The following is a 57,671-nucleotide window of genomic DNA, read 5'->3' on the forward strand; positions in this document are numbered from 1 at the left end:
GTGGCTGACGTGCAAATGCGGGATAAAATCAAAATGAATCGTTAAATATTCATTTTGCTTCACATCTAAGCTACGCAAAATATCCTGTAATAACGCAATAGGGGGATTTTCAGCCTCACTAATGATCACCAACCGTACCCGCTCATCAATAGGAATATTAACTACACCTTGCAAGCTTTCAGGGCGAACCAGTTGCCATTGGGAAAGCCCCATTTCTTGTAACAGAAGTTGATGCCGTTTCATTATGTTACCGTTCATTAAGAAAATTGCTGTATTGTAAACATTTAGAAAGGCTTCATCAAATAAAGCTAAACGATTTCAGCATAAAAAAAATGCGGTGGAAAACCACGCTCTTAAAAGCAATACATTTTGCAATAATTTATATCGGATGAAAATTGACAATGAAGCTTCTAAGCGATTTTTAAGTAAGTTAATGGCTGTTTACATTCGCGGCAAAAATACACCGCACTTTGCTTTTGCACTTTGTTATGACGACGTACGCTGAGATTGTGAGTGCGGCAACCGCAGCGATAAGCAAAGGTTTTACCTTGCACGTTTTTAATATCTAAATGATGATAAATTTCAGCAGGTTGCTGAAAAACCGTTTCCATCACAGCTTTCCATTCTTTACCGTGTGGTGCTACTCGCCCAAAAACGTGATAAACAATTAAATGTGCCAATTCGTGAGGGACAATTTGCTGCAAAAAATATTCGGGATTTTCCAGTAGTAACGTGCGGTTAAAACGGATTTCGTTTTTCTGCAAATATGCCACGCCTGCTTTCACACCTCGTAGCTGATAGTTTATTTCAGGCATTGGGAAAGCACGTTGAAAATACCTTTCTGCAAGTAATAGATAATGGCGTAATTGACGCAATATTTGCATATTAAGTATGCGTAATGAAGGATCTGTCTCTGACATAAATCAAAAATCTAATTCTATACTTATTCAGAAGATTAAACTGACATATTTTTTATATTAGGTAATTCATCCATATGCCTAGTAATGACTAGGCAAGCTTATTTTATGAATACTAATTTAAACTACTTTTCTATTAGTTATTCCAAATCACCTGAAACTTTTAGCTGTGCTTATTACAATCATTTAATTTTTAAATGAGATCTTCATTATAATTCAATTATCTAAAGATATTTCTTGTTTGCTCTAAACGTTTAAATTGACTGATTAATAACACCGCTAGTAATAAACTATAAAATGCAAAAATTACGATAATCCATTGCGCCATTGAAAAACCTAAAAATGACCATGTAATATCTGCACAAGATCCGGTTGGGTTAAATATATAAGGCAACCAGCGATCCAAAGGCAATGTCTGTGGAAACTCCGCCATATAAGAACATTGATTCCAAGGCGCAGGATGAAGTTGATAATCAACGTGTTTGATTGCCAGTAATAAGCCTTTTACCGCACTCCCCAAGCCCACTAATAATGCCAATACGCGCAAAATGAGTGAGCGAGGGTAAAGCAAGCCAATTAATGCTGAAAATGTAATGCCAAGCAATGCAACACGCTCATAAATACACATCACGCAAGGGGCTAATCCCATTCCGTGTTGAAAATAAAGTGCGGTGCTTTCTAAGGCGATTGTTGAGATCAATAAAAGCAACCAACCGCCACGATTTAGTGATAACTGTTTGAAATATTTCAGCATTTTAAATCCTTCTTATACTGGAGTAACTAATCCTAGTTGAGTTAAAAACTGTGTTAATGTAGGCAATAAAAATTCTACTGCAGCTAATCCAACTAAAGATAGCACAATTGTATAAGGTAGCGCCATATAAACCATTCTTCCGTAAGATAAACGAATTAACGGCGCAAGCGAGGAAGTGAGCAAGAATAAAAATGCGGCTTGTCCGTTTGGTGTTGCGACAGATGGCAAGTTTGTCCCCGTGTTAATCGCCACAGCAAGTAATTCAAATTGTTGTGGTGAAATAATATGTTGTTCCAACGCAGCTTTTGCTTCATTAATATAGACCGTTGCGACAAAGACATTATCTGAAATCGCAGACAATACCCCATTAAAAATATAGAACAGCATTAACTGAACATTTTCGGAGGCAGACAGTACAAAATGAATAATCGGTGCGAAAAGGTGTTGATCAACAATAACAGCCACCACCGAGAAAAATACCACAAGCAAGGCTGTAAAAGGTAACGATTCTTGGAATGCCTTACCCAATGCGTGTTCACTCGTAATACCACAAGCGGAAGTACATAAAATGATGACACTTAAGCCTATTAATCCTACTGCAGCAAGATGGAAAGCCAGCCCAACGACAAGCCAAATTCCCACAAGAGCCTGAATAATAAGTTTAATACGTTCTTGATTATTCATTTTACGTTGGCGATTACGATCAAATTTTGCCAACACGCCCCAAACTTTGCGTGGAAGTTTTGCACCGTAACCAAATAAGTGAAATTTTTCGACAGCAATACAAGTTAATACACCACAAATTAAGATTGGGATCGTAACTGGCGTCATTCTGAAGAAGAATTCACCAAAGCCCCATTTCGCTTGTTCGGCAATAATTAAATTTTGTGGTTCTCCCACCATTGTCATTACACCGCCTAACGCCGTTCCCACCGCAGCGTGCATCATTAAGCTACGTAAAAAGGCACGAAATTCTTCCAACGTGTCTTTACGATTACCAATATGTTTATCATCATTAATATCATCAGAATCATCAAAGTGTTTCCCTGAAGCCACTTTATGATAAACACCATAAAACCCCATTCCCACACTAATAATCACTGCCACCACTGTTAAGGCATCCAAAAATGCAGAAAGAAATGCCGCACTTAAGCTAAATGAAAGAGACAAAACCAATTTAGAGCGAATATTGAGTAGCAACTTAGTAAAAATAAAAAGTAGCAGTTGCTTCATAAAATAAATGCCAGCCACCATAAACATTAAGAGCAAAATCACTTCAAAATTTGCCATAATTTCTGCCTTAACGTGTTCAGGGCGAGTCATTCCAATCATTACCGCTTCAATGGCTAATAGCCCGCCGGGTTGTAACGGATAACATTTTAACGCCATTGCAAGGGTTAAAATAAATTCAGCCACTAACACCCAGCCTGCAATAAATGGGCTAACACAAAAAAACAAAATTGGATTTAAAACTAAAAATCCAACGATGGCTAATTTGTACCAGTCAGGACTTGAACCAAGAAAATTTTTTAGAAATGCTTGATAATAGTTCATATTACGACCTTTACCTTAAAATGAAAAAATACAACTGTGCCAATTGTAATATATCCACCTTTCAAGGATAATAACAAATCTCTATTTTGTTATCTATGTCACAAATTTTTCAAAAAATAATTGCGCAAAAGTATGAATAATCATCAGTCGCTTCTTAAAGCCCAAAGCCCAGCGGGATTAGCTGAGGAATATATTGTAAAAAGCATTTGGAATAACCATTTTCCGCCGGGTTCTGATCTACCCGCAGAACGGGAATTAGCAGAAAAAATCGGGGTAACCAGAACGACATTGCGAGAAGTGTTGCAACGCCTTGCCCGTGATGGTTGGCTAAGTATTCAGCACGGCAAACCAACCCGCGTGAATAACGTATGGGAAACCGCCGGACCAAATATCATCAGCACACTCATTCAACTGGATAAATCCACTATTCCTGTGATTATTACCAATGTTGTTTCATTACGTACAAAAATGGGCGAACAGTATATCCCTGAAGCCATTCAAACCGATCCCGTCGCGTCATTAAAATTATTTGAAAATCTACCGCACTTGGCAGACACGCCACAGGCGTACGCTGAATTTGACTATCATTTATACCGCGCGTTTACCTTTGTCGCAAACAAACCCGTCTATGGTTTAATTTTAAATAGCTTTAAAGATCTCTACCACCAAGTGGCCTCTTTATTCTTTTCTGAAGCAAAATCGCGTCAATTCACGATGCAATTTTACCAAGCACTGCGCAAAAGTTGTGAGCAAGGCAATGTTGAACTGACTATTCAATGCCTCGCTGAAAACCGCGAACGTAGTAGCAGCATTTGGAAAGCAATGCTACATCACTTACCCGAGGATTTTGGCGAATAAAACAATTTAAGGGGAAAACGCCAGCCGCGAACTGGCGTTTAAATTGATAGATTACTGACGATAATTAGCTAGAAAACGTCCTAATCGCCCAAGCGCATCTTCAATTTGATTTACATAAGGCAAGGTAACAATGCGGAAGTGATCGGGGGAATGCCAGTTAAAACCGCGGCCGTGTACTAATAGCACTTTCTCTTGACGCAACAAATCCAGCACCATTTTTTCATCATCGTAAATATTGAATTTTTTCACATCAATTTTGGGGAACATATAAAGCGCGCCCATTGGTTTCACGCAACTCACTCCCGGAATTTGATTAATCAGTTCATAAGCTTTATTGCGTTGTTCTAATAAGCGCCCACCGGGCAGAATAAATTCATTAATGCTTTGATAGCCCCCTAATGCGGTTTGAATGGCGTGTTGCATTGGGTGATTTGCACATAAACGCATTGAAGCGAGCATATCTAGCCCTTCAATATAACCTTTTGCGTGCTGTTTCGGGCCATTTAAAATCATCCAGCCTTGACGGAAACCTGCAACTCGATAAGATTTAGACAACCCATTAAAGGTAATGGTTAATAAATCCGGCGCAAGTGCCGCAATATGATGATGAACCGCATCGTCATACAAAATTTTGTCATAAATTTCATCGGCAAAAATAATCAATTTATGTTCACGGGCAATATCCACAATACCTTGCAATAAGTCTTTGCTATACACTGCCCCCGTTGGATTATTTGGGTTGATAATCACAATAGCCTTAGTTCGAGAGGTAATTTTGCTTTTAATATCAGCTAAATCAGGAAACCAATCTGCCTGTTCATCACATAAATAATGCACCGCTTTTCCGCCCGCTAACGTAGCAGCAGCTGTCCATAATGGGTAATCAGGCATTGGGATCAACACTTCATCATCATTATTCAATAAGGCTTGCATTGACATCATAATCAGCTCAGACACGCCATTACCGATATAAACATCATTCACATTTGCGCCCTGAATGCCTTTTGATTGGTAATATTGCACAATGGCTTTACGTGCAGAATATAACCCTTTGGAATCACAATAACCTTGTGCTGAGGTCAGATTACGCAAAATATCCACCAAAATTTCATCTGGGGCTTCAAAACCAAAAGGCGCAGGATTGCCGATATTTAATTTTAAGATTTTATGTCCATCTTCTTCTAAACGTAGCGCCTCTTTATGCACTGGCCCACGAATATCGTAACAAACGTGTTCTAACTTGCTTGATTTAGGAAAGGTTGTCATTGTTATTATCCTTTTGGTTGCAATATCAATAATGTTGCGTGCGGTTATCATTTGGGGTAAAAAATTGCCGATAAAAATCGGCTTATTTCTTACCGCACTTTACGCTTATTTTACAAAGATGAAAAGATTTTATAAAAAATTTTCATAAAGTGCGGTAGAATTAGCCCTTATTTTTAACTGATTTTTTTGCCAAAAACAACGCTTTTTAAATGGATAATTTACGCACAATAAAACAACAGCTTTTGGCGCAACTCCGCCCTTCTCTGCTTGAACATAAGAAGATCGCTTGTGTGCAGGCAGAAATGGTTACGAACCTCAATTTATTAAGCTGGCTAAAAGCGCAAAAAACCTATCCGCAGTTTTACCTTAATTTCCGTGATAGTAAGCAAGTTGTCGCCGCTATCGGACAAGTGCGGTGTTTTTTGGAATTAAATCTGGCACAAGCTTTTATGCAAGAAAACCATTATCCCTTAGTGGGCGGTGTGCAATTTTATGGTGAAAGCCAATTTTTCTTACCACGTTTGTATTTGCAACAGCAAGAAAATAAGCTAAAAATTCAACTATTCATCGATCAAACAAAAGATTTTGCACAAGAATACCAAGCCTGCTTAAACGCATTAGAAACTTTTGAAAAAAGCACCGCACTTTGTCCAATTCAACAATCCATTCATTTTGGGCAAAAACGGGCAGCACAAGCACAATGGTGTGAATGGGTAGAACAAGGTTTACAGCAGATTAAGCAAGGCTTACTAAATAAAATTGTATTGGCGAATGAAACACTTTTCCACTCAGAAGGAAAACTGAACGCCTATGATTTTTTGGCTGAAAGTGAACGCTATAATTTCGGTTGCTATCATTTTCTATTTGCTGAAACGGAAGAATGTATTTTTATTGGCTCAAGCCCTGAACGCCTGTATCAACGGCAAGGCACACAACTGCAAACCGAAGCATTGGCAGGGACAGCCTTAGTGGGTGAAAATGCACAAGAAACCGCACAACAAGCCCAATGGCTTCTGCAAGATAAAAAAAATATTTATGAAAATCAACTCGTTGTTGATGACATTAAGCAACACCTTGCACCTTATAGCCAACATATTGAGGTTTCGCCCTTAGGTCTGAAGACCTTGCGCCAAGTGCAGCATTTAAGACGTAAAATTTCTGCACAGATTTCCCCCGAATATGGTGATAACCTTTTCTTAAATGCCATTCACCCCACCGCGGCAGTAGCAGGCTTGGGACGAAACGAAGCCATCGCATTTTTACGTCAAACGGAAACCTTTGACCGCCGTTGGTATGCAGGAACATTAGGCGTAATGCAAAAAGAATGGGCAGAATTCTGTGTGGCGATTCGCTCAGCGTTCATTGAGCAAGAACAAATTCGCGTTTTTGCCGGTGCGGGGATTGTTGAAGGCTCTATTCCCTTGTTAGAATGGCAAGAAATTGAGCGTAAAGCCTTAGGATTAATTTCTTTATTACAAGAATAAACATAGAAAGAACGAACAAAATCAATGGAGAACCCTATGTCAGTGAGTGTATTTAATCGTTGTTGGTCAAAAGTGATCTTGGAAACCCTGATTCGTCAAGGGGTTAGCCATTTTTGCATTGCGCCCGGTTCTCGTTCTACCCCACTCACGTTAGAAGCCGCTCGCCTTGAACAAGGTGGCAAAGCCAAATGCCATACCCATTTTGATGAACGTGGTTTGGGTTTTCTCGCCCTTGGTTTAGCTAAAGCAAATAAAAAGCCTGTGGCGATTATTGTAACTTCTGGCACGGCAGTGGCAAATCTTTATCCCGCGGTGATTGAAGCGCGCCAAAGTGGGGTAAATCTCATTGTATTGAGTGCCGATCGCCCGCCTGAATTATTGGAGTGTGGTGCAAATCAAGCCATTTTACAGCACAACATTTTTGCTGATTATCCTGTCGCAACAATAAATTTACCTCGTCCTAGCCAAGATTATTCACCTAACTGGCTGATTTCGCTTGTGGAACAGGCTTGTTATCGACAAAGCCAGCACGCTGGTGTCGTGCATATTAATATGCCATTTGCTGAGCCGTTATATGAAGCCAATGCAGAACAAATTGATCAACATCCTTGGCTTATGCCAATTCAGCGTTGGTTAAGCCAAAACAAACCGTGGCATAACCATCAAGCCCCACAAAAAGAAGTGGTAATGCACGAACATTGGGATCATTGGCGTACAAAACGTGGGATTATTTTGGTTGGAAAACTCCCCACAGAGCAAGCTATGGGCATTCGCACTTGGGCTGAAACGCAAGGCTGGATTATGCTCACAGATATTCAATCTGGCGTTGAGCCAACCCTACCTTATGCGGATATTTGGCTGGCAAATCAAACCGTTAAGAAAAAATTGCTTGAAGCAGATATTGTGTTGCAATTTGGCTCGCACTTTATTAGCAAACGTATAAATCAATTTATGGCGGCCTTTAAAGGGGAATATTGGATCGTTGAACCTTCAGATAATTCGGTTGATCCAAACCATCACGCACACACCCGTTTTAATGGAAAAATTCATCATTGGCTACGCGCCCATCCCCCTTTACGCCAGAAACCTTGGTTATTAGAGCCAATCGCACTGGCTAAGTTCTGTGCCAGCTTTGTGGAACAGCAAGTGGGCGGTAATTTGAATGAGGCCTCTTTAGCTCACCATTTAGAGCGTTTATTACCCAATAATGGACTGCTCTTTTTGGGCAACAGCCTCTTTGTACGCTTGGTTGATGCCCTAACTAAATTGCCAGAAGGCTACCCGGTGTACACCAACCGTGGTGCAAGTGGCATTGACGGTTTACTTGCCACCGCAACAGGCTTAAGTTTAGGCTCAAACCAGCCTGTGGTAGCAATGCTTGGAGATACTTCCGCCCTATACGATCTCAATTCCTTAGCATTGCTTAAAAAAGTAAACCAGCCAACCATTATTTTTGTGATCAATAATAATGGCGGTGCAATTTTCGATATGCTGCCTGTGGATGCGGAAATGAAAAATAAATTCTATCGTATGCCGCATAATTTAGAATTTTCTCACGCGGCATCAATGTTTGATCTCAAATATGCACGTCCTTACACTTGGGCGGATCTCAGCTCCGTGCTTAAACAGGCTTATTTCCGCCGCGAAGCCACTTTAATCGAAATTAAGGTGAACAATAGCGACGGCAGTAATATTTATAAACGTCTGATTGAACAAATTAGCCACGCAGTCATTGGCGCTTAGATAAGAAGCTTAAGTAATGGCAAAGCCCCATTTAGTTTTTCTGCACGGTTTACTTGGTACAAAGGCGGATTGGCAAAAAATCATCGAAAAACTACCGCACTTTTCCTGTCTCGCTCTTGATCTCCCCTTACACGGGGAGAATAAACATATTAACGTGACAGATTTTGACAACGCAGCAGAAATACTCACTCAACAAATTCAAAGTGCGGTGCAAAATCAGCCCTATTTTTTAATTGGTTATTCACTAGGTGGACGGCTTGCTCTTTACTATGCCTTACAAGCCGAAGTAGAAAAAGGTGATTTACAAGGGTTGATTTTAGAGGGGGCAAATTTAGGGCTAACCTCCGAGCAAGAACGCCAACAACGCTGGCAAAATGATTGTGATTGGGCTGAACGTTTTGCCACTCAGCCAGCTCATCAGGTGTTAGAAGATTGGTATCAACAACCCGTGTTTAGCCACTTAACCGCTGAACAACGGCAGGTCTTGATTAAACTTCGCCAAGCTAATTGTGGTGAAAATATTGCTCAAATGCTCAAAGCCACTTCTCTTGCCACACAACCTGATTTTCGCTCACAAGTGCGGTCAAATTCCTTGCCAATTTTTTATCTTTGCGGTGAAAAAGATGTCAAATTCCGTCAAATGGCGGTGGAAAACCAACTCAACTTACATTTCATTCCCAATGCAGGACATAATGCTCATCAAGAAAATCCACAGGCTTTTTCGCAATGTTTGGCACACATTCTCGCTAAAATTCATTCTATTTAAGTGAAAAAACGCAGTTTTTATAAGATGTTAAGTAAGCACTAGGTTGGAAAAATGCTGACTAATACGAAAATCTAATGACAAATTTGTATAGATAAATCCGCCAGTTTTTCCCATACATCATCACTAAATTCAAGTTTTACCAAACGTTCTAATTCGGCGAGCTGTTGAATAATTTCATACAGTTTACGATAGTTTAAGCGTTGAATCGCTTGTAAGAAAAGTGGGCGACGTGTTTGCCAAATTTTAAGTTGATCAAATTTTTCACGCAATTTCGCCGTAGAAAGCCCTTGATCAATATTGCTCATCCCTTGTTGTGGTTGAGTGAGTGTCAAAAGGGTTATTAACTCACGTTGCAAGGTACGCAATAAAATTACAGGCTGAATTTCCTCACCACGCAACCCTGCTAAAATTCGTCTGGCACGTTGGCTTTTTCCCTCAAGTAAGGCATCAACCCATTGAAATACGGTAAACACGGAGGATTGTTCCACCACATTTTGCACGCGAGATAAGGTGATTTTATCCTTTGGATAAAGCAATGCTAGTAGCTGCAAGGTCTGTTTTAAGGCAAGAAGATTATTTTCATAGCTATAACACAAAAGCTGGATTGCCTCTGGCTCAATAAAGATTTCTAAGGTTTTACTACGCCCAACAATCCAACGAGGTAATTGTTCAATACTTGGTGTTTGACAATTTACGAGAGAAAATTGCGGATCAAACTGACTGGCTTGCACAAACCAATCTTGTTTTTCCATTGGTTTGGTGAGTTTTGCCATTTGCAAAATGAGTAGCACATCTTGATTTAACAAACTTATTAATTCAGCGATACGCTTTTGTAAAAGTGCGGTGAGATTTTCAGGAAAATTTAACACTAAAATTTGACGACTGAAAAATAATCCCATTGATTGCACTTGTTCGTTTAAGGCGATCCAATCGGTGCTATTATCAATAGTCATTTCATTTTTTTCATCAAAGTCTTGCTGTTTTGCCGTTGTGCAAATGAGATCCTTGCTTTCTTGTAAAAGCAAAGGATCTTGCCCCACTAAACAATAAATTGATGCTAACTTTTTATCTAGCGAGGCACTGAGCTGATCGGCAAACAGACGTTGCATTATTGGCTTTTCACCTGCTGTTTTAACGCCACCATTTTGCTGATAAGTTGGCGCGCTGCTTGCTCACGCATATCATTCCAAATTACCTCTTTTTCGGCAGATTTGGCTAATGCTGCACGTGAGTTATCAAAGAAAGTGCGAGTTACTTGCGTATTAATTGGATAACGTTGCTTGTTTTTCAGCTGAATGTTCGCCTCCACTTGTAACACTAATACTTTTTCAGCCTCACGTCCTTGCTTGAAAATAGATGCCACTTCACTGTTCTCACGCACATTATTTAAGCGGAACACCACCACATCGCCTTGCTCAACAAGTTGGATATTATTGGCTCTTAACTGCTTACGCATTGCAATCGTCATCGCATCATAAGGATCACGGCTTTCTAGACGCAATGTTCTTAGTTCTTGCGGAATTAATTCGCCATTTTGGAAATGAAAACCACAAGCCGTGAGTAATGCAACAACACTGACGAGAGATAATTTTTTAAGTAAGTTCAACATTTGATTTTCTCTTAATAATTCGCCCCACCTAATGCGTGGGGCATAGGATCATTTCGCTACAAAGCTAAATAACTTACCGGGTACATAGATGGTTTTCACAATGTTTAGACCATCTAAGAATTTTTGTACATTCGGATCAGCAAGCGCAATGTCTTTAATCGCCTCTTCTGCCATATCCGCAGGCACAGTAATTTTAGCGCGCACTTTACCATTGACTTGCACCACTACCAGTTTTTCGTCATCGATCATTGCTTGCTCATCGGCTTTCACCCAAGGGGCAAAGTCAATCGCCCCTTGATTTCCAAGCTCTTTCCATAATTGGAAACAAATGTGCGGAGTGATCGGATAAAGCATTTTAACGACCGCATTTAACGCTTCAGCCATTACCGTGCGATCTTGTTCATCTTCTAATGGGGCTTTGGTTAATTTGTTCATTAGCTCCATCACCGCAGCAATCGCCGTGTTAAAAGTTTGACGACGACCGATATCATCGCTCACTTTCGCAATAGTTTTATGCACATCACGGCGTAAGGCTTTTTGAGCGTTAGAAAGTGCGGTTGGATTTAGCGCTGTTTTTGCAGGATTTTTACTGTACTCAAAGACTAAATTCCATAAACGGCGTAAGAAACGGTTTGCCCCTTCCACGCCAGATTCTTGCCATTCTAAGGTCATTTCAGCAGGGGAAGCAAACATCATAAATAAGCGTACGGTATCTGCACCGTATTTTTCCACCATTTCTTGTGGGTCAATACCATTGTTTTTCGATTTTGACATCTTCGTCATTCCGCTATGGACTAACTCGCGTCCTTCATCATCAATAGCACGGATAATACGTCCTTTTTCATCACGCTCAAGCGTAACTTTGGTTGGCGAGACCCAAATGCGTTCGTTGGTGTCGCTGGTGTAATAAAACGCATCAGCTAAGACCATTCCTTGACATAATAATTTATTTGCTGGCTCATCTGTGTTTACTAAACCAGCATCACGCAATAATTTATGGAAGAAACGGAAATAAAGTAAATGCATTGTGGCGTGTTCAATACCACCGATATATTGATCCACTGGCAGCCAGTAATTTGCCTCTTCAGGGTTCAACATTGCTTGGTGGAAATCTGGACAAGTGTAACGCGCGTAATACCACGAAGATTCCATAAAGGTGTCGAAGGTATCGGTTTCTTTCAATGCAGGTTGCCCATTGTAAGTGGTTTTTGCCCAATTTGGATCAGCTTTGATTGGGCTACGAACGCCGTCCATCACCACATCTTCAGGTAATACAATTGGCAAATCTGCAAGTGGTGCCGGCACAACTTCACCATTTTCAAGGGTAAGCATAGGGATTGGTGCGCCCCAATAACGTTGGCGTGATACCCCCCAATCGCGTAAGCGATAATTCACTTGACGTTTGCCCACACCCATTTGTTCTAATTTATCCGCAATCCCTTTGAATGCAGCATCAAAACCTAAGCCATCAAATTCTGCTGAATTAATCAAAATACCGTGTTCAGTATAAGCCTGCTGTGATAAATCTAACGAGCTACCGTCTTCTGGCGTGATAACAGGGTAAAGCGGTAAATCATATTTTTTAGCAAATTCATAATCACGCTCATCGTGTGCTGGCACCGCCATTACCGCTCCTGTGCCATAATGCATTAACACAAAGTTAGCGACCCAAACAGGCACTAATTTCCCTGTAATCGGGTGAATGGCGTGAATGCCCGTTGCCATTCCTTTTTTCTCCATTGTGGCAAGCTCTGCTTCCGCCACTTTAGTATTTTTTGCTTCTTGAATAAATTGGGCAAGTGCGGGGTTATTTTGTGCTGCTTTTTCCGCTAATGGGTGTGCTGCGGCAACAGCCAGATACGACACGCCATAGAACGTATCTGGACGTGTCGTATAAACCGTTACGGTTTCATCAGAATTTTCAATATTAAAGGTAATTTCTACCCCTTCTGAACGACCGATCCAGTTACACTGCATCGTTTTCACCATATCAGGCCATTCAGGCAGTTGATCTAAACCGCCCAATAATTGTTCAGCATAGTCAGTAATCTTAATAAACCATTGTGGGATCTCTTTTTGTTCCACAGGGGTATCACAACGCCAGCAACGCCCTTCGTGAACTTGCTCATTAGCAAGCACAGTTTCATCATTCGGACACCAGTTTACGCTAGAGGTTTTTTTATACACTAAGCCTTTGCGGTAAAGCTCCGTGAAGAACCATTGCTCCCATTTATAATATTCAGGTTTACAAGTGGCAATTTCACGATCCCAGTCAAAACCGAAGCCCAAAATTTTGAGCTGATTTTTCATATATTCAATATTTTCGTAGGTCCATTTGGCAGGCGCGGTTTTATTTTTCACCGCTGCTCCTTCCGCAGGTAAACCAAATGCATCCCACCCCATTGGCTGTAACACATTTTTACCGTTCATTCGCTGGTAACGAGAAATGACATCACCAATGGTATAATTACGAACGTGTCCCATATGCAAGCGACCAGATGGATAAGGGAACATTGAAAGGCAATAATATTTCTCTTTACTCGGATCTTGCACCGCTTTAAACGTCTTATTTTCAGCCCAATATTTCTGCACTTCACTCTCAATCAAATCAGGGCGATATTGTTCTTGCATAATGTTACCTTTAAAAAATTATCAAAAAATTGACCGCACTTTCCCCCCTTTACCAGAGGCGATTTTAGCGGTATAGATGAATAAGAAAATGTGGTATAGGATAGCGTAAAATGGGGAAAATTGATAGTACCTTACACTAATTCTACACTAAATATATGGGGCTAACTCCAGCTTTAAACATTCCCTAAAAATCAATGTTACCTCCGACCACATCACTCAAATTTCTAAAAAATATGACATCATCATTTTGTGAAGGACATCACACTTTTTAAATAAGATTTAATCTATAATGCTCGGAAATATTCAAGTCTAAGAAACTGAAATAGAGAAAAATAATGAAAATGTCTTTGACTTTATTGCGTATAATTTTCCTGCCCACATTATTTTACTTGTTTTGTTCTCTTGCCTTTGGGCAAAATACACTTTCTTTGCAAAAACAAGATAATAAACTTATACTTAACTTCCAATTAGATAATGCGAAAAAGATAGTCATAGATCCTATTTTTAATGAGGTTTTTATTCCAGAAAAAAGTATAATGAATTCTAATGATGGAAAATTTAAAGTAACACTACATATCAAACCGATTACGTCTGAAGATTTTTACGACCCATTACGGTTATACAGCAATGGTGAGTTTCTCTTATATTCTGAATATCTTTTCCCATACAAGATTATTTATAAAAACAATACAACGACAAATAAAAATCACACGGAACATAATAAATACCCATTGATAAAAATAAAACAAGATCCTAAAAACTATGTACTTGGAAAAAGATATATATTTTTCGGAAAGCCTGAAAAAATAAAAATTATCGGCTTGCCAGAAAATGCTCCCCTACAAAATAAACTTCACTCATTAGCTAAAGACATCTTTTCTTACTATGCAAAAAAATTTGGTCATTTATCCAAAAAAGAACCAATTATGATCATAGACTTTACTCACAATAATCAAAACAGAGGGAATTTTTATTATAAAGGAGATGCAATAGAAAATTTTCTTTCTTACAACGTAAATAATGTATTAACACTCTCTCAACAATCCTATTTCCAACTTTATCAATTTATTGCGCACGAAATATTTCACCTCTGGAATGCTTACGAACACGAACATAAACAAACTCATTGGTTACATGAGGGAAGTGCAGATTATTTTGCTTTTCAACTTTTATCCGATTTAGGTTATATCAAAAAAGACAAATTAGAAAAAATAAAATCTGCTTATTTAACTCGCTGTCGCCGTTTTTACTTAGATAAACAGCATAAAAATGAGATTATGAATAACAGTAACAATGATTCTTCTATTTATTTTTGCGGCACCGCTTTACATATTATATTAGAAAAGCTAGCAAGCCCTCAAGCAGTAGAAAATATATGGAAAGCAATTTTCAAAAAACCTAGTTACCATAACAATGATTTCTGGAAGCTGATAAAAAATAGCCCAAATATTTCCCCTAGAACCAAACAGATAATTTATGCATTTATTTATAAAAAAGGGGGAGTAATTCGTACAATTAACACATTAAAGAAATAGCTCAATAAATATAATGAACTATGAATGACATTTTTCATACAACGGCAGTAACTCTTGAATAGTTTGTACGATAAATTCCACCGCATCAATGTGATCTAATTCAGCTTTTTCAATATTTTTTCCTATACAGAAAAAATCTTCATCATTGTTGAGTAAAAAATCCTGTGCAGAAAGCGACCGCACTTTGCGGAAATCAGCGTATTCGCTTTCATCACCACGCCAAAAATCAAAATCGGCATACTGTACTTGATCCAACTGTTCAACCCATTGGTTGTATTGTTGCACATTGATTTGCGAGCGATCAGCTCGGTAGCAATGCCAATCAAGGCTCACTTGTAAACGGCGACGATTTAAGATAACCGATAGAATCGCTGCGGAATTTTTGTTAAATTCATATTTAAAATAAGCAAAAAAATGCGCCCGCACTTGCCAACCGTTACACCATTTTTCAATATGAGGTTCAGCAAAAGGTGCGCCAAGCTGTTGTGCCACTTGTAAGATGGCGGTCTTCCATAAATTCCAGTCCCGTTTGTAATCCGCTTTAATTTGTGGGATTTGTTCAGGGCAAAATTTTTTCATTTGTGCGAACTGAAAAAAAGGCAGATTAAACAGATCGCAACTAGCAGAGGTAATCGGTTTTGCCTTCATTTTTTAGGTATATTGTTTCATTGCTGGTTGAGTAAAATAACGCTTATCTTCCCAGCGTAGCATTGTCATTCGATTGCCCCACACACAGCCGGTATCAAGGGCATAAATATTAGCTGGCGTAGGCGTATCCACTAAACTTGCCCAATGGCCAAAGACGATATTTTGTGTTTTAAACAAGGGATTATTAAGCCTAAACCAAGGTGTCAGTTCAACGGGGGCTTCATCAACAGGGGCTTTGCAATCAAAGTCAAGGCGGTGATCATAATAGCAAAAACGCATACGGGTAAACACATTAATAATGTAACGTAAACGGTCGATACCGTGCAAATCAGGCGACCAGCGATCTGGCTGGTTATCATACATTTGCGCGATCATTGCATAATAATCACCGTGGCGTAGCACTTGTTCCACTTCGCTAGCACAAGCTTTCGCGGTGTCAAGATCCCAATCAGGTGAAATGCCGGCGTGAGTGAGCAAGAAATTGGCTTGCTCATTATGAATAAGTAAAGGCTGCTGGCTAAGCCAGTCAATCAACTCGTGAAAATCAGGGGCGTTGAAAATGGCATCCACACGATCTTTGGGCTTCACTTGCTTAATTCCAAGTGCGGTAGAAATTAAATGCAAATCGTGATTGCCTAGCACAGTGTGAGCCGACTCGCCAAGCGATTTGACTAAACGCAAACATTCAAGCGATTTATCCCCTCGCGCCACCAAATCACCAACCAAATAAAGGACATCTTGGCTTGGATCAAACTTTACCTTTTCCAGCAAAGCGTGCAGTTCATCATAACAGCCTTGCAGATCACCGACTAAATAAGTTGCCATTGTTTATTCCACTTCACTCTGTTCATTTTCCAGCACAGGATTATCACACAGCCAGTTTGCCAATCTTGCATAATCGGCAATGGAGAGATTTTCCGCTCGTGCGTTCAAATCAATACCAAGTGCGGTGAGATTTTCTGCAGAAAATAACGTAGAAAGTGCATTACGCAAGGTTTTACGACGTTGATTAAAGGCTTGCGTACACACGCGATTGAGCCAGTATAAATCTTTCACAGGGTGCGGAAGCGTGCTGTGTGGAATTAAGCGCACCACCGCAGAATCCACTTTGGGTGCTGGTTTGAAAGCTGTCGGCGGCACTTCCAATACAGGCATTACTTGGCAAAAATATTGCGCCATAATGGTTAAGCGTCCGTAAGCCTTGCTATTCGGTGCAGCGCAAAGACGTTTTACCACTTCTTTTTGTAGCATAAAGTGCATATCTTGAATTTGTTCGCAATAGTTGAACAAATGGAACATTAATGGCGTTGAAATGTTATAAGGAAGATTGCCGAAAATGCGTAATTTCTGATTTTTTTCCGCTAAATGCTCATCACGGTAAAGTTGCCCAAAATCAAACTGCATCGCATCTGTTTCAATCACATTCAACTTTTGATGTAAAAATGGGTGATGACGCAAACGTTCAGCCAAATCTCGGTCTAACTCCACAACGGTTAAACGCTCAACTCGCTCCGCCACAGGTTCTGTTAGCGCCCCCAAACCGGGGCCGATTTCTACTAAGAATTGATCTGGCTGTGGATAAATGGCTGCCACAATGCTTTGAATAATATTATCGTCTGATAAAAAGTTCTGCCCAAAACGTTTACGGGCGGTATGACCTAGATGTTTTCTTGAACTCATAATGATTTATCACTGTTAAAAAAGACACGCTATTATAAAACAAAAATCCCAGCATTGGGGCTGGGATTTCGTGATTGCTTCAAATTACTTGAAATATTTAATATTCGCTGTTTTACGCAAGGCTTTCACCCAATCTTGTGAGGCTTCACGCAGTTGTTGATTAACTAACTGTTCATAGGCTTTTTGCATATAAGCATCACGGGTACGATCCCCTTGGCGAGTGTCAGTAACTTCTAAAATATGCCAGCCAAATTCTGTTTTAAATGGGGCTGAAATGGTGCCTTTCTTCGTGCTTTGTACCATTTTAGCAAAGGGTGGCACATAGGTTTCTGGGAAAGCAAAGCCTAAACTGCCGCCATTCGCGCCAGATAAATAATCTTTAGAATATTTTAATGCGGCATCAGCAAAGGTGGTTTTGTGCGCCAAAATATCCGCACGAATTTGAGTTAATTGCGCTTTCGCTTGCGCATCATTTAATAATGGGTTTAATTTCAATAAGATATGACGAACTTGGTATTCTGTTCCAGTTACTTTTTTCTCTTTACCCTGTGCTTTCGCTTGATCAAGCAATTTTTGCCCAAGTTCTTGCACTTCTTCTCGGGTTACATCAACACTTTTACCAATCGCCTGATTGCGCACTTCCGACATTAATAATTGATTTGCGATCTGTTGGCGATACTGATGATAGTTAATGCCTTGATAATCCAATACATCAAGTAGTTGTCCGTACGTCAAGCCATTGCGTGCCGCAATATCTTCCATTACACGATCAACTTGTGCGCTACTCACACTCACGCCAGAATCTTTAATGGCTTGATTAACTAAAATATCATCAATCACCGTATTTAATGCCGCCTCGCGATTTGCTTCTGTATTGGCCTTTTTACCTAAAGCAGTACGCACTTGGCTTTCTAAAATAGGGCTTCCATTCACTGTGGCAACCACGCGTTCTACAGCAGATACATTCGCTGAAAGCGCAAATAATCCCACCAAACCTACTAAAATCGCTTTAAAGTTAAATCCTTTCATATTTTCCATTTATTAGTTCAAATTATTTTACGTTAGAGTGTCAATTTGCCAAAAGGTTCATCGATTTAGTTTGATAAAACATTTTTTACACGACGTTTATTTTGATACCAGCGCTACTTCATAACATTGATCAAACTTCATCGTGCGAACTTGCACTTTTTCCGCACGACTGGTTGGCACATTTTTGCCGACATAATCGGCACGAATTGGCAATTCACGGTGTCCGCGATCCACAAAAATCACTAATTCCACTTTTGCTGCTCGCCCAAAATCAATTAACGCATCTAACGCCGCTCGAATGGTGCGCCCCGTGAACAACACATCATCAACCAAAATTACAATTTTATTTTGAATACTCACATAATTTGATGCGCCGCTATACACAGGTGATTGACTTTGTGGCTCAACATATTCTAAATCATCGCGATAAAAAGTAATATCCAAATCAAGGGAAGGGACTTCTTTCCCCGTTAAATCATTAATTTTACGCTTAATTAATTCTGCGATTTCTGCCCCACGGCGTTTAATGCCGACGATCACTAAGTCATCAAGATGTTGATGTTTTTCTATGATCTCGTGTGAAATCCGCGAAATGGTTCGCATAAATCGATCTTCATCAATAAGAATTTTTTCTGCCATTTATAAATCCTAGGTTGTGATAAATTTTTTCGCTACTATACCAAAAACTCACCCAAAAATGACCGCACTTAATAAAATTCTTTCTCGCTCAACATAACGAAAAAGCACAAACCTGCGTTTGTGCTTTGTATCGTTAATCGATGGCATACCCTGCATTTGGCAAGCGCTTGCCATCTAAATAAGCCTTGCCAGCCTCAAGCGTTAAGCGATCGGTCACAAACCATTTAATCACCAAAGGATAAATTTGTTGCTCTTGATATTTCACTCGCTGCTCAATATCAACCACGTCATCATCAGGAAAAATCGGCACTTTTGCTTGTAGCACAATTGCCCCGCCATCTACCTCTTCATTGACAAAATGCACCGTTGTGCCGTGTTCTTGTTCGCCCGCCTCTAAAGCTCGCTGATAAGTATGTAAGCCGGGGTATTTCGGTAACAATGAAGGATGAATATTGAGAATTTTTCCCGCAAAACGTTGGGTAAATTCAGCAGTCAAAATTTTCATATACCCCGCTAAAACAATCAAATCCGCCCCTAATATGGCGATATAATCACCAATAGCCTGATCCATTTGCTTATTATCTGCATAATCTTTTCGCTCAAAAAGTGCGGTAGGAATTTCAGCCATTTTTGCCCGTTGTAATCCATAAGCCGTTGCTTTATTAGAAATGACAGCACAGATTTGTGCGGGGATATCGCCAACCTTGCAGGCATCAATAATGCTTTGCAAGGTTTGCCCCTCACCAGAAATTAATACAGCGATCTTTTTCATTAACGAATAATAACCTGCTGTTCACCTTCACTTAGGCTTTCAATATGCCCAATCTGCCACGCCGTTTCGCCCGCTTGGTGTAATAATGCTAACGCGGTTTCCACTTGATCTTGTGGCAAGGCAATGATCATTCCCACACCACAATTGAAAGTGCGGTACATTTCATAACGTTCAATGTTGCCCTGTTCTTGTAGCCAGTTGAAAATAGCAGGCCATTGCCAGCTTGATTCATCAATCACCGCTTTCACATTATGTGGTAACACGCGTGGAATATTTTCCCAAAAACCACCGCCTGTTAAGTGAGAAATGGCGTGAACAGACACGTGTTTGATTAATTGCAAAATGGATTTTACATAAATTTTTGTTGGCGCTAACACTTGATCGGCGAAAGGTTTTCCGTCTAATTGTGCTGTAGCTGGCTCAATGCCTGAACGTTCGATTACTTTACGGATTAATGAATAGCCATTGGAATGCGCCCCACTTGAGCCTAATGCGATTAAGGCATCGCCCACTTTCACCCGACTACCGTCAATAATTTCAGATTTTTCTACGACACCGACGCAGAACCCCGCCAAATCATAATCACCTTGATGATACATACCGGGCATTTCAGCAGTTTCACCGCCGACTAAGGCACAACCTGCTTGCTCACAACCATTTGCGATACCTTTAATCACACTCGCTGCCACATCAACATCTAATTTACCTGTGGCATAATAATCAAGGAAAAATAGTGGTTCAGCGCCTTGCACCACTAAATCATTCACGCACATCGCGACCAAGTCAATGCCAATGGTATCGTGTTTATTCAAATCAATGGCAAGGCGTAATTTTGTCCCAACACCATCTGTGCCTGACACCAAAATTGGCTCTTTATATTTACTTGGCAATGCACAAAGAGCGCCAAAGCCACCCAATCCCCCCATCACTTCTGGACGCGTAGTGCGTTTTACATCGGCTTTAATTTTTTCCACTAACGCATTGCCAGCGTTAATATCGACACCTGCATCTTTGTAACTTAATGATTGTTTGCTCACGATTTTTTCCTATATGACTTGAGTTACTAAAAATCGCGCGTATTGTATCACGCCTACGCAATCGTTTGCGATAAATTTTCTCTTGTCTCATTATTTTCATTCTTTAGACGCATTTTGATTTGTGCAACAGCTCACAAAATTGGCTTTTTTTGTTAGAAATTGCCCCCCAAATATGCAAGAATAATTTTAACCTAATCAACACGCATTCTTCCTCAGAATGTAAGGAGGTCAAAATGAGAAAATTAGGTTTATCACTGAGTGTAATGTTGCTCGCTGCTTGTTCTACCACTCCAACTTCGCCTCCTCCCGAAGTCAAACTCGTGCTACCAACCTTAACCAAAGCGGGCTATTTCAAGTTAGCACCAAATGCCGAATATTATGTGGATACCCAATCAGTTTGGGTAGATAACGAAGACAAACATTTAATTCATTTTGATGTCGTGATTAATTCAGACAAAGGCTTATTCGTGTATAAAAACCGTCCTGAACTTTACGCGCGATCCGTGCGTCAATATAAAATACTCAACTGCGACACTTACCGTCTGACACAAGTTAGAACAGATTATTACAGTGAATTTTGGGGCGATGGTATCCGCGCAGCGCTACGCAAACAACAAAGGCATACGGTAAAATTGCAAAAAAATTCCACCCTTTATGTATTGGGTCAAGTGATGTGCGCCAATATGTATCGAAAATGGTAAATGAAAAAACAAGATCACTAAAATAGAAAAAATGAGAAGAAAAAAGTGCGGTGCAAATTTTCAGCATTTTTGCACCGCACTTCTTATTTAAGCATTACGGGCGTTTAATCAAACGCTTACGCATTTTTATATTGATCATTTCAACCACAACAGAAAAGCCCATCGCGAAATAGATATAGCCTTTTGGAATATGGAAATCTAAGCCTTCGCCAATTAATGCTACGCCCACTAAAATCAAGAATGAAAGCGCTAGCACTTTTAGCGTTGGGTGGGCTTCCACAAAATCGCCAATCGGTTTTGCCGCAAGCATCATCACCCCAACAGCAATAATGATCGCTAAAATCATTACGCCAACTTGGCTTGCCATTCCCACTGCGGTGATCACGGAATCAAGGGAAAACACAATATCTAAAATGGCAATTTGAATGAGTACGCTGAAAAAATTCACTTTTTTCACCGCACTTTGTTCTTCTTCCTCTTCTGGCGTCATTGCGTGGTGAATTTCGTGGGTACTTTTGGCGACAAGGAACAATCCCCCTAAAATTAAAATGAGATCTCGTCCTGAAATTGATTGTGAAAATACCTCAAATAATGGGGTGGTTAATTTCATCAGCCAAGAAAGGGAAAGCAGTAATAAAATACGCGTTGCCATTGCTAAGCCTAACCCAATCAAGCGTCCAGATTGGCGTTGTTGTGCGGGTAAGCGCCCAACTAAAATGCTGATAAAAATGATGTTATCAATACCTAACACAATTTCTAATGCGGTTAGGGTAAATAAGGCCACCCACGCCTCTGGGCTGGCAATCCAATCAAACATAATCCGTTCCTTAAAGAAAGTAGAGATAAGGCGAGCAATAATATAGATTTCTCACTTTAATGCAAAGGGAAATCAGCTATTTCGCTGAAATTGTTGCAAGATTTCGTGTGTGAAATTTTTGCGTAAATAAAAACCGAGTGGCAAGGTGTCAATCATCTCACCGTTTCGCCCAATGCCTTTCGTGAGCGATTTCCGACTTGCGCCTTTAGGGCGAAGTTGTAGCACTTCCCCCAGACGTGCGGTAATTTCATCAAGGCGACCAAATACGATATATTCCATTAATTCTTCCCAATCTTGTTGTAAGCGTTGTTCTTGTTCATAAGAAGGTTGCCACAAAATAGGCTGTCCGATATGACGATCGGCAAGAGGAATATTGCGTTCACCTTCAATGGGTATCCACAGCACTTTAGATAATTTATGCCGAACGTGGGAAGATTGCCACGTAATGCCACTATTTTGCACTAGTGGGGCAAGGCTGACAAAGGTGGTTTCTAAAGGTTTGCCTTGACGGTCAATGGGAATGGTTTTAAGTTCAATGCCAAGGTGCGCAAAATCTTGTTCTGCTTTGCTTCCTGCGGTTGCGCCTAAGGCGCTTTCCAGCAACATACCTACCCAGCCTTTATCCCGTTTCAAATTGGGTGGCACAGCAATATTCAGCCCTTTGGCAACTTCACCAAAGGTGAGACCAGCGAGAGATTGCGCGAGAGAAAGAAGGGCTTGTTCGGAGTGCGGACTATTCATAAAGTGCGGTGCTTTTTTATCTGGTTTTTACTTAGCTTTGATACTTTTTCAATAATTTTTGTTTGACGTATTCCACGCCTTTATCCACATAAGCAATATTTTCTAACTGTAATAAATAGCGTTTGGCTGGTAATCCACCACCAAACCCTGTTAGCTGACGTGTTTTACCTAACACACGATGGCAAGGAATGATAATGCTAATTGGGTTGCCCCCTACTGCACCGCCTACCGCCCGCACCGCTTTAGGGTTATTAATGTGATGGGCTAACTCGCCATAACTTGAGGTTTCGCCATAAGGAATTTGGCACAATTGTTGCCAAATGCGTTGCTGAAAGGGAGTACCTTGTGGATTAAGCGGAATATCCGCAAAGGTTTCTTTTTCGCCATTGAAATAACGTGTTAACGCCGCTGAAACCTGAGTAAAGAGCGGATGATTTTCTCGCAAAATCCATTTCGGATTTGGGGCAATTTGCTCGGCTTCAAAATCCAAATTGGTCAATTTATTATCTTGGCTAATCATTAATAATCGCCCTATCGGGGAATGATAATAACAATAGTAGATTTCAGGCATTGGTGAGTTCTCTAAAAATGATATAAATAAGCCTATCCAGTTGGATAGGCTTATTATAATGAAATTTGCGTAAATGCCTAGTTTCTCAAATTAGAAGCTGTAATTTACGTTTAAACCGTAAAGGTTAGCACTGGATTTTGAACGATAGTCGGCTTTAACTTCAACTAAACCACCACCAAGGCTTTGTGTTTCGGTGAAGTTTACTTTCTTACCACGTAGGTGAGCAAAACCGAAATCCACAGAAAGATTTGGGGTAAATTTATAGGTTGCCCCTAAGCTGTACCAAGTGCGATCTGTATCAGGAATTGAGGCACTTGCGTGTTCTGTTGGTGCAGCGGCTTCATCATAGGCAATCCCTGCGCGTAAAGTTAATTGGTCATTAACAAGATAACTTACCCCTAAAGCTACGCGTGTATTATCGCGGTATCTTTCTTCCTTATGAAGTGCAAGATCCCCATTACGAGAGCCTGCTGGCACACTGTCATAGGTGGCGTGTAAATTCTTTAAACGGCTCCATTCTGTATATTTGTAACTATAATGCACGGCGAAAGCATCTGTTAATTGGTGGAAACCTGAAATTTCCCAATATCCTGGTAAATTTAATGTTAATGATCCTGCACCAACATAAGGCTTAACCCCATAAGGCATATAACTTACCGCATTACGATCTTTAAACTCAATATCAATTTTTGAATGATATGCCACACCAATACGGTTTCTTTCATTAAATTCATAAACAAGACCGGCATTCCAACCAAAGCCCCAAGCGCTTCTATCTTCAAGGTGAGTGAGAACTGTACCTTTCTCAACGCCTGCACCAACTTGTGCCGCCATTGGCGCATAAGGGCTAGGACTTGCTGCAACAGCATTTAGTGCATCATCTAAAATCCCTGCTGTGCGTTCAACTTCAGCTTTAGCATAAATAGCATTTAACCCCGCACCAATACTAAATCCTTCGCTAACACGGTAAGCACCACTTAAATTTAAGTTAATTGCGCTTAAATCAGTTTTTCCACCAAAAACACCCGCACTATAATCGCTACCATATTCACTTCTTAAACCAAAGTTTACATTCATTCCTGCACCAATTGCGAACTTATCATTAATTGGTGAGACGAAATACATATTCGGTACTAATGAACCTGGCACTACATCGTTATTATCCGCAGATTGTGGACGAGTAACTGGACGTCCTCCTGCTGTGGCTGTTACTGTGCCATCAACACGAATTTTAGAATCCACATAAACGCCACCAGCACTAAATTGGTTGGTTTTAAATAATGTCATTAACGCAGGGTTGGTCGCTACCACAGAAGCATTATCAGCAATCGCGGCTTCACCCGCATAAGCTCGCCCTAAGCCAGAACTTGACACTTCTGCTAATTGGAATGCTGCTGCTTGTGCGCCGCCTGCAACAGCCAATAATGCAGAAGAAAGTAATGTTCTTGAAAAAATTGTTGTTTTAGTCATTTGTAACCTTTTTTCGATTAAATTGATAAAAAAAGCCGTTGGATTGTAAAGAAAGCCCCCCACTAGTGCAAACAAATTTGGGCAAACTAATCAGAGTTCAGACCAGTTGAGAAATCTAAAAAGAAAACAAAGGGATGATAAGTGACAACATCGTAATAAACGTTGAGAGTGTATAGAAAACAGAAATAAAAATGCCCAGTTTAACTGGGCATTGCGAAATTTCGGACTATTAGAAAAAAGACCACAACAAGATGGCTAATAACTGCGGCGAGAGTATTCGCAAGAACATTACTAAAGGATAGACCGTCGCATAAGAAAGCGCCGCGACCCCACTATCTTCTTTAATCGCATTGGCAAAGGCTAGCGCTGGCGGATCCGTCATTGAGCCTGCAAGCAAACCGCATAAAGACAAGTAATTCAGTTTTAGATATAAGCGAGCAAATAGCCCTACCGCCATTAATGGGAAAAATGTGATGATAATGCCATACCCCATCCATTCAAGCCCTGAGCCATTCACTAGGGTATCCACAAAATTACCGCCTGATTTCAGCCCAACTACCGCTAAAAACAGCACAATACCAATTTCTCTTAAGGCGAGGTTTGCACTTGGTGGCATAAACCAGTAAAGTTTTCCAATGCTGCCTATTCTCGCCAAAATCAAGGCAACAACAAGTGGTCCACCTGCAAGCCCAAGTTTTAACGCCACAGAAAGCCCCGGAATATAAAAAGGAATAGATCCCACCAGCACGCCTAAACCAATACCAATAAACACTGGCAGCATTTGTACTTGTTGCAATTTTTGTTGTGCATTCCCAATAAGGGCAATGGCATTCTCAATCACATCTGTTCGTCCGACAATATGTAATACGTCCCCAAATTGAAGTGTAGTATCCGCACTAGGAACTAGCTCTACCCCTGCACGGTTTAAGCGAGAAATTACCACGCCATATTTTTGATGAATACCAAGTGATTTTATTTTCTTTCCTAGGACTTTCTCATTCGTTACAACGATACGTTCAGAGCGTAAATCCCCTGTCAGAGTTGAACGTGGCACATCAATGGCTTCACCAATGACTAACTTCATTTTATGCAGGACGTGAACATCACCGACTAAATGCAAAATATCATCAAGAAGAATTTCCGTATCGGCACTTGGCACACTCACATTCTCGCCACGTTTTAAACGAGAACAAACCACATCCTCACTTTCAAAGCCGGGAATTTCAATTAACGTTAAGCCATTTAAATTCTGATTTGTAACCCGAATATTCATTGAGCGTAAACTGTCTTTATCTTGCCCACTTTCACGTTGGAAATTTGCCTCTTCTTCCTCTACTTTTATCTTAAAAAATAACCGCACTAACCACATTGTGAGTAAAATCCCACAAATCCCAAAAGGATAGGCTACTGCATATGCCATCCCCATATTACTTGTGGTATGGCTCATTCCCAATTCAGCAAGAATTTGTTGCCCAGCCCCCAATGATGGCGTATTTGTAACTGCGCCAGAATAGATCCCCAAAATAATATCAAGTGGAACCTCAGCCGCTTTATATAATACAACCACACTGGCTGCCCCAAGCAACACGATCAATACGGCTAATCCATTGAGCTTTAAGCCAGATTCTCGCAATGAAGCAAAAAAACCGGGACCGACTTGAATCCCAATTGTATAAACGAAAAGAATTAACCCAAATTCTTGAATAAAATGTAACGTATGTGCATCTAAATGCACGCCATATTGGTTGGTAAAATGGGCAACAATAATTCCCCCAAACAAAACACCTCCAATACCTAACCCTACGCCACGAACTTTGAAATGCCCGATCCATAATCCGACGACCGCAACAAGGGCTAAAATGCTAATCGTCACCGCAATATCACTCATCACAACCTCGATAATTTCATTTAACTAAAAAAATTATAGCAACCTCTAAACAGAAAGAATGGATTAAAATCTAAAAGTTTAATCTACATCACATTTTTCTTGCGTGCGGACTAAATTTCTTTAACAATCTTTGAACAAATTTTTAATTCTGCGCTCTAAACAAAGACGATTTAACCTTTTATTTTCACATATTTACTCGGACGGTATTATGAATTGGTCAGAAGAATTACTCAGTTCATTTTTATGGATAATTCAAAGTCTTGTTATTACAAGCATCGCATTTTCTATTATTTTAGCCATTTTGGTGAAAACAACCCGTTGGGCAAGACAATTTTGGCTCATCACCCAAACTTACCTTTCGCCGAAACAGCATTTAAAACCACTCTGTTATTTTTGGGTGATTATTTTCTTTAATTTGCTTGCGGTACGGTTAGATATTCTCTTTTCTAACTGGTATAACGCAATGTATAGCGCCTTACAAGAAATGAATGCAAACGTATTTTGGCAACAAATGATCATTTTTTCTTTGCTCGCGACGGTACACGTTTTAAACGTCTTGTTTACCTATTACCTTTCGCAACGTTTTAAAATTCAATGGCGAACTTGGCTTAATCAACAATATCTCAACCAATGGACAGCAAACCAAGCCTATTACAAAACCTTGCATGGCACTAGCCAACTAGACAACCCCGATCAGCGAATTCAGCAGGATATTGACTCTTATGTGACCAGCTCACTTGGCTTTGCCACTGGCGTCATTTCCTCAACCGTATCACTGGTTGCCTTTACTGCAATTTTATGGGATTTATCCGGTCCAATGGTGATCGCAGGCTATGAAATCCCACATATGATGGTCTTTCTGGTTTTTGTTTATGTGCTAATTACGAGTCTTATCGCTTTTAAAATTGGACGACCATTAATAAAACTTAATTTTGCCAATGAAAAGCTCAATGCGAACTACCGCTATTCCCTCATTCGTTTGAAAGAATATGCCGAAAGCATCGCCTTTTATCGTGGTGAAAAAATGGAAAGCCATATTTTATTTAAACAATTTAACAACATTATTAGCAATATCTGGCAATTGGTTTATCGAATGCTAAAACTGTCCGGATTTAATCTTGCGGTATCGCAAGTTTCCGTTATTTTTCCTTTTATCATTCAAGCGACACGTTACTTTAGTGGACAAATTAAATTAGGGGATTTAATGCAAACTTCACAAGCGTTCGGTAAAGTGCAAGAAGCCCTTTCTTTTTATCGAAATTCTTATGATGACTTTACCGCTTATCGTGCAGTACTTGATCGTTTAACGGGTTTCCACAGTGCGCTCCATTCTATTAATCACAACACAAATGTGGAAATAGAAAATAGCGATGGCGAAGTGATTTTTCAACATTTAACGATTAAACGCCCTGATAATCAAAGCCTGATTGAAAAACTTAATCTCACTCTCCCTTTAGGAAGTCGCCTACTTATTCAAGGTCCTTCTGGCTCAGGAAAAACAACCCTATTACGCACCATAGCCGGACTTTGGCCATATTCTGAAGGCAAAATATATTGCCCGCAAACACAGGCATTGTTCCTCTCACAAAAACCGTATTTACCGCAAGGTCGATTAATTGATGCGCTTTATTATCCTGCACTTGCACCTCAAGAACCGGATTTATCCCATATTCAACAAATTATGCAACAGGTCAATTTAGGTCATTTAAGCGATAAACTTGAACAACAAAAAGATTGGACGCGTGTACTTTCTCTCGGCGAACAACAACGCCTTGCTTTTGCGCGTTTATTTTTACATAAACCACAGGTTGCCTTCCTTGACGAAGCCACCGCAAGTATGGACGAAGGATTGGAAGAAGCAATGTATCAATTATTAGATAGCATATTACCAAATACCACTATAATTAGTGTAGGGCATCGTTCTACCTTACTGAAACACCACGCATTACATTTACAAATTCAGCCAGACAAAAGCTGGCGTTTATGCTAACTAATAAAAAATCAGAATAAACAAAAGTGCGGTGTAAAAATAGGAAGTTTTTACACCGCACTTAGCTTTTTATTTAATCTTATTAACTAATTACAACTAGGTTTGCCTGTTTTATGATTAATTGCGCCATTTTGAATAAGCAGTTTTTGCATTTCAGGTAAATTACGCTCACAGGCATAAGACAAGGCACTTTGGTTATAAGAAAACATTGATGGCTCTTTTGTGGTGGTCACTAAATTCACATTTGCTCCCTGAGAAATAAGGAATTTTACTGTTTCCAAGCGGTTATTGCTGGCTGCAACCATCAGCAAGGTTTCACCATCACTTTCAATGCTTTGATCGTTTAAATCTACGGGGCTTAAATTCCCATAGATTTTTTTCACTATATGGGTATTTTTTCCTAATACGGCTGATTTCAGCACGTTATAAACATCACCTGAATCAGTAGCAAAAAGGCTTGCACCTTGTGAGATTAAATATTCTACAATATCTTCATAACCAATAAATGCAGCCCAACCAAGCGCGGTTTGCCCAAGACTTCCTGTATCTTTTACCTCAAGATCTTGCCCTTTTTCAACCATCGCTTTAATTTCAGCTAAATTACCTTGTTTGACGGCATCAAACCAGTGTGCATTTTCACCTTTAGAGGGTTCTGTATAGAAAATGCGCCACGCAAGCTTATTTGGATTCGCAATATCGTGCATTTCTTCTGCACTAAAACGAAATGCGGAGGTATAAGGCTTCGCCTGTTCATTTTCTGTTGCAGAGGTGAACATTGATATGCCAAGGGTTAAGGTAAAAGTAAAAAGTTGGGTTAATTTTTTCATTATCTTCTCTCTAATAAAGTAGGGAGCGAGCATTATAAAGAGAAGTGCGGTGTAAAAACAGGGAATTTTTTCACCGCACTTAAGAATGGTTTTACTGAATACTAAATCGTAATGGCACACTTGCCGAGGAGCTAACACTTGCGGGTTTTGCTCCAACAGAACGCGCGCGTTTTACGGCATCAAGGGCGGCATTATCCAGATCATTATTCCCTGATGATTTTGCTAATTGTACATTATTCAATGAACCATCATTTGCGATGGTGAAACTAACAGTAACGATTCCCTGTTTTCGCATCATTTTGGCGCGTTGCGGATAACGTTGCTGACGCTCAATTTCCTTCCTTATGGCACTAAGGTAGGCTTTGGCTTCATCTGAACTTGTTCCTTTCCCAACTAAATTCGGATTAGTTACCGTTGCTTTGCCTAGACTCGTTGCATTGGAGGTGATCTTCGCCGCTGAATTAATATTATGATCGCCTTTTTCTAATTCTTTATTTGCCAACGGTTTTTCTTTTGGTTTTTGCTTCGGTTTCTCTTTTGGAATTTTTTTTGGCTTTTCCTTTTTAACTTCTTTTTCCTTTGGTTTTTCAGGCTTTGGCGGTTCTGGTTTCACAATAGGATCAGGCACGCTTTCTTTCACTTCTGGTTCTGGCTCTATTGGCTGTGGCTCTGGTGTCACTTCAGGCTCTTCCACGGTCATTCCCATTAGCATTTCCATTGAAATGCTATTATCAATGATTTCTGCCTGATAACCATTTGCCGTGCCATCATCTCGTATTGCATAAAGAATTGCCCCAATGAGCGTTACGTGGAACAGCAAAGAAAAGAAAAAACCAAACCAAGAACGATGTTTATTTGCCATTTAGTTGCCTTTCTCTTTCATTGTTACAATGGCAACATTTTTGATGTTATTCTTCGCCATTAAATCCGTGAGGCTAACAAAATCTTGGAAGGTTGCTTTCGCATCGACTTTTAGGGTAACTTTTTGATCTTTCGCCCAGCTTGCGACTTCTTTTTCCATTTGAGCGAGATCCGTAGGTTTATCGTTAAAAAAGATTTCCCCTGTTTCGGTAACCGTTAATAATTTAGCCAAATCGTCCGACTTAAATGCGACGGTACTGCTTGCTTTTGGCACATTGACTTGGATTTTTCCTTGAGAAATAAAAGACGCGGTAATTAATACAATCGCCAGCAACACTAACATAATGTCAATGAAAGGGATAATATTGATTTCATCAAACTTTTTCACATTATGCCCCTAGATTTTTTTGTCCGTTTAAGGCTTTCCATTTCAAGCGATTCACTTCTACTTTACGTTGTAAACCGTTGTAAAACACCATTGATGGAATGGCAACTAAAATCCCTACGGCAGTGGCTTTGAGCGCAAGAGAAAGATTAAGCATAATGGCGGCCGCATCAATATCTCCCCCTGAATTTCCCAATTCATAGAAGGTTAATAGAATACCGATAACTGTGCCAAGCAAGCCGACATAAGGGGCATTCGATCCAATAGTGGAAATAATAGTGAGATTACGGTTGAGATCGATGTCTAATTCGTGAATATTGGTGTAGTGTGAAACATTCACACGGCTCAAAAAGATAAAACGTTCAATGACGAACCATACCATCATAAAGCTCATTAAGCCGAGTAACCCTAAAATAATGTAATCAATATAATGTTGTAAAAATGCGAATAATTGTGGCATTGGGAAATCCTTAACGCTGACGTTAAATAAAACTGAGGCAAACTGCCCTTAATTGTTATTGAGAATGAATTTCAATTAGGTTGCAAATTGTAACAAATTAAAAATTTTCGGTCAAAGTGCGAATAAAAAATGCGGTGAAAAATCACCGCACTTGTTAAACAGATTAGAATGTGTAATTCACATTCATTCTAAAGTCGCGTCCAGCGCCCGTTAAACTATTTACCCCTGCACGCTGGCTATGGCTTTTGTAGTTTTTGTTGAATACATTATCTACTGCAACGTTAATCGTGAGATTTTCATTGGCTTCCCAGCTCGCATAAAGATCATTTACGCCATAACCCGGTTGTTTCACACTTGCGCTTCCACCTGAACCACGGCTCGGTGTTCCTGTTTCGCCTTCAACAAAACGTCCTTTCCAACCGATAATTAAGTTTGGATTAGCGAATTTGTATGACACTTCGGTTGTCCAAGTACGCCCTGTTGCCACAGCAAATACTGTATTATCCGCCACATTACCATAGACTTCAGGTTTACTTTCTGCCACACCTGCGCGTAGTGTTAAGCCCGCGTGTTTATAAGCAGCGGATAGTTCATAACCTTGGTTACGCAATAATGCGCCATTATAAATAACATTATTTTTCAATGACATCGCATCTTTTACTTTTTGCCAGAAGTAACTTCCACTTAGTGAAATACGATCATTTAAATCATAATTGAAACCAATTTCTGCATTACGGGCTTTTTCTGCACGGATATTGCTATCAATCCCAATTGTGCCAGAACCAGCAATCATTACCTCATATAAACGAGGGCTACGGGTTGCATAGTTCAAGCTGGTGTTCAAGCTTAAATCATCAGAAACTTGCCAAATTAAGCCCGCACTTGGGTTAAAATGCCCTTTGCTTGCCTTAGAGCCATTTGACGCTTTAAAGTTAAAGTAATCATAACGCGCCCCTGTTGTTAAGATGACAGGCCCCATTCCCCAAATGCCTTCTACATACACGCCGAGATCGTCTTTGCGTTGATTATGCGCACCTGCGGCAAGTTGATTTGGTTTTCCTACTTGTTTACGATAATTTACGCCGTATTTCACTAGGTGATTTTCACCAATGGCGCTGTCTAAATTTAAGTTAGCTCCCGTAGTAAGAATTTGGGTTTTACTGCTTCCTTCTTCACGTACACGTTTTGTATGATAAACATTGGCTTTCGCTTCGGTAACAAAGCCCATATTCTTACCTGTCCACTCCAAATTGGTGGTATCTTGCGTAGTGGTACGGTAACGTGGGTTATTATTCTCTTCATTCACCACATAGTTGCCGTTTTGGTCAAGTACATAATAAGAATCGTTACCACGTCTGTCTTTTCCTGCATAAACTGAACTTAAACGATAACCCTTATCACGTTGTTCTTGAGATAAGCGAGCAGTAGAAACATAAGAATTAGAAAAATCAAATTCTTCACGCAATGCACGCACACCATAGTAACGTTCTTGGCGATGGCTTAGTACCACACGTTGATTTTCAGTGATATCCCAACCTAATTTAGCCAATAAGCCACGCTCACCTAGTGCGCTGTTTTGTACGGTATCTGAACCATTAAGATTTTTATAATCTTTACCGCCTTTATAGTTTTCTTTGTGATTCCAGTTACCTGAAACTAACGCATCAAATGCCCCTACTTTGCCATATACACTCGCGCCTTGCGTATAGCCTTTATTACTACGCACACCGCCAGTAAGTTTAAACCCAAAATCTTGCCCTTCTCTTAATAAATCTTGCGCATCAACGGTTGTTGCAATAATTGAGCCACTGGTTGCACCAATCCCAGCACTGGCAGAACCCGCGCCTTTTTGCACATCAATACGTTTAATTAAGGCTGGATCCAATAAGAAGCGACCTTCGTGGTGGAAAGATTGGGTATCTGAATAAGTATTGTCCACTTTGAAGTCAATTTGATCTTGCCCCATTCCACGAATTGTTACCCATTGCGATGTTCCGCCATTTCCACCACCAAAATTAATCGCAGGCTCATTAAATAACAAACCACGTAAATCCGTTTCCGTACTACGCTCCATTTGTTTTAGGGTAACGACATTGGTTTTGCTTTTCGCTCCGGTATTTTCAGTAACAACATCAATCACACCTAAGGTTTCCGCTTGCACCGCCGTTGCCACAAGTGTTGCGAGAGGTAAAAGAACAAATTTTGCTTTCTTCATAATGAACTTCCTTTATTACACATCATTAAAATATTGAGAATTATTATCGTTTTTTTTTTGCATCTTTAGTCAATCGTCAGAAATGGGAAAAAGCAAATTTTTATCTACCAACAATAAAACCTTTAAAAATAAGAAAAAACTCATAAAAAAAACACCGCACTTTTATAAATAAATTAGATAACATTCAAAAACAAAAAGTAAATGCAAGGCAAAAGAAAAAGACGAAAGGCAATTCACCTTTCGTCTTTCTGCTTTTATGATAAGAAAACGCGTTTAGTTTGGCTGTGTTGCTGATGAAATCTTTTCTACTCTCGCTTGTTTCACCATATTATCTGCGACTTCTAAAATCGTGATTTTTAAGCCGTTAATTTCACATTCTGTTCCTTCATCAGGAATTTCTTCTAAATGCTCTAAAATAAGTCCATTGAAGGTTCGGGCTTCATCGGTATCCAAATGCCAGTCAAATAATTTATTTAAATCCCTGATATTTGCTGATCCTTCAATAATCATTGAGCCATCTGATTGCTGGGTAACTTCTTCATCAATGGAAGGGGCGGTAGAAGTGGTAAATTCACCCACAATTTCTTCCAAAATATCTTCCAATGTCACCAAGCCTTTGATGTCGCCATACTCATCAACCACTAAACCTATACGTTCTTTTTTATTACGGAAGTTGACTAATTGTGCATTTAATGGGGTGCCTTCAGGGATAAAATAGGCCTCATCAACTGCTCGAATTAATGTCTCTTTACTAAATTCATTTTTATCTAACATTAAACGATACGCTTCACGCACACGTAAAATACCTAGCACATTTTCGTCCATACTTTCTTTGTATAGCACGATTTTACTGTGTGCCGAGTGATTAAGCTGACGCATAATGGCTTTCCAATCATCGTCAATGTTGATCCCGCCAATATCGTTGCGTGGCACCATAATATCGTCCACCGTCACTTTTTCTAAATCCAAAATAGAAAGCAACATTTCTTGGTGAGCGGAAGGAATGAAATGCCCTGATTGATTCACAATAGCACGTAGCTCTTCCGTGCTTAATGAACTGACTTTTTGTTCATTTTTAACACGGAATAATTTCATCAAGCCACGAATAATCAGGTTCATTAAGAACACGATTGGGCTAAAAATTTTCAGCAATGGCGTAAGAATATGACTTGATAAAAATGCCACTTTTTCGGGGTAAAGTGCTGCAATGGTTTTGGGGAAAATTTCAGCGAAAATCAGCATTGCGAAAGTTAATGCCCCAGTGGCAATCGCCACCCCCATATCGCCATACAAACGCATTCCAATAATGGTTGCAATCGCGGAAGCGGAAATATTAACGAGGTTATTACAAATTAAAATAAGGCTAAGCAGAATATCGGTTTTCTTGAGTAATTTTTCTGCCTTTTTTGCACCTTTATGTCCCTTTTCAGCAAGGAACCGCATTCGATAACGATTGGCAGAAAGTAAGCCCGTTTCTGAGCTAGAAAAATAAGCGGATAAAATCAGTAAAATAATTAACGTGATAAATAATGTACTAAGGGGGATACTATCCAAAATCAAATCCTTTTATCAAACCATCGTTCTTGGGCGCTCAAATTAAAGCCCTAGCCCAAACGCAACACGACTGCCAAAATAAGCAATTGAGAGCAAAATCATACCCGAAATGCTATAAATAATCACCTTTTTTCCACGCCAGTGCCATTTCCAATGCCCAATTAAGGCAATGGCTAACACAACCCACGCTAAAAAAGAAAAAATCGCTTTTTGTACATTTTGCATACCAAAAAAGTCGGGTAAATACACTACGCCAGAGATTAACGTTAAAGTCAGTAAGAACTCACCACTTAACATCAAACGGAAAAAATGCCGTTCTACCGTCATTAATGGCGGAATAATAGGCGATAATGCTAACTTTTTACTTTTTAAGTTTCTATCAATCCACCACAATTGAACGGCATATAAGGTCGCAATAAAACATACCGCATAAGCCAATAAGGCTAAACCGATATGTAAAAATAAGCCCACATTATGGATTAAATGTTGCACAAGTGCGATAGGTAAAAATGTCTGTAAAATCAAATTAATTATCGCCAAACAATACACAATGGGTAATAAGAACCACAGGGTATTCACTCGAAAACCAAGCGCAAAGGTTGCCAAAGCAGCCACAATTACACTTAGCAGAGAACTAATATCCATCAGGGTAAATTGTTGGGCATTCGCTAAATGAGAAAACAGGGGGACAAGACTAATGCAATGTGCCACAACTGCCAAAAGTGCGGTGCAAAAAAACAATGTTTTATTCGGTTTTTTCGTTTGTTCTCCCGAGTGTGCTTTTAATAACATTGGGGTAATGAACAAAATACTGATTATGTATAAAAAAATCGAAAATATGGCAAACCACATTTTTACTCACCTTAAAGCCAAATCAAGAATTATTTTTATTCTAGCCTTGCCGCACTAAAATCGCTATAAATTTCTTGCAAATGATGAAAATCTGTGGGATTTCAGTATAATTGGCACAATTTATTTCATTTCATTCCACTCAAATTTAGGAAAAACGATGTTTGAAAACCTTTCTGATCGTCTCTCGAAAACCCTGCGTAACATTACGGGGAAAGGACGTTTAACCGAAGATAATATTAAAGATACCCTGCGTGAAGTGCGTATGGCATTGCTTGAAGCAGACGTTGCTTTACCCGTCGTGCGTGAATTTATTAATAAAGTCAAAGAACGTGCTATCGGTGAAGAAGTCAATCGTAGCTTAACGCCGGGACAAGAATTTCTCAAAATTGTGCAATCTGAGCTTGAAAAAGCAATGGGTGAAGCCAATGAGAGCCTCAACCTTGCGACTCAACCGCCTGCGGTGATTTTAATGGCAGGTTTGCAAGGGGCGGGGAAAACCACGAGCGTAGGTAAGCTCGCTAAATTCTTACGTGAACGTCAGAAGAAAAAAGTGATGGTGGTCTCGGCGGACGTCTATCGCCCAGCCGCGATCAAACAACTTGAAACCCTTGCGCAAGCCGTTGGGGTAGATTTCTTCCCGTCTAATAGCCAACAAAACCCCGTAGAAATTGTGCAAGCCGCCCTTGCTGATGCTAAACTCAAATTCTACGATGTGTTGATTGTGGATACCGCGGGTCGTTTGCACGTTGATAGTGAAATGATGGAAGAAATCCAAAAAATTCACACCGCACTTAACCCAGTGGAAACCCTTTTCACCGTCGACGCAATGACCGGACAAGATGCCGCGAATACTGCAAAAGCCTTTAATGAAGCGCTACCGCTTACAGGGGTTATTCTTACCAAAGTAGACGGCGATGCTCGTGGCGGTGCGGCCCTTTCTATTCGCCAAATCACTGGCAAACCAATTAAATTCTTAGGGGTTGGGGAAAAAACAGAAGCCCTCGAACCATTCCACCCTGATCGTGTTGCTTCACGCATTTTAGGAATGGGGGACGTACTTTCGCTAATTGAAGATCTACAACGCTCAGTGGATCAAGAAAAAGCGGAAAAAATGGCAAAAAAATTCCAAAAAGGCGATGATTTCACATTGGAAGATTTCCGTGATCAGCTTATTGAAATGAAAAAAATGGGCGGAATGATGACAATGCTGGAAAAATTACCGGGTGCGAAAAACCTGCCTGATCACATCAAAAATCAAGTTGATGACAAAATGTTTATTAAAATGGAAGCCATCATCAATTCAATGACCTTAAAAGAGCGCGCTAAACCTGAAATCATCAAAGGTTCACGCCGCCGCCGTATCGCCTTAGGCTCTGGCACACAAGTACAAGACGTGAATAAATTGCTGAAACAATTTGACGAAATGCAACGTATGATGAAAAAAATGCGTAAAGGTGGAATGGCAAAAATGATGCGTGGAATGAAAGGAATGATGGGCGGAATGGGCGGTTTAGGCGGCCTTGGCAATATGTTCAAACGCTAATTAATCGTAAAAAACGGAAGAAATAACCGCACTTTCAAAGTGCGGTTATTTTTTGGTGCGTTTATTCTAACGTACCTTGCTGTCTTAAATATTCCAATACTTTTTGTGTCGCTAAAGAGCATTTTTCTTTGCTTTGGTAATCCAGCCAAGCCAGTTCAGCAATTTCACTTTCAGGGCGATAATCGCCGATGAAATCGGCTTTATAGCAACGGAGTGTTACGATGCAATCACTGTTTTTGCCATCTGCTTGAGCTGAAAATTCACCAATTCTTTCAAGACTAGATTCAATTAAGGTAATACCCAACTCTTCTTTAATTTCCCGCAACAACGCTTGTTGATCCGTTTCACCTTGCTCTCTTTTCCCACCGGGTAGATAAAATTTTTCTTTTCCTTTGGAACGCGCCATTAATACTTGATTGTCTTTAATATATAACCAAGCTAATTTATCAATTTGCGTCTTCATTTTTTGCCTCATTGAAAATAAAAATCTGCACCTCAAACGCAGAATATTGTATTCCTGTTTAGGGTGCAGATCAAAGTGCGGTGCTTTTTTACGAAGTTTTATGCAATATTATCTTTTAGCTTGCGATTATCCTTTAGCTTGCGCACGTTTTACTAAAATCACAGAAAGCGTGAAAGCCACCGCGAAAGAAATAACCATTCCCACGCTATACATTGCAAGGCTGTCTGGTTTAATCGACGGAATACCTAAGAAGCCTGCCGCGCCCAGCGCTTGTGCTTTCACATTGAAGAACGCAATAAATGCACTTGATAATCCAGAACCAATCATTGCCGCTAAGAAGGCTTGACGATAGCGTAAGTTTACCCCAAACATTGCTGGCTCGGTGATGCCTAATAAGGCGGAAATCCCTGAAGGCACGGCTAAACCACGTACTTTTGGATCTTTCAATGCAAAGGCTACGCCTAAACAAGCCGCCCCTTGTGCGATATTTGACATTGCAGCAATTGGGAAAATGAAAGTACCACCTGATAATGACATATTAGAAAGGAGCTGAGTTTCTACTGCAATAAAGGTTTGATGCATACCTGTAATGACGATTGGTGCATAGAATGTCCCAAAAATACCGCCGCCGATAAAGCCAAGTTTGTCATATAACCAAGTTAAACCAATGGTGATTAAATCCCCCGCTTCACGTCCGATTGGGCCAATCACGGTAAAGGCTAATAACCCCGCGATAAATAACGAGAACATTGGCGTAATAAGATTATCTAGATAAGACGGCACAAATTTACGGAAAGTTTTCTCTAAGGTAGCAAGAACCCACGCCGAAATTAAGGTTGGAATTACCGTGCCTTGATAGCCGACTTTTTCAATTTCTAAACCAAATACATTCCAGTGCGTGATTTTGCCTTGCGCGGCGGTCAGAGCATAGTTCCAACCATCTGCCAGTGCTGGGTGAACCAATAACATCCCCAATGCAGCCCCTAAGAACGGGTTTCCACCAAATTTGCGAGTGGCCGAAAAGCCCAGCAACACGGGCAAGAAGACGAAAGGCGCATTGGCAATAGTATTAATAAAATCAACAAGATCGGAAAGATTACTAAAGTGATCGACAACGGAATACCCCGTGATAGGCTGCCCAGAATCGCGCAGGGCTTGTGGCACATCCCAGAAGAATCCTTGTGCAGTAAGCATACTGTGGATCCCCATTAATAAACCGCCCGCTACAATGGCAGGGATAATTGGCACAAAAATATCTGCTAAGCCTTTCACCAGACGCATAATTAGCCCTTGGTTATTGTCTGAAGCTTGTTTTGCAACCTCATTTTTCGTCATATCCCCGATGTTTAATAATGCTGCCATTTCATCGTGTACTTTATTTACGGTCCCCGAACCAAAAATAATCTGATATTGTCCTGAAACAGAAAATTGACCTTTTACGCCATCAATATTTTCGATCGCCTCTTTATCAATTTTGCCTTCATCTTTGACTACAATACGTAAGCGAGTTGCACAATGTGCAAGCGCACTGATATTTTCTTTACCGCCCAACTTCTCAATAACTTGTTTGGCAATATTTGGAAAATTCATCGGTTTCTTCCTCTTCGTTAGTATTAAATTTGAACGATATAGATTTTAGCTAAATCCTTTAAGCATTGCTAGATCGATAGCGCAAAACAAGGCTAATTATTGTAAGAATTTAACCAATCCATTAATTTATCAAGATCTTTTTGCCAATATTGTGAAAATGTCTCTAACCAATCCGCAATGTTATTTTCCCAATCAGCAAATTCATTATGTTGTGCTTGTTCCATAATATGTTGGATACGTTTTAACCCCACGGCGCCTGCTGCCCCCTTTATTTTATGGGCAATATTTGCCACTTCTTTTTGATATTCAGGTTGAAGTTTGTACATTTCATAAGCAGAGAACAACTCTTTCACATAATCAGGCATCATTTGTTGGAAAAGTGCGGTGTTATTTTTTACCGTTTTTACGCCTAATAAGACGACAAGTTCCTGTAATGTAGCCAGATCTAAGATCTCATCTTGCGCAATATCGTATTGTTTCGTGGTTGCTGGGATAGGCGAAATATCCTGATTAAAAAACTGATATAAACATTGCGTCAGTGCCTCTAAAGAAAGGGGCTTGCGTAAAATATCGTCCATTCCTTGTTGGAGATATTCTTGTTTATCGTGCATTACGTTGGCGGTAAGGGCGATCAGTGGCGGTAAATACTCATAATGATCATTTTCATATTGCTGACGTAAATACTGAGCGATTTCAAAACCCGACATATCAGGCAGTTGAATATCAATGAGCAACAAGTCATAGCTATTTTGTTCAAATTTTTCAATGGCTTGCTGCCCCCTCATCGCGACATCTACCTCATAGCCTAATTTTTCCAAAACAGATTTTGCGACAATTACATTGACCTCAATATCTTCAATGAGCAAAATACGCAGTTGGCTTGGCAAATATTGCTGATAGTCTAACGGTTTACTGACAGGTTTAGCTTGGATAGTTAAGGTAAAAATTGAGCCTTTTCCCACCGCACTTTGCACGCTGAGATCGCCCCCCATTAAATTGGCAATGGTTTTGGAAACGGCTAGACCAATGCCACTGCCCGCGTGCTGATATTGGTTGGATTGCACACGATAATACATTGCAAAAATATTGGCTAATTCGCTTTCTGCAATGCCAATACCTGTATCAGAAATCGCGAAAGCAAATTGTTGTTCAGCAATTCGTGTAACTTTGAGCTTGATCACGCCTTTTTGTGTAAACTTCACCGCATTATTAATTAAATTCCATAAAATTTGACTCAATCTTGCGTTATCTAACATCAGCCATTGCGGTAAATCAGATTCATAGTCTAATTCAAATTTTAGGTGATTTTGCTCCGCCATTAAGGTGGCGAAATTGGCAATATCATTAAGAAAGGCATAAAAATCCGTTTCTTTGCGGTTCAATTCTATTTTATGCGCATCAATTTTTTCCAGATCGATAATATCGCTAAAAATATGCCCTAAAGACACCGCACTCATATTGATTGTTTTGAGATAATTTTGCTGCTCGGCGGTTAAATTACCGTCTAATAAAATACGGCTCAACCCAATAATGCCATTTAGTGGGGTGCGTAATTCGTGGCTAATGGTTGTCATTAATGCGGTTTTATTTCGGCTATTTTGTTCAAGATCATTAAGCGCAATGGATAGTTTCTTTTCTGCTACCATTCTTTCCGAGACTTCACGGCGTAAATTTTCCACTAATTTGGCTAATTCAAGGCGAGATTTTTCTAGCTTTTCCACTAACAGCGTGAAAAAATAGATCACAAAAGGCGCAGAAATCAAGCCAAATACCACAGAACGCACGACATCTACCCAATAAACCGTTCCTACAACAAAAAGGCTTAATAGCATTTGTGTACAGAGTGCCAGTACAGCTAGCACCAGCACACCAAGCAGGGAAAACCGCACGCGCCCAAGACGGATCACCCAATCCACATAGCGTTGTGCGAAATGTTTGATATTTCTCATTTTTATGCTCTTTATCGGTAAATAGCGTGATAATTGCGATCACATTATAAAAAATAGATAAAAATTTGCCCTAAGCATCACTTAGGGCAAATCTCAATAAATAAGAAGAATAAAAATTAGCGACTACGGAAAATAATACGTCCTTTGCTTAAATCATACGGCGTCATTTCTACAGTAACTTTATCGCCTGTTAAAATACGAATATAATTTTTACGCATTTTTCCTGAAATATGTGCAGTAACTATGTGCCCATTTTCTAATTCCACACGGAACATTGTGTTTGGCAAGGTTTCTAAAATTGTGCCTTGCATTTCAATGCAATCTTCTTTAGCCATTAATTCCTCTAATATTAGTTAATAAATAAGTCAAAAAACGGGCAAATTATACTCCTATCAAGGGCATTCACCAAGTTTTTTCTAGAAATTTAGTCTAATGCACAAATTTTAATAAACTATGGTAAAATCTGCCGCCGTGAAATTCACTTCATTTTTTTATTTCAATTAAGGACATTTTATGAATATTGCGACACCACAAGCGGTGCTGGATTTTTGGTTCAGCGAGGAAAATCAACCTTTTTGGTTTGTAAAAAGTGAAGACTTTGATAATAAAATTCGTGAAAAATTTGACCGCACTTTAAAAGCCGCAGCACAAGGTGAATGCGCAAGCTGGCGCGAAAGCATTGAAGGACGCTTAGCAGAAATTATTGTATTAGATCAATTTTCTCGTAACCTATACCGCAATACCCCTGCGGCATTTGCACAAGATCCGATGGCATTAGCGTTAGCCCAAGAAGCGATTAAACAAGCTGATTTTACTCGCCTGCCAACAGTATGGCGTAAATTTATGATTATGCCCTATATGCATAGTGAATCAGCCTTTATTCACCAACAAGCAGTTGATTTATTTCGTTCGCTAAATGATGAATACACGCTGGATTTTGAGTTACGCCACAAAGCCATTATTGATAAATTTAATCGTTATCCACATCGTAATGAGATTTTAAATCGCCCATCGACAGCGGAAGAAATTGCGTTTTTAAATCAACCGAATTCCTCGTTTTAATCTGGAGTATTAAATGATTCATAAATTAATGAAAGCCCGCGATCACCACGAAGTCCATCGTGTCGCCACCACGCTTGAGCTTTATTTTGATTTAGTTTTCGTGATCGCCATTGCGGCTACCGCAAGTGGTTTACACCACGCCCTAGCTGCACATCATTTCAGTGAAGGCTTAATCCATTTTGCCACGTCGTTTTTCTGTGTGTGGTGGGCTTGGATGAACTTTACTTGGTTTGCCTCTGCTTATGACAATGATGATTTTAGTTATCGTATTGTTACAATGGTACAAATGTTCGGTGCAATTATTCTTGCCATTGGCATCAATAATGTCTTTGAACATAATGATTTTACGATGATCTTAATCGGCTATATTGTGATGCGGGTCGCGATGGCATATCAATGGTTTCGTGCAGCCAAAAGTGATCCTGAACGTCGGACAACCTGCTTGCGTTATGCCTTCGGGATTATTTTCACCCAAATTTGTTGGGCTATTGTTGTATTAAATGTCCCTCACTTATTTAATAGCCTCTTTCCATTCTTGGCATTATTAGAACTTTGCGTGCCAGCTTGGGCGGAAAGTGCGAATAAAACTGCTTGGCACCCACACCATATTGCTGAACGTTACGGATTATTGGTTATCATCGTGTTAGGTGAAGGTATTTTAGGCGCCACCAACGCCATTACGCCATTATTCCATAGCAATGAAGCAATGCTTACTGAAGCATTCCCGCTCGGTTTGGGTATCTCTGCCCTAATGTTTTCTTTATGGTGGCTTTATTTCAAAATGCCTTGGGGTGAATTTTTACATAATGAACGTACCTTAAATAATGCGTTAGTTTATGGCTATGGACATTTATTGATTTTTATCGCGCTCACTGCATTAGGCTCAGGTCTTGAACTGTTAGCCGACGCCGTAAAAGAATTTGGCACGATGGCAGAGGTTGTTGAACACGCAAGTAGCAATGCCCATTCTATTTCACCGCTATTTGCGATGATCGCCCTAAGCATTTGCACTGCGATTTATCTTATTGCGTTAGCCTTCTTACGCTGGTATCTAGATAAAGATACGAATTACAGCGTAATTGGTTTCGTACTTGCTATCGCAGCCACCTTCCTCGGCGTACTATGCGTGTATTTAGGTATGCCACTGCAATGGTCAATTTGGTTCACCGTAATAGCCCCAATCGCAATGATTTCTTTCTATAAAACAAAACCGATCGGTTAAGTTTTCGCTGCCCTCCCCTCGCTAAAAAGTGAGCGAGGGGAGATTTAACATTTTGATTTTTCTCACACTTGTATTAGGATAACTAAATCTAATTTGGATGAGGAAAATCATTATGTTAATTCACCTTTCAACACAACCTGCCAGCCCAGTCTGGGGCGAAAATGCGTTGCTGAGTTTTTCCAATGACGAAGGCACGGTTCATATCAAACAAAACTCCCCAAATTCTGACCGCACTTTAATTCAGAAAGCCGCGCGCAAATTACGTAATCAAGGTATTAAAGAGGTAGAATTAGTCGGTGAAGATTGGGATCTAGAAAACTGTTGGGCATTTTATCAAGGTTTTTATTCCGCAAAGCAAGATTACGCCATTGAATTTCCTCATTTAGATGACGAACCGCAAGCAGAACTATTTGCCCGTATTCAGTGCGGTGATTTTGTTAGAGAAATCATTAACTTACCCTCTGATGTGATCACCCCAAAAAAATTGGCTGAGCGATCTGCACAATTTATTGCCGAACTTGCTGCGGAATACGCCAGTGAAAGTGCGGTAAGTTTTGAGATTATTTCTGCGGAAGCCTTATTAGAGAAAAATTATCAAGGCATTTGGAATGTAGGCAAAGCGTCTAGCCATAAGCCTGCGATGCTACAACTGGATTTTAATCCAAGCCAAGATCCGAATGCCCCCGTTTTAGCCTGTTTAGTGGGGAAAGGCATCACATTTGACAGTGGCGGATATAGCTTAAAACCGAGTGATTCAATGTCCACAATGCGTACGGATATGGGCGGTGCAGCATTAGTGACGGGCGCATTAGGTATGGCGATTGCAGGAGGGTTAAACCAACGGGTGAAACTCTATCTCTGCTGTGCCGAAAATATGGTAAGTGCCGAAGCGATGAAATTAGGAGATATTATCACTTATCGTAATGGCATCACTGCCGAAGTGCTAAATACCGATGCCGAAGGGCGTTTAGTACTAGCCGATGGTTTAATCGATGCTGATAAACAAAATCCGCAATTTATTATTGATTGCGCCACCTTAACGGGAGCGGCAAAAATCGCCGTAGGAAATGATTACCACTCGGTGCTTTCAATGGATAACGAACTTGTTGCCGACCTCTTTAATGCGGCACAAATCAGCAATGAGCCATTCTGGCGTTTGCCTTTTGAAGAATTTCACCGTCATCAAATTTCATCATCATTTGCGCAAATTGCCAATATCGGTACCGTGCCAGTGGGCGCTGGTGCAAGCACGGCAACGGCGTTTTTATCCTATTTCGTGAAGAATTATCAACAACATTGGTTGCATATTGATTGCTCTGCCACTTATCGTAAATCAGCCAGTGATTTATGGGCTGCGGGGGCAACAGGCATTGGTGTGCAAACACTCGCTCATTTACTCTTAAACAAAGCAAATTCATAGGAGGAAAGATGGAACGGACATTATCTATCATTAAACCGGATGCGGTAGAACGTAACTTAATTGGTAAAATTCTTAACCGTTTAGAAAGTGAAGGTTTCCGCATCATTGCAATGAAAATGGTACATTTAACCCAAACACAAGCAGAAGGGTTTTACGCAGAACATCAAGGCAAACCTTTTTTTACTGATTTAGTCGATTATATGACTTCCGCCCCTGTGGTAGTTTCCGTACTAGAAAAAGAAAATGCGATTAAAAATTACCGCACTTTAATGGGGGCAACAGATCCAGAAAAAGCAGAAGAAGGGACAATACGTAAGCAATTTGCACTTAGCCAACGACAAAACTGCGTACACGGTTCTGATAGCCCTGAAAGCGCTGCCCGTGAAATTGCCTATTTCTTTGTCGAGGGGGAAATTTGCCCGAGAGCAGAATAATTTTGTTATTTCAAAACGCAAAAGAGCCAATAAAAATTGGCTCTTTTTATACGGATAAAATCGAGGAAATTAATCCAAACGTGCCGCCATTTTCAACCAGTCCGCTTTAAATTCACGGCGCATATTATTGATCGCATCAATAATATCGTGATGCACAAGCTGCTCATTTTGAATACCTACGCAGTAACCGCCTTTACCTTGTAATAACAGATCTACCGCATAAACACCCATACGAGAAGCTAAAATACGGTCAAACGCACAAGGTGTACCACCACGTTGAATATGACCTAATACTGTTGCACGCGTTTCGTGTTTAACGCGTGCTTCAATTTCTTTGGCAAGTTCATTCACATCACAGATTAATTCTGTAATCGCAATAATCGCGTGACGTTTTCCTTTGATGATACTGCGTTCAATTTGTTGAATAAGCTCTTCACGGTTAAATTCCACCTCAGAAGCCACAATATATTCACAACCACCAGCAATCCCCGCCGAAATAGTCAGATCACTACAATGTCTGCCCATAATTTCTACGATTGAAATACGTTGGTGAGAGCTTGAAGTATCACGCAAACGGTCAATTGCTGTTACCGCCGTTTCTAATGCGGTTTGATAACCAATGGTGTAGTCTGTTCCTGCCACATCATTATCAATCGTCCCCGGGATACCAACACAAGGGAAACCGTGTTCTTCGGTGAGTAATTTTGCTCCCATATAGGAACCATCTCCCCCAATCACGACTAAGGCATCAATACCGTGTGAGCGTAAAATTTCCGCACATTTTGCCCGCACTTCAGGTTTCTTAAATTCAGGGAAACGTGCTGATCCTAAGAAAGTTCCCCCGCGGTTAATCACATCGGATACGCTATAACGCGTTAATTGCTTAATTTTATTGTTATACAACCCGTGGTAACCATCATAGATACCATACACTTCTAAACCTTCTCCTAAGGCTGAACGAACGACGCCACGGATCGCAGCATTCATTCCCGGTGCATCACCACCACTGGTTAATACGGCAATTTTTTTAATCATAATAGTCAATACCTTTATTCAAAGTTAATAATATAAAAACTGTGCGTAGCTTACACTATTCACCAAATCCGCTCTAGAAAAATTTCGTGAATTCTATCACATTTTGATTTAGGTCTAATTATTTTGCTGTAAGCTATCAGCTTGCGCCTGTTCTATTTGTACCACACTGGTCGGTTCGTGATGAATCACAATATCCACCTGTGGAAAACATTGGCGTAAACGTTGTTCAAGATGATCGGTAATTTGATGCGCTTCCACAAAAGAAAGATGATCATCTAATTCTAAATGGAATTGAATAAAACGAATCGCCCCTGAGCGGCGAGTACGCAAATCGTGAAAGCCTAAAATATTCGGTTGTGATTGGATAACCTGTTCAATTTGCTCAATTTCTGCTGGGGGTAAAGCTTGATCGAGCAACAACTGAATGGCATTGTAAAACATTTTTGCTGCATTCAATAAAATATATAACGCAATAAAAATAGCAAACACTGCATCCGCCCACAGTACGCCCCATAAGCTCAAGCCTAAAGAACATAAAATCGCCATATTCATTAGTAAATCTGTTTGATAGTGCAAACGATCCGCCTTAATCGCAGGACTATCCGTTTGTTTTATAATATGGCTTTGATAAAGTACCAGTAACAATGTTGCCACAATGGAAAACAGCGTTACCATAATACCGAGAGCGGTTTGATTTAACGGCTGTGCTGAGGTTAAACGGTAAATACCTTGTAATAAAAGGAAAATCGCACTGCCTGAAATAAACGCACTTTGAATAAGTGAGGCGAGAGATTCTGCTTTGCCGTGTCCAAAAGAATGATTATGATCTGCTGGCATTAAAGCAAAACGCAAGATCAGCATATTCATAAAAGAGGCTAATAAATCTAGCGTAGAATCTGTAATAGAAGCCAGCATACTGACAGAATCCGTTTTCCACCACGCGAAGCCTTTCACTAAAATTAATAGCAACGCGGTGAAAATCGCACAGTTTGCTGCCCGCTTCACCTGTTTGGAATAGACTTCTTGCATTAACTATTGCAGCTCCAAGCGAAAGGGGTACGGTTTAATTTTTGCATTTCTTTATCAACAATATATTTTTTCAAATAACGAATTACTCTGCGATGCGCCATATTCATCAATTTGCGATCCTTGGCAATTTTTACAGAATATTGATATTGTACAAACCCACAAAATGGAATGTTTTTACCCCGCGCCACATTTACCTGCCAATCTGGATTTTGTGCGCTAGGATCATAAATCACAAAAGCAAAAAGTTCATTTTTTCTTGTGTAAATATCAAAATGTTGCACGCCAGTATTACGATAAACACGTTTACGCAAGGCAATGCGATCGGCTAAAGAAAGCTTATCCTTATTGCGGTCTTGCAACAGCTCAATGGCACTGTGCCATTGCTCGGCAGTTTCGTCTTTTGGGACGTAAACATAGCGCGCAATCGTACCGAGATCCTGCTGCGAAGCAAGATAATAAGTTTGCCCTCCGTGATTAATCGCTTCTGACACAGCAAGCTGCGGGGAAATGCTACACGCCGTGATACTCAGTGCAGTGAAAAAAATACCCATTTTTTTTACCGCACTTCTCTTTTCCTTAATCCATTGAATTAGCGCTTTCATTTTATTCACTCAAATCGCGTTTAAACACGAATTCCTTTTCTGTTGATGAAGTGGCATCAAACCAGTAACCTGCGAGATCGAACGCTTTTAATTGTTCTACTTGGGTGAGCCGATTTTGAATAAGGTAGCGACACATCAAACCGCGCGCTTTTTTCGCATAAAAGCTGATGACTTTATATTTCCCATTTTTATTGTCTAAAAAAACTGGTTTCACAATATGTGCATTCAATTCACTTTCTTTGACGGATTTATAGTACTCATCCGAAGCAAGATTAATCAACACATTATCCCCTTGTTGATCTAACGCGTGCTGTAGCGTCGTCGTGATAATATTGCCCCAAAAATGATATAAATCTTTGCCTTTCGGGTTGGCTAATTTCGTTCCCATTTCTAAACGGTAAGGCTGCATTAAATCTAAAGGGCGTAACAAACCATATAAGCCTGACAACATTCTCAAATGCTGTTGCGCGAATAAAATATCCTCACGAGATAAATGTTCTGCATCTAACCCCGTGTACACATCGCCTTTGAAAGCAAAAATCGCCGGGCGTGAGTTTTGTTCGTGGTGAACCTTATCCCATTGGGCAAAACGAGCCACATTTAATGCGGCTAATTTATCGCTAATTGACATTAAAGACGCCACCTCATTTGGCGCAAGCTGGCGACAAATATCAATAAGCTGTTCGCTATATTGCGTTAAATCAGGCTGAGAAACGTCAAATTTTTCTACCGCACTTTCAAAATCAAGGGTTTTAGCGGGAGAGATAATTGCTAACATAATGAAATCCTTATAAATATGCTAAACCATTAAGGGGAGCTGCCATTCAATTGGCGATAATTGATGTTGTTGTAAATAGGCATTCGCTTGAGAAAAATGCTTACAGCCAAAAAAACCACGATGTGCCGATAAAGGTGAGGGATGGGGTGCTGTGAGAACACAGTGCTTTTGTCGATCAATAAACTGCCCCTTTTTCTGTGCGTGACTGCCCCATAAGAGAAACACAAGATTTTCTCGCTGTTCATTCAAGGCTGAAATAACACGATCAGTAAAGGTTTCCCAACCAAAGTTTGAATGGGAATGGGCTTTGCCTTGTTCCACCGTTAAAACCGTGTTCAATAATAGCACGCCTTGTTGCGCCCAGCTGACTAAATAGCCGTGCTGAGGAATTTGAAAGCCCACATCATTGGCTAATTCTTTATAAATATTCACTAACGAAGGGGGAGGCGCAACACCGGGCTTCACCGAAAAAGATAGCCCGTGCGCTTGATTTGGACCGTGGTAAGGGTCTTGCCCTAAAATCACCACTTTCACTTGATCAAATTCGGTTAATTTGAAAGCATTGAAAATCTCATTCGTTGGTGGATACACAATTTTACCCACCGCTTTTTCACGCTGGATTTGCTGTAAAATTTGCTGAAAATAAGGCTGGCTTTTCTCGCCACCAATCACATCTTTCCACGTTTTCATTTTGTTTTCCTCAGCGTTAAACTTAGAATGAGATTATAAATAACCTCCCCCCAAATTAACAGCCTCTATTTTGATTTAATTATTTAACCATTCTTTAAATAAATGTTAATTAAATGTTAAATTTAAAATAATGATTTCATTTTATTTTTGATGTATATCAATTTCACTATTTTTGTTTGGTAAATTCAATCTGATCCATATCAAAATAATTGAATTGGTCAAATTTTTTGATAAAATCCCTACCAACTTATGATTAATTAACAAACAAATTTAGGAGTTCTTATGATTAAAGGTATTCAAATCACTCAAGCTGCCAATGACAATCTTTTAAACTCATTTTGGCTATTAGACAGTGAAAAAGGTGAAGCACGTTGTTTATGTGCAAAAGGTGATTTCACAGAAGATCAAATCGTAGCAGTTAGCGAATTAGGTCAAATCGAATATCGTGAATTACCTGTTGATGTTGCTCCAACTGTAAAAGTAGAAGGCGGTCAGCATTTAAACGTAAACGTTTTACGTCGTGAAACATTAGAAGATGCGGTTAAAAACCCTGAAAAATACCCACAATTAACAATCCGTGTTTCTGGTTATGCAGTACGTTTTAATTCATTAACACCAGAACAACAACGTGATGTAATTACTCGTACTTTCACTGAAAGTTTATAATTTATCTGATTGTAGTTTAGACGCAAAAAATCGCCCTATACTTTAGGGCGATTTTTTTCTAACTGTATTACTTTCAAATAATTTTCAAAAAACTCAAGGGAATAAAAAATCTTTTTATCCCTTTCCCCAAAAAACTTTGTTGAGATAAAATTATTTATCTCCACAAAATTTTTATTCAAAAGTAAAACAGATACGGGAGATTTTAAAATGTTCTTCTAGTGAGAAATGTTATGCATTGGCAATATTTCCACGCTAAGAACGCTCCACTTCTAATCTTTCAAACATCAGCACTTTGTTTTCTAACTTGCGTAATAATAATGTCGCAATGCCTGTGATGGCAAGGTAGATAACACCTGCAATTCCATAAATAGTGAGTGCATCATATTCTGTGCCGTACAGTTGTCTTGCATAGCCCATAATATCCAAAATGGTAATGGTTGACGCAAGAGACGTGCCTTTAAACACCAAAATGATTTCATTGCTGTAAGAGGGTAAAGCACGTTTTAAGGCATAAGGAATTAAAATTTTGAGGGTTTGCCAACGAGTTAATCCAAGTGCTGCACAACTTTCCCACTGCCCTTTGGAGATCGCTTTGACTGCGCCATAAAATAACTGTGTGGAATAAGCAGCACTATTTAAAGCAAGGGTGAGCATTGCACAAAACCACGCATTAGACAATAGCGTCCAAGCTGGGCTTTCTACGATCCATTGGAACTGTCCGGGGCCGTAATAAATTAAGAAAAATTGCACTAATAGCGGTGTGCCGGTGAATAAAGTGAGGAAAATATTTACCGCACTTTTTAATAGTTTATTTTCCATAGCAAGAATAAAGGTCAATGCAATGGCTAAAATAAACGCCAAAAAGAGGGCCGAAATGGTGAGCAATAAGCTTGTTGGAATGCCTTGTGCGATGGTGATGAAATAATCGTGAATCATTATTCCACTCCTCTTTCAAAACGGGTGAAGCGCCATTCAAGCTTGCGGATTAGCATTTGGCTGATTAGTGTAATCACTAAATACATCAATGCGGCAAAGCCATACCAAGTGAACGGTTCGTGTGTTCTTGTGTTGATCAATTCAGCTTGACGCATTAAATCGTGTACCCCAATTAATGAAACTAAGGCAGTATCTTTCAATAGCACTAACCATTGATTACTCAACCCCGGTAAGGCGTGTCGCCAAACTTGTGGCATAATGATATGCAAAAAGGTGTAACCACGGCTTAAACCAAGGGCAGCGCCCGATTCCCATTGTCCTAATGGAATTGCTTTAATTGCCCCACGCAGAGACTGTGAAGCATAAGCAGCAAAAATGATAGAAAGTGCAAGCACGCCACAAAAGAACGGGCTAAGTTCTAAATATTTTCCTGTGATTAATTCCAAAACTTCGGGAATACCAAAATAAATTAAGAACACCACGAGAATTTCAGGCAAGCCGCGTAATAAGGTGATCACAATAGCACTCGGTTTACGCACAGATTGCCATTTGCTCATTTCTAAGCTAACAAAAATGAGTGATAAAATCAGCCCGAAGAATAAAGAACACACCGCTAACCCTAAGGTCATTAGGGTTGCGGTGTACATTAAAGGAAGATAATCCACAAACATAGCGATTATTTAGTCATCCATTTGTCGTAAATTTTTTGGTATTCACCGTTTGCTTTAATGGCTTCAATACCTTTGTTTAAACTTTCCACTAAAGTAGTGTTAGATTTATTTACGGCGATACCTAAGCCATTGTTAAAGTAACGCTTATCCGTAACACGCTCGCCCACAAAAGTTAATTCTGGATTTTTCTCGAACATATCACGTAATACATCGGTATCACCAAAGATCAAATCAATACGTCCATTTTTTAAGTCTAGAATTGCATCTTGCAAACTTGCGTAAGATTTTGTTGTGTATTGTTTTGCCTCAGCATTGGCATATTGTTGATAAGTTGTCCCATTTTGCACGCCAACGGTTTTCGCTGTGGCTAAATCTGCTTTCCCTTTCACCGCGATAAAGCTTGCAGAGCTTTCATAGTAAGGCTGGCTGAATGCCACTTGCTTAGCGCGTGCTTCCGTAATATCAATGGCGGAAATTGCTGCATCAAACCCACGTCCTTTAATTAAACTTGGAATTAACGCATCAAAAGCTTGGCTTTTAAAATGGCAAGTGGCTTCAATTTCTTTACAAATTGCGTTGGCAATATCGACATCAAAGCCCACAATTTCGCCTTTTTCATTGGTTAATTCAAAGGGTGGATAGCTCGGTTCCATTGCAAAGGTAATATCTTGTGCTTGCACCATTGCGGCTGAACTTGCTAAAAGTGTAGCTAAAAGTAATTTTTTCATTGTGTAATTCCTTAATGTGAATGAGATAAGTATTGTTTAAATTGTTCCGTTTTCGGTTGGATGAAACAGCTTGCATCCCCCATTTCAATGATATGACCTTTTTCCATATACACCACTTTGGTCGCAACTTTCTGTGCCACAGAAACTTCGTGCGTTACGATCACTTGAGTAATGCCTGTTTGTTGCAGTTCCTGAATAATTGACACCACTTGCGCGGTGATTTCAGGATCTAGTGCTGCCGTAGGTTCATCAAATAATAAAACCTGTGGTTTCATCATTAATGCGCGCGCAATCGCTACACGCTGTTGTTGCCCGCCAGAAAGATGTAATGGAAAACGCTCAGCAAATTCCTCCAAGCGTAAACGAGCAAGCAATTCAAGTGCTTGTTTTTTCGCGGTTTCTTTATCCAAACCTAGCACTTTTACGGGTGCTTCAATCAAATTTTCAATCACGCTTAAATGTGGCCATAAATTGTACTGCTGAAATACCATCCCCACATCTTGGCGTAATTGACGCATTTGTTTTGGGTTTGCCCTTGCCGCAGAAAGATCAAATTTATTATTAGCAATAACGAGTTCGCCTGATTTTGGCACTTCTAGTAGGTTTAAAGTACGAATCAGTGTACTTTTTCCTGCACCACTTGGCCCTAATAAAACCACGGTATCACCATCTTCCGCCGTTAAATTAATGTCAAACAGGGCTTGTGATGAACCGTAGAAAAAATTGAGATTTTTTACACTAATGGTCATTTTTGTTGTTAGCTCTACATTCAAAGTTGAAATAATATTAATATTTTTTGCATAAGTATGCAAATAAAAAGTTAAAAATTTTCACCGCACTTTTGTTTTAAGGGGAAAATTCGCTTAACTTTGTCCCGCACTTTCATCAGAAGGCCAAGAATGCACCACTGCTTTGACTAAAGTAGCAAGGGGGATCGCAAAAAACACGCCCCAGAAGCCCCATAATCCACCAAAAATAAGTACGGCAACAATGATAGTCAGTGGATTGAGGTTTACCGCTTCAGAAAATAAAAATGGCACAAGCAGGTTTCCATCTAAAATTTGACTTACCACATAAGCAGCGATTAATGACCAAAAAGTCGGCGTAATACCAAATTGCGACATCGCCACTAAAGCTACCGGAATACTCACTAACACCGCCCCCACATAAGGCACAAGGACAGAAAGCCCCACGGTAACAGCAAGCAATAAGGCATAACGCAGATCAAAAAAGAGGAAGATTGCATAAGTAATCACACCAACGACAAGAATTTCAATAATTTTGCCACGAATATAATTGGCAATTTGTTTTTGCATTTCTTGCCATACTTCATCAGCCAGTTTGCGATTGCGAGGTAAAAATCCGCTGATATAAGTGAGTAATTCTTGTTTATCCTTTAATAAGAAAAATACCATTAATGGTACAAGGAAAGCATAGATGCCCAAGCTCACAAGGCTGATAATAGAAGAAATTGAAAGTTTGAGCGCCGATTCGCCAAAGCCTAAAATTTTGCTTTTCACACTGGTGAAAAAGCTGTCGATCATTTGATAATCCACCACTTCAGGATAATGTTCCGGCAAAGAAAGTAGCCAATCGTTAAGAGAATTAAACATATGTGGCAATTCACTGAACAAATTAATCGTTTGATTCACTAAGGTGGGAATGAGTACCAGCGCAATAATCAGCACAATGCTAATAAAGCCACCAAGCACAAGAAGGGTTGCCAGTAAGCGAGGGAATTTGAGTTTCTCATTTAACACGCGAATAGGCATTTCCAACAAATAAGCCAATACGATCGCCACCAACAACGGCGCAAGTAAATCACTAAAAAAATAAATGGCGATAAAACCAAACAGCAAAATGGCAAGTAATGCCATCGCCTGCGGATCACTAAATCGGCGTTTGTACCAATTTTTCAACATTTCTAACATAAAGCCTCCTTTCAGTGAGAATTTGTGCCGATTATAAGGTAAAATCAGGGGGATTTATATTAGGGGCTGTTGATAATTTATTGTACATTTGAGTTATCGTTTAAAATTAGCACAATTGAAGTGGCGTCCAAAATCAAGAATGCTTTCCTTGATAAGAGCGACAGCAAAAAGTGTGCTAATCTAATACAGCCCCAAATGAATTCTCAACAGCCCCTAATAAAAGGAATTTTCTATGACCGTCAAAATTTATCACAACCCACGTTGTTCAAAAAGTCGCGAAACCCTTGCATTATTACAACAGCACGGCATTGAGCCTGAAATTGAGCTTTATTTAGAAAAGCAATATTCCGTTGATTTCTTGCAGCAATTAGCACAAAAGTTACAGCTAAACAGTGTGCGAGAAATGATGAGAACGAAAGATGAGTTATACCGCACATTGCATTTGGATTCACACACCGTTACGGAAACGCAGTTACTTGAAGCAATCGCACAGCATTCCGCCTTGCTTGAACGCCCGATTGTAGTCAATGGAGAAAAAGCAAAGATTGGTCGCCCACCAGAAAGTGTTTTAGCAATTTTATAATTTCTTCGCTATAATAATGCCCGCTCCGCCATAATCATTGAGCGGGCATTATTTTTACCCATTTTATTTATTAAGAGGCAATGATGAAAAAGAAAACATCTTTTGCGCCCGTTGCTGAGGTGCAAGGTTGCACCACCTATCAGCATAACAAAGGGACAATTCGAGATAACGCCATTCAGGCATTATTATCCGATAAATTATTTCGCCAACGCATTGAAAAGAAACGAAAAGGCAAAGGCAGCTATCAGCGTAAGGCAAAACATCAAGGGAAATATGTTGAAAAGCCCGATTATCAAGTTTTTGGCAACAGAGATTTTATAATCGGGTTTTTCTTAACAAAAATAGCAAATAGAGGAAGTCATTATGTCAATCAGAACAGAATGTTTATTTAGCAACGAATGGAACGTACGCATTAGCGATCCCGGTGAAGAAGGCGCCCACAGTCATTTTTTTGAGAAAATTTATATCACACTTGATGCCCATATTGAAGGTGAACATATCACCTATGAATTTACACGCAAAGTAGAAGATCAAGTAAACATTAATCGCACTTTCACCGAATTAAACGAATTATTCAAATTTTTAGGCGAATACCTTGATCCCGTAGCGCTAGGATTTTTAGGGGTAAAAATAGGTCATTTAGGTGTAACGGCTTAATCTAATTAGGAACTAAAGCTAAAAAAGAGCGATTTTTCAACCGCTCTTTCTTTTATTTAGAGTTAAGCATAATACATTTCAAATTCCACTGGGTGTGGAGTCATATTTAAACGTTCTACTTCTTTACGTTTCATTGCAATAAAGGCATCCACAAATTCTTTACTGAATACGCCACCTTGGGTTAAGAAGCCATAATCTTGTTCGAGAGCGTTTAATGCTTCTTCTAATGAACCTGCAACCGCTGGAATTTCTTTTAATTCTTCTGGTGGAAGATCATAAAGGTTTTTATCCATTGCATCGCCAGGGTGAATTTTATTCACAATACCGTCTAATCCAGCCATTAATAATGCAGAGAAAGCTAAGTATGGGTTAGCCATTGGATCTGGGAAACGAGCCTCAATACGGATTGCTTTCGGGCTAGTTACCGCCGGAATACGAATTGAAGCTGAACGATTACTTGCTGAATAAGCCAATAATACAGGCGCTTCAAAACCCGGTACTAAACGTTTATATGAGTTGGTTGAAGGGTTAGTAAAGGCATTTAATGCTTTAGCGTGTTTGATAATGCCACCAATGTAGTAAAGTGCGGTTTCAGAAAGCCCTGCATATTTATCGCCTTGGAAAATATTTTTGCCGTCTTTACTTAAAGACATATTACAGTGCATACCAGATCCGTTATCGCCTGTGATTGGTTTTGGCATAAAACAGGCGGTTTTGCCGTGTTCTAATGCGACATTTTGTACGACATATTTATAAATTTGGGTTTCATCCGCTTTTAGGGTAAGTGAGTTAAATTTGGTCGCGATTTCATTTTGTCCTGCGGTCGCCACTTCGTGGTGATGTGCTTCAACGACTAATCCCATTTCTTCTAAAATCAAGCACATTTCAGAGCGAATATCGTGCGCGGTATCATTTGGCGCAACGGCACAGTAACCGCCTTTGGTTAGAGGACGATAACCATTGTTGCCCCCCTCATAGGCTTTATTCGTATTCCAAGCGCCCTCAATATCATCTACAACATAAGAATTACCATTCATTGCTGAGCCAAAACGCACATCATCAAATAAGAAAAACTCTGGTTCTGGGCCGAAAAAAACATCGTCTGCAATACCTGTTGAACGCATATAATTTTCTGCACGGATTGCAATAGAGCGTGGATCACGATCATAGCTTTGCATTGTGGTGGGTTCATAAATACTGCAACGAAGGGATAAGGTTGGAATTTGTGCGAAAGGATCAACTACGGCGGTTTCAGCGATTGGCATTAATAACATATCCGCTTTATTAATCGCTTTCCAGCCTTCTACCGAGGAGCCGTCAAACATTTTACCATCCTCAAATAAGTCTTCATCAATGAGACTAACTGGTAAAGATACGCCGTGCTCTTTTCCTTTTATATCCGTAAAACGCAGAAGAACGAATTTAATG

Annotated in this window: 58 protein-coding genes (2 of these 58 cut by a window edge); 16 read left to right on the forward strand and 42 right to left on the reverse strand. The window is 39.9% G+C overall.

What is annotated here, in order from left to right:
* From L4F92_RS09320 to nhaB, 4 genes are all read right to left on the reverse strand, one after another.
* Positions 1-243 carry the 5' portion of a DNA polymerase III subunit psi gene (locus L4F92_RS09320; RefSeq protein WP_250363514.1) on the reverse strand. 168 nt of this gene lie to the left of the window's left edge, so 243 of the gene's 411 nt are visible here — the first part of the coding sequence; it begins with the start codon at positions 241-243; its stop codon lies off the left edge, out of view.
* A gap of 167 nt (positions 244-410) precedes the next feature.
* Positions 411-920 (reverse strand): SprT family zinc-dependent metalloprotease, encoded by a 510-nt coding sequence (locus L4F92_RS09325; protein ID WP_250363515.1) that lies wholly within the window; start codon positions 918-920, stop codon positions 411-413.
* 217 nt (positions 921-1,137) lie between these two features.
* Positions 1,138-1,671: a disulfide bond formation protein DsbB gene (gene dsbB / locus L4F92_RS09330; RefSeq protein WP_250349581.1), complete on the reverse strand. Its 534-nt coding sequence runs from the start codon at positions 1,669-1,671 to the stop codon at positions 1,138-1,140.
* Between the two features lie 12 nt (positions 1,672-1,683).
* A complete protein-coding gene (gene nhaB, locus L4F92_RS09335; RefSeq protein ID WP_250349580.1) occupies positions 1,684-3,225 on the reverse strand; it encodes a Na(+)/H(+) antiporter NhaB in 1,542 nt (513 codons plus the stop codon).
* A 132-nt stretch (positions 3,226-3,357) separates the two neighbouring features.
* Here nhaB and fadR point away from each other — a divergent pair, with 132 nt between their 5' ends.
* Positions 3,358-4,083, forward strand: a complete 726-nt coding sequence (fadR, locus tag L4F92_RS09340; protein ID WP_250363516.1) for a fatty acid metabolism transcriptional regulator FadR — start codon at positions 3,358-3,360, stop codon at positions 4,081-4,083.
* A 51-nt stretch (positions 4,084-4,134) separates the two neighbouring features.
* Here fadR and L4F92_RS09345 read toward each other — a convergent pair whose 3' ends face one another.
* Complete coding sequence (locus L4F92_RS09345; RefSeq protein ID WP_250349578.1) at positions 4,135-5,349, reverse strand: pyridoxal phosphate-dependent aminotransferase; 1,215 nt, start codon at positions 5,347-5,349, stop codon at positions 4,135-4,137.
* A 209-nt stretch (positions 5,350-5,558) separates the two neighbouring features.
* On the opposite strand from L4F92_RS09345, the gene L4F92_RS09350 reads away from it, so the two are divergent.
* From L4F92_RS09350 to menH, 3 genes are read left to right on the forward strand one after another with little or no spacing between them, the layout of a single operon-like run.
* Positions 5,559-6,833 carry an isochorismate synthase gene (locus L4F92_RS09350; RefSeq protein ID WP_250363517.1) on the forward strand — a complete coding sequence of 425 codons (1,275 nt, stop codon included), beginning with the start codon at positions 5,559-5,561 and terminating at the stop codon, positions 6,831-6,833.
* A gap of 36 nt (positions 6,834-6,869) precedes the next feature.
* Complete coding sequence (gene menD / locus L4F92_RS09355) at positions 6,870-8,576, forward strand: 2-succinyl-5-enolpyruvyl-6-hydroxy-3-cyclohexene-1-carboxylic-acid synthase (RefSeq protein ID WP_250363518.1); 1,707 nt, start codon at positions 6,870-6,872, stop codon at positions 8,574-8,576.
* A 16-nt stretch (positions 8,577-8,592) separates the two neighbouring features.
* Positions 8,593-9,342, forward strand: a complete 750-nt coding sequence (menH, locus tag L4F92_RS09360; protein ID WP_250363519.1) for a 2-succinyl-6-hydroxy-2,4-cyclohexadiene-1-carboxylate synthase — start codon at positions 8,593-8,595, stop codon at positions 9,340-9,342.
* 71 nt (positions 9,343-9,413) lie between these two features.
* On the opposite strand, the gene holA is transcribed toward menH, so the two are convergent.
* From holA to leuS, 3 genes are read right to left on the reverse strand one after another with little or no spacing between them, the layout of a single operon-like run.
* The gene (gene holA / locus L4F92_RS09365) at positions 9,414-10,451 is read right to left on the reverse strand and encodes a DNA polymerase III subunit delta (protein WP_250349574.1); all 1,038 of its coding nucleotides are present in this window, start codon (positions 10,449-10,451) and stop codon (positions 9,414-9,416) included.
* Positions 10,451-10,951: an LPS-assembly lipoprotein LptE gene (locus L4F92_RS09370; RefSeq protein ID WP_250363520.1), complete on the reverse strand. Its 501-nt coding sequence runs from the start codon at positions 10,949-10,951 to the stop codon at positions 10,451-10,453. Before L4F92_RS09370 ends, holA begins: the two co-directional genes overlap by 1 nt.
* Positions 10,952-10,999: 48 nt before the next feature.
* Positions 11,000-13,582, reverse strand: coding sequence for a leucine--tRNA ligase (leuS, locus tag L4F92_RS09375; protein ID WP_250363521.1), 2,583 nt, complete (start codon positions 13,580-13,582; stop codon positions 11,000-11,002).
* Between the two features lie 335 nt (positions 13,583-13,917).
* On the opposite strand from leuS, the gene L4F92_RS09380 reads away from it, so the two are divergent.
* Entirely contained in the window at positions 13,918-15,117 is a 1,200-nt protein-coding gene (locus L4F92_RS09380) for a hypothetical protein (protein WP_250363522.1), read from the forward strand.
* A gap of 18 nt (positions 15,118-15,135) precedes the next feature.
* Here L4F92_RS09380 and L4F92_RS09385 read toward each other — a convergent pair whose 3' ends face one another.
* The 7 genes from L4F92_RS09385 to purM all read right to left on the reverse strand — a co-directional run bounded on the left by L4F92_RS09385 (position 15,136) and on the right by purM (position 20,922).
* Positions 15,136-15,765, reverse strand: coding sequence for a glucose-6-phosphate 1-dehydrogenase family protein (locus L4F92_RS09385; RefSeq protein WP_250363523.1), 630 nt, complete (start codon positions 15,763-15,765; stop codon positions 15,136-15,138).
* A gap of 3 nt (positions 15,766-15,768) precedes the next feature.
* Positions 15,769-16,590 carry a bis(5'-nucleosyl)-tetraphosphatase (symmetrical) ApaH gene (apaH, locus tag L4F92_RS09390; protein WP_250363524.1) on the reverse strand — a complete coding sequence of 274 codons (822 nt, stop codon included), beginning with the start codon at positions 16,588-16,590 and terminating at the stop codon, positions 15,769-15,771.
* 3 nt (positions 16,591-16,593) lie between these two features.
* The gene (gene rsmA / locus L4F92_RS09395) at positions 16,594-17,445 is read right to left on the reverse strand and encodes a 16S rRNA (adenine(1518)-N(6)/adenine(1519)-N(6))-dimethyltransferase RsmA (RefSeq protein ID WP_250363525.1); all 852 of its coding nucleotides are present in this window, start codon (positions 17,443-17,445) and stop codon (positions 16,594-16,596) included.
* Between the two features lie 84 nt (positions 17,446-17,529).
* Positions 17,530-18,474, reverse strand: coding sequence for a peptidylprolyl isomerase (locus L4F92_RS09400; protein ID WP_250363526.1), 945 nt, complete (start codon positions 18,472-18,474; stop codon positions 17,530-17,532).
* Positions 18,475-18,570: 96 nt separating this feature from the next.
* On the reverse strand, positions 18,571-19,113 hold the full coding sequence (gene pyrR, locus L4F92_RS09405) for a bifunctional pyr operon transcriptional regulator/uracil phosphoribosyltransferase PyrR (RefSeq protein ID WP_250363527.1): 543 nt from the start codon (positions 19,111-19,113) through the stop codon (positions 18,571-18,573).
* Positions 19,114-19,246: 133 nt separating this feature from the next.
* Positions 19,247-19,885: a phosphoribosylglycinamide formyltransferase gene (gene purN / locus L4F92_RS09410; protein ID WP_250363528.1), complete on the reverse strand. Its 639-nt coding sequence runs from the start codon at positions 19,883-19,885 to the stop codon at positions 19,247-19,249.
* The gene (gene purM / locus L4F92_RS09415; RefSeq protein WP_250349563.1) at positions 19,885-20,922 is read right to left on the reverse strand and encodes a phosphoribosylformylglycinamidine cyclo-ligase; all 1,038 of its coding nucleotides are present in this window, start codon (positions 20,920-20,922) and stop codon (positions 19,885-19,887) included. Before purM ends, purN begins: the two co-directional genes overlap by 1 nt.
* A gap of 233 nt (positions 20,923-21,155) precedes the next feature.
* On the opposite strand from purM, the gene L4F92_RS09420 reads away from it, so the two are divergent.
* Positions 21,156-21,623, forward strand: a complete 468-nt coding sequence (locus L4F92_RS09420) for a surface-adhesin E family protein (RefSeq protein ID WP_250363529.1) — start codon at positions 21,156-21,158, stop codon at positions 21,621-21,623.
* Positions 21,624-21,717: 94 nt separating this feature from the next.
* On the opposite strand, the gene L4F92_RS09425 is transcribed toward L4F92_RS09420, so the two are convergent.
* The 5 genes from L4F92_RS09425 to L4F92_RS09445 all read right to left on the reverse strand — a co-directional run bounded on the left by L4F92_RS09425 (position 21,718) and on the right by L4F92_RS09445 (position 27,110).
* Positions 21,718-22,440 (reverse strand): TerC family protein, encoded by a 723-nt coding sequence (locus L4F92_RS09425; RefSeq protein WP_250363530.1) that lies wholly within the window; start codon positions 22,438-22,440, stop codon positions 21,718-21,720.
* A gap of 72 nt (positions 22,441-22,512) precedes the next feature.
* A complete protein-coding gene (gene mutH, locus L4F92_RS09430; RefSeq protein ID WP_250363531.1) occupies positions 22,513-23,181 on the reverse strand; it encodes a DNA mismatch repair endonuclease MutH in 669 nt (222 codons plus the stop codon).
* Between the two features lie 31 nt (positions 23,182-23,212).
* Positions 23,213-23,752: a methylated-DNA--[protein]-cysteine S-methyltransferase gene (locus L4F92_RS09435; RefSeq protein ID WP_250363532.1), complete on the reverse strand. Its 540-nt coding sequence runs from the start codon at positions 23,750-23,752 to the stop codon at positions 23,213-23,215.
* 90 nt (positions 23,753-23,842) lie between these two features.
* The gene (locus tag L4F92_RS09440; protein WP_250363533.1) at positions 23,843-25,222 is read right to left on the reverse strand and encodes an outer membrane protein transport protein; all 1,380 of its coding nucleotides are present in this window, start codon (positions 25,220-25,222) and stop codon (positions 23,843-23,845) included.
* A 229-nt stretch (positions 25,223-25,451) separates the two neighbouring features.
* A complete protein-coding gene (locus tag L4F92_RS09445) occupies positions 25,452-27,110 on the reverse strand; it encodes a putative transporter (protein WP_250363534.1) in 1,659 nt (552 codons plus the stop codon).
* A gap of 208 nt (positions 27,111-27,318) precedes the next feature.
* Here L4F92_RS09445 and L4F92_RS09450 point away from each other — a divergent pair, with 208 nt between their 5' ends.
* On the forward strand, positions 27,319-29,100 hold the full coding sequence (locus tag L4F92_RS09450) for an ABC transporter ATP-binding protein/permease (RefSeq protein ID WP_250363535.1): 1,782 nt from the start codon (positions 27,319-27,321) through the stop codon (positions 29,098-29,100).
* 86 nt (positions 29,101-29,186) lie between these two features.
* Here the strand turns inward: L4F92_RS09450 and L4F92_RS09455 are convergent, their stop codons facing one another.
* The 7 genes from L4F92_RS09455 to L4F92_RS09485 all read right to left on the reverse strand — a co-directional run bounded on the left by L4F92_RS09455 (position 29,187) and on the right by L4F92_RS09485 (position 36,254).
* Positions 29,187-29,927: an ankyrin repeat domain-containing protein gene (locus L4F92_RS09455; protein WP_250363536.1), complete on the reverse strand. Its 741-nt coding sequence runs from the start codon at positions 29,925-29,927 to the stop codon at positions 29,187-29,189.
* A 91-nt stretch (positions 29,928-30,018) separates the two neighbouring features.
* A complete protein-coding gene (locus tag L4F92_RS09460; RefSeq protein ID WP_250363537.1) occupies positions 30,019-30,789 on the reverse strand; it encodes an energy transducer TonB in 771 nt (256 codons plus the stop codon).
* Entirely contained in the window at positions 30,790-31,176 is a 387-nt protein-coding gene (gene exbD, locus L4F92_RS09465) for a TonB system transport protein ExbD (protein ID WP_250349552.1), read from the reverse strand.
* A gap of 1 nt (position 31,177) precedes the next feature.
* Positions 31,178-31,633 carry a TonB-system energizer ExbB gene (gene exbB / locus L4F92_RS09470; protein WP_250349551.1) on the reverse strand — a complete coding sequence of 152 codons (456 nt, stop codon included), beginning with the start codon at positions 31,631-31,633 and terminating at the stop codon, positions 31,178-31,180.
* Between the two features lie 163 nt (positions 31,634-31,796).
* The gene (locus L4F92_RS09475; protein ID WP_250363538.1) at positions 31,797-33,848 is read right to left on the reverse strand and encodes a TonB-dependent siderophore receptor; all 2,052 of its coding nucleotides are present in this window, start codon (positions 33,846-33,848) and stop codon (positions 31,797-31,799) included.
* 273 nt (positions 33,849-34,121) lie between these two features.
* A complete protein-coding gene (locus L4F92_RS09480) occupies positions 34,122-35,402 on the reverse strand; it encodes an HlyC/CorC family transporter (protein WP_250349549.1) in 1,281 nt (426 codons plus the stop codon).
* 42 nt (positions 35,403-35,444) lie between these two features.
* Complete coding sequence (locus tag L4F92_RS09485; protein ID WP_250363539.1) at positions 35,445-36,254, reverse strand: cytochrome C assembly family protein; 810 nt, start codon at positions 36,252-36,254, stop codon at positions 35,445-35,447.
* Between the two features lie 157 nt (positions 36,255-36,411).
* Here L4F92_RS09485 and ffh point away from each other — a divergent pair, with 157 nt between their 5' ends.
* Complete coding sequence (gene ffh, locus L4F92_RS09490) at positions 36,412-37,797, forward strand: signal recognition particle protein (protein WP_250349547.1); 1,386 nt, start codon at positions 36,412-36,414, stop codon at positions 37,795-37,797.
* Between the two features lie 61 nt (positions 37,798-37,858).
* On the opposite strand, the gene L4F92_RS09495 is transcribed toward ffh, so the two are convergent.
* The 4 genes from L4F92_RS09495 to infA form a co-directional block, all read right to left on the reverse strand.
* A complete protein-coding gene (locus tag L4F92_RS09495; RefSeq protein ID WP_250363540.1) occupies positions 37,859-38,260 on the reverse strand; it encodes an NUDIX hydrolase in 402 nt (133 codons plus the stop codon).
* Between the two features lie 126 nt (positions 38,261-38,386).
* The gene (locus tag L4F92_RS09500; protein WP_250363541.1) at positions 38,387-39,850 is read right to left on the reverse strand and encodes a sucrose-specific PTS transporter subunit IIBC; all 1,464 of its coding nucleotides are present in this window, start codon (positions 39,848-39,850) and stop codon (positions 38,387-38,389) included.
* 92 nt (positions 39,851-39,942) lie between these two features.
* Entirely contained in the window at positions 39,943-41,799 is a 1,857-nt protein-coding gene (locus tag L4F92_RS09505; protein ID WP_250363542.1) for an ATP-binding protein, read from the reverse strand.
* 116 nt (positions 41,800-41,915) lie between these two features.
* Positions 41,916-42,134 (reverse strand): translation initiation factor IF-1, encoded by a 219-nt coding sequence (gene infA / locus L4F92_RS09510; protein ID WP_250363543.1) that lies wholly within the window; start codon positions 42,132-42,134, stop codon positions 41,916-41,918.
* A gap of 178 nt (positions 42,135-42,312) precedes the next feature.
* Between infA and L4F92_RS09515 the strand changes: the two genes are divergently transcribed.
* From L4F92_RS09515 to ndk, 4 genes are all read left to right on the forward strand, one after another.
* Positions 42,313-42,861: a DUF924 family protein gene (locus tag L4F92_RS09515; RefSeq protein ID WP_250349540.1), complete on the forward strand. Its 549-nt coding sequence runs from the start codon at positions 42,313-42,315 to the stop codon at positions 42,859-42,861.
* 13 nt (positions 42,862-42,874) lie between these two features.
* Complete coding sequence (locus tag L4F92_RS09520; RefSeq protein WP_250363544.1) at positions 42,875-44,083, forward strand: low temperature requirement protein A; 1,209 nt, start codon at positions 42,875-42,877, stop codon at positions 44,081-44,083.
* Between the two features lie 112 nt (positions 44,084-44,195).
* Complete coding sequence (pepB, locus tag L4F92_RS09525; RefSeq protein WP_250363545.1) at positions 44,196-45,503, forward strand: aminopeptidase PepB; 1,308 nt, start codon at positions 44,196-44,198, stop codon at positions 45,501-45,503.
* Between the two features lie 8 nt (positions 45,504-45,511).
* On the forward strand, positions 45,512-45,937 hold the full coding sequence (ndk, locus tag L4F92_RS09530) for a nucleoside-diphosphate kinase (protein ID WP_250349537.1): 426 nt from the start codon (positions 45,512-45,514) through the stop codon (positions 45,935-45,937).
* A gap of 69 nt (positions 45,938-46,006) precedes the next feature.
* On the opposite strand, the gene pfkA is transcribed toward ndk, so the two are convergent.
* From pfkA to ung, 5 genes are all read right to left on the reverse strand, one after another.
* Positions 46,007-46,972 carry a 6-phosphofructokinase gene (pfkA, locus tag L4F92_RS09535; protein WP_250349536.1) on the reverse strand — a complete coding sequence of 322 codons (966 nt, stop codon included), beginning with the start codon at positions 46,970-46,972 and terminating at the stop codon, positions 46,007-46,009.
* Between the two features lie 114 nt (positions 46,973-47,086).
* Entirely contained in the window at positions 47,087-48,001 is a 915-nt protein-coding gene (locus tag L4F92_RS09540; RefSeq protein ID WP_250349535.1) for a cation diffusion facilitator family transporter, read from the reverse strand.
* On the reverse strand, positions 48,001-48,552 hold the full coding sequence (locus L4F92_RS09545; protein WP_442778772.1) for a hypothetical protein: 552 nt from the start codon (positions 48,550-48,552) through the stop codon (positions 48,001-48,003). Before L4F92_RS09545 ends, L4F92_RS09540 begins: the two co-directional genes overlap by 1 nt.
* Positions 48,553-48,604: 52 nt before the next feature.
* Complete coding sequence (yaaA, locus tag L4F92_RS09550) at positions 48,605-49,381, reverse strand: peroxide stress protein YaaA (protein WP_250363547.1); 777 nt, start codon at positions 49,379-49,381, stop codon at positions 48,605-48,607.
* A 21-nt stretch (positions 49,382-49,402) separates the two neighbouring features.
* On the reverse strand, positions 49,403-50,071 hold the full coding sequence (gene ung, locus L4F92_RS09555; protein WP_250349532.1) for a uracil-DNA glycosylase: 669 nt from the start codon (positions 50,069-50,071) through the stop codon (positions 49,403-49,405).
* A gap of 282 nt (positions 50,072-50,353) precedes the next feature.
* Here ung and grcA point away from each other — a divergent pair, with 282 nt between their 5' ends.
* Positions 50,354-50,737, forward strand: a complete 384-nt coding sequence (gene grcA / locus L4F92_RS09560; RefSeq protein WP_103853427.1) for an autonomous glycyl radical cofactor GrcA — start codon at positions 50,354-50,356, stop codon at positions 50,735-50,737.
* Positions 50,738-50,989: 252 nt separating this feature from the next.
* On the opposite strand, the gene artM is transcribed toward grcA, so the two are convergent.
* The 5 genes from artM to L4F92_RS09585 form a co-directional block, all read right to left on the reverse strand.
* A complete protein-coding gene (gene artM / locus L4F92_RS09565; protein WP_250363548.1) occupies positions 50,990-51,673 on the reverse strand; it encodes an arginine ABC transporter permease ArtM in 684 nt (227 codons plus the stop codon).
* Positions 51,673-52,344, reverse strand: coding sequence for an arginine ABC transporter permease ArtQ (artQ, locus tag L4F92_RS09570; RefSeq protein WP_250349530.1), 672 nt, complete (start codon positions 52,342-52,344; stop codon positions 51,673-51,675). Before artQ ends, artM begins: the two co-directional genes overlap by 1 nt.
* A gap of 5 nt (positions 52,345-52,349) precedes the next feature.
* Positions 52,350-53,072 (reverse strand): transporter substrate-binding domain-containing protein, encoded by a 723-nt coding sequence (locus L4F92_RS09575; RefSeq protein ID WP_250363549.1) that lies wholly within the window; start codon positions 53,070-53,072, stop codon positions 52,350-52,352.
* A gap of 11 nt (positions 53,073-53,083) precedes the next feature.
* Positions 53,084-53,821: an arginine ABC transporter ATP-binding protein ArtP gene (gene artP / locus L4F92_RS09580; protein ID WP_250363550.1), complete on the reverse strand. Its 738-nt coding sequence runs from the start codon at positions 53,819-53,821 to the stop codon at positions 53,084-53,086.
* Between the two features lie 114 nt (positions 53,822-53,935).
* On the reverse strand, positions 53,936-55,003 hold the full coding sequence (locus tag L4F92_RS09585; RefSeq protein WP_250363551.1) for an AI-2E family transporter: 1,068 nt from the start codon (positions 55,001-55,003) through the stop codon (positions 53,936-53,938).
* 232 nt (positions 55,004-55,235) lie between these two features.
* On the opposite strand from L4F92_RS09585, the gene arsC reads away from it, so the two are divergent.
* From arsC to L4F92_RS09600, 3 genes are all read left to right on the forward strand, one after another.
* Complete coding sequence (gene arsC / locus L4F92_RS09590; RefSeq protein WP_250363552.1) at positions 55,236-55,586, forward strand: arsenate reductase (glutaredoxin); 351 nt, start codon at positions 55,236-55,238, stop codon at positions 55,584-55,586.
* Positions 55,587-55,669: 83 nt separating this feature from the next.
* A complete protein-coding gene (locus tag L4F92_RS09595; RefSeq protein ID WP_250364595.1) occupies positions 55,670-55,978 on the forward strand; it encodes an alternative ribosome-rescue factor A in 309 nt (102 codons plus the stop codon).
* Positions 55,950-56,243 carry a DUF5377 family protein gene (locus L4F92_RS09600; protein ID WP_250363553.1) on the forward strand — a complete coding sequence of 98 codons (294 nt, stop codon included), beginning with the start codon at positions 55,950-55,952 and terminating at the stop codon, positions 56,241-56,243. Before L4F92_RS09595 ends, L4F92_RS09600 begins: the two co-directional genes overlap by 29 nt.
* 62 nt (positions 56,244-56,305) lie before the next feature.
* On the opposite strand, the gene glnA is transcribed toward L4F92_RS09600, so the two are convergent.
* Positions 56,306-57,671, reverse strand: partial view of a glutamate--ammonia ligase gene (gene glnA, locus L4F92_RS09605; protein WP_250363554.1) — the 3' portion only. It continues 53 nt past the right edge of the window; the window shows 1,366 of its 1,419 coding nt (coding positions 54-1,419); the start codon falls outside the window, past its right edge; its stop codon occupies positions 56,306-56,308.

It is taken from the genome of Avibacterium sp. 21-595 (genome assembly GCF_023611905.1).
Classification (GTDB): Bacteria; Pseudomonadota; Gammaproteobacteria; order Enterobacterales; family Pasteurellaceae; genus Avibacterium.

What these genes read in the sequence shown, in the direction of transcription:
- L4F92_RS09425 (WP_250363530.1), bottom strand. Translation starts at nt 22,440, where the DNA reads ATGTTTGATTGGATTGCCAGCCCAGAGGCGTGGGTGGCCTTATTTACC.
- purN (WP_250363528.1), bottom strand. Translation starts at nt 19,885, where the DNA reads ATGAAAAAGATCGCTGTATTAATTTCTGGTGAGGGGCAAACCTTGCAA.
- L4F92_RS09505 (WP_250363542.1), bottom strand. Translation starts at nt 41,799, where the DNA reads ATGAGAAATATCAAACATTTCGCACAACGCTATGTGGATTGGGTGATC.
- holA (WP_250349574.1), bottom strand. Translation starts at nt 10,451, where the DNA reads ATGCAACGTCTGTTTGCCGATCAGCTCAGTGCCTCGCTAGATAAAAAG.
- exbB (WP_250349551.1), bottom strand. Translation starts at nt 31,633, where the DNA reads ATGCCACAATTATTCGCATTTTTACAACATTATATTGATTACATTATT.
- mutH (WP_250363531.1), bottom strand. Translation starts at nt 23,181, where the DNA reads ATGAATAGTCCGCACTCCGAACAAGCCCTTCTTTCTCTCGCGCAATCT.
- pyrR (WP_250363527.1), bottom strand. Translation starts at nt 19,113, where the DNA reads ATGGCAGAAAAAATTCTTATTGATGAAGATCGATTTATGCGAACCATT.
- L4F92_RS09440 (WP_250363533.1), bottom strand. Translation starts at nt 25,222, where the DNA reads ATGACTAAAACAACAATTTTTTCAAGAACATTACTTTCTTCTGCATTA.
- L4F92_RS09435 (WP_250363532.1), bottom strand. Translation starts at nt 23,752, where the DNA reads ATGCCTGAAATCTACTATTGTTATTATCATTCCCCGATAGGGCGATTA.
- L4F92_RS09600 (WP_250363553.1), top strand. Translation starts at nt 55,950, where the DNA reads ATGTCAATCAGAACAGAATGTTTATTTAGCAACGAATGGAACGTACGC.
- nhaB (WP_250349580.1), bottom strand. Translation starts at nt 3,225, where the DNA reads ATGAACTATTATCAAGCATTTCTAAAAAATTTTCTTGGTTCAAGTCCT.
- L4F92_RS09575 (WP_250363549.1), bottom strand. Translation starts at nt 53,072, where the DNA reads ATGAAAAAATTACTTTTAGCTACACTTTTAGCAAGTTCAGCCGCAATG.
- L4F92_RS09520 (WP_250363544.1), top strand. Translation starts at nt 42,875, where the DNA reads ATGATTCATAAATTAATGAAAGCCCGCGATCACCACGAAGTCCATCGT.
- leuS (WP_250363521.1), bottom strand. Translation starts at nt 13,582, where the DNA reads ATGCAAGAACAATATCGCCCTGATTTGATTGAGAGTGAAGTGCAGAAA.
- artP (WP_250363550.1), bottom strand. Translation starts at nt 53,821, where the DNA reads ATGACCATTAGTGTAAAAAATCTCAATTTTTTCTACGGTTCATCACAA.
- rsmA (WP_250363525.1), bottom strand. Translation starts at nt 17,445, where the DNA reads ATGAGTTCAAGAAAACATCTAGGTCATACCGCCCGTAAACGTTTTGGG.
- pfkA (WP_250349536.1), bottom strand. Translation starts at nt 46,972, where the DNA reads ATGATTAAAAAAATTGCCGTATTAACCAGTGGTGGTGATGCACCGGGA.
- apaH (WP_250363524.1), bottom strand. Translation starts at nt 16,590, where the DNA reads ATGGCAACTTATTTAGTCGGTGATCTGCAAGGCTGTTATGATGAACTG.
- yaaA (WP_250363547.1), bottom strand. Translation starts at nt 49,381, where the DNA reads ATGTTAGCAATTATCTCTCCCGCTAAAACCCTTGATTTTGAAAGTGCG.
- L4F92_RS09585 (WP_250363551.1), bottom strand. Translation starts at nt 55,003, where the DNA reads ATGTTAGAAATGTTGAAAAATTGGTACAAACGCCGATTTAGTGATCCG.
- L4F92_RS09515 (WP_250349540.1), top strand. Translation starts at nt 42,313, where the DNA reads ATGAATATTGCGACACCACAAGCGGTGCTGGATTTTTGGTTCAGCGAG.
- L4F92_RS09350 (WP_250363517.1), top strand. Translation starts at nt 5,559, where the DNA reads ATGGATAATTTACGCACAATAAAACAACAGCTTTTGGCGCAACTCCGC.
- L4F92_RS09595 (WP_250364595.1), top strand. Translation starts at nt 55,670, where the DNA reads ATGAAAAAGAAAACATCTTTTGCGCCCGTTGCTGAGGTGCAAGGTTGC.
- arsC (WP_250363552.1), top strand. Translation starts at nt 55,236, where the DNA reads ATGACCGTCAAAATTTATCACAACCCACGTTGTTCAAAAAGTCGCGAA.
- L4F92_RS09380 (WP_250363522.1), top strand. Translation starts at nt 13,918, where the DNA reads ATGAAAATGTCTTTGACTTTATTGCGTATAATTTTCCTGCCCACATTA.
- L4F92_RS09400 (WP_250363526.1), bottom strand. Translation starts at nt 18,474, where the DNA reads ATGAAAGGATTTAACTTTAAAGCGATTTTAGTAGGTTTGGTGGGATTA.
- L4F92_RS09445 (WP_250363534.1), bottom strand. Translation starts at nt 27,110, where the DNA reads ATGAGTGATATTGCGGTGACGATTAGCATTTTAGCCCTTGTTGCGGTC.
- artM (WP_250363548.1), bottom strand. Translation starts at nt 51,673, where the DNA reads ATGATTCACGATTATTTCATCACCATCGCACAAGGCATTCCAACAAGC.
- infA (WP_250363543.1), bottom strand. Translation starts at nt 42,134, where the DNA reads ATGGCTAAAGAAGATTGCATTGAAATGCAAGGCACAATTTTAGAAACC.
- artQ (WP_250349530.1), bottom strand. Translation starts at nt 52,344, where the DNA reads ATGTTTGTGGATTATCTTCCTTTAATGTACACCGCAACCCTAATGACC.
- L4F92_RS09370 (WP_250363520.1), bottom strand. Translation starts at nt 10,951, where the DNA reads ATGTTGAACTTACTTAAAAAATTATCTCTCGTCAGTGTTGTTGCATTA.
- L4F92_RS09500 (WP_250363541.1), bottom strand. Translation starts at nt 39,850, where the DNA reads ATGAATTTTCCAAATATTGCCAAACAAGTTATTGAGAAGTTGGGCGGT.
- L4F92_RS09460 (WP_250363537.1), bottom strand. Translation starts at nt 30,789, where the DNA reads ATGGCAAATAAACATCGTTCTTGGTTTGGTTTTTTCTTTTCTTTGCTG.
- menD (WP_250363518.1), top strand. Translation starts at nt 6,870, where the DNA reads ATGTCAGTGAGTGTATTTAATCGTTGTTGGTCAAAAGTGATCTTGGAA.
- ffh (WP_250349547.1), top strand. Translation starts at nt 36,412, where the DNA reads ATGTTTGAAAACCTTTCTGATCGTCTCTCGAAAACCCTGCGTAACATT.
- L4F92_RS09385 (WP_250363523.1), bottom strand. Translation starts at nt 15,765, where the DNA reads ATGAAGGCAAAACCGATTACCTCTGCTAGTTGCGATCTGTTTAATCTG.
- L4F92_RS09495 (WP_250363540.1), bottom strand. Translation starts at nt 38,260, where the DNA reads ATGAAGACGCAAATTGATAAATTAGCTTGGTTATATATTAAAGACAAT.
- L4F92_RS09540 (WP_250349535.1), bottom strand. Translation starts at nt 48,001, where the DNA reads ATGCAAGAAGTCTATTCCAAACAGGTGAAGCGGGCAGCAAACTGTGCG.
- L4F92_RS09455 (WP_250363536.1), bottom strand. Translation starts at nt 29,927, where the DNA reads ATGAAAAAATTAACCCAACTTTTTACTTTTACCTTAACCCTTGGCATA.
- ndk (WP_250349537.1), top strand. Translation starts at nt 45,512, where the DNA reads ATGGAACGGACATTATCTATCATTAAACCGGATGCGGTAGAACGTAAC.
- L4F92_RS09545 (WP_442778772.1), bottom strand. Translation starts at nt 48,552, where the DNA reads ATGGGTATTTTTTTCACTGCACTGAGTATCACGGCGTGTAGCATTTCC.
- L4F92_RS09475 (WP_250363538.1), bottom strand. Translation starts at nt 33,848, where the DNA reads ATGAAGAAAGCAAAATTTGTTCTTTTACCTCTCGCAACACTTGTGGCA.
- fadR (WP_250363516.1), top strand. Translation starts at nt 3,358, where the DNA reads ATGAATAATCATCAGTCGCTTCTTAAAGCCCAAAGCCCAGCGGGATTA.
- L4F92_RS09420 (WP_250363529.1), top strand. Translation starts at nt 21,156, where the DNA reads ATGAGAAAATTAGGTTTATCACTGAGTGTAATGTTGCTCGCTGCTTGT.
- L4F92_RS09485 (WP_250363539.1), bottom strand. Translation starts at nt 36,254, where the DNA reads ATGTGGTTTGCCATATTTTCGATTTTTTTATACATAATCAGTATTTTG.
- grcA (WP_103853427.1), top strand. Translation starts at nt 50,354, where the DNA reads ATGATTAAAGGTATTCAAATCACTCAAGCTGCCAATGACAATCTTTTA.
- ung (WP_250349532.1), bottom strand. Translation starts at nt 50,071, where the DNA reads ATGAAAACGTGGAAAGATGTGATTGGTGGCGAGAAAAGCCAGCCTTAT.
- menH (WP_250363519.1), top strand. Translation starts at nt 8,593, where the DNA reads ATGGCAAAGCCCCATTTAGTTTTTCTGCACGGTTTACTTGGTACAAAG.
- L4F92_RS09450 (WP_250363535.1), top strand. Translation starts at nt 27,319, where the DNA reads ATGAATTGGTCAGAAGAATTACTCAGTTCATTTTTATGGATAATTCAA.
- pepB (WP_250363545.1), top strand. Translation starts at nt 44,196, where the DNA reads ATGTTAATTCACCTTTCAACACAACCTGCCAGCCCAGTCTGGGGCGAA.
- L4F92_RS09345 (WP_250349578.1), bottom strand. Translation starts at nt 5,349, where the DNA reads ATGACAACCTTTCCTAAATCAAGCAAGTTAGAACACGTTTGTTACGAT.
- L4F92_RS09325 (WP_250363515.1), bottom strand. Translation starts at nt 920, where the DNA reads ATGTCAGAGACAGATCCTTCATTACGCATACTTAATATGCAAATATTG.
- dsbB (WP_250349581.1), bottom strand. Translation starts at nt 1,671, where the DNA reads ATGCTGAAATATTTCAAACAGTTATCACTAAATCGTGGCGGTTGGTTG.